At 65.9% G+C, this 56,384-nt stretch carries 47 protein-coding genes, 1 other RNA gene and 3 pseudogenes (2 of these 51 only partly in view); 25 read left to right on the plus strand and 26 right to left on the minus strand.

Annotated features, from left to right (window positions below; all coding sequences use genetic code 11):
* Nucleotides 1–273 carry the start of a sulfurtransferase gene (locus tag AC1DTW_RS09685; protein WP_477980849.1) on the minus strand. The gene continues 468 nt to the left of window position 1, outside the view, so 273 of the gene's 741 nt are visible here — the first part of the coding sequence; it begins with the start codon at nt 271–273; its stop codon lies off the left edge, out of view.
* 41 nt (nt 274–314) lie between these two features.
* Here AC1DTW_RS09685 and dnaE point away from each other — a divergent pair, with 41 nt between their 5' ends.
* Together dnaE and AC1DTW_RS09695 are read left to right on the plus strand one after the other, a co-directional pair.
* On the plus strand, nt 315–3,848 hold the full coding sequence (gene dnaE / locus AC1DTW_RS09690) for a DNA polymerase III subunit alpha (protein ID WP_477980850.1): 3,534 nt from the start codon (nt 315–317) through the stop codon (nt 3,846–3,848).
* 44 nt (nt 3,849–3,892) lie between these two features.
* Nucleotides 3,893–5,089, plus strand: coding sequence for a patatin-like phospholipase family protein (locus tag AC1DTW_RS09695; protein WP_477980851.1), 1,197 nt, complete (start codon nt 3,893–3,895; stop codon nt 5,087–5,089).
* A gap of 42 nt (nt 5,090–5,131) precedes the next feature.
* Here AC1DTW_RS09695 and AC1DTW_RS09700 read toward each other — a convergent pair whose 3' ends face one another.
* The 13 genes from AC1DTW_RS09700 to gyrA all read right to left on the minus strand — a co-directional run bounded on the left by AC1DTW_RS09700 (nt 5,132) and on the right by gyrA (nt 19,449).
* Nucleotides 5,132–5,488, minus strand: a complete 357-nt coding sequence (locus tag AC1DTW_RS09700; RefSeq protein WP_477980852.1) for a ComEA family DNA-binding protein — start codon at nt 5,486–5,488, stop codon at nt 5,132–5,134.
* Nucleotides 5,489–5,677: 189 nt separating this feature from the next.
* Nucleotides 5,678–6,241 carry a ComEA family DNA-binding protein gene (locus AC1DTW_RS09705; protein WP_477980853.1) on the minus strand — a complete coding sequence of 188 codons (564 nt, stop codon included), beginning with the start codon at nt 6,239–6,241 and terminating at the stop codon, nt 5,678–5,680.
* Nucleotides 6,242–6,347: 106 nt separating this feature from the next.
* Entirely contained in the window at nt 6,348–7,340 is a 993-nt protein-coding gene (rfaD, locus tag AC1DTW_RS09710; protein ID WP_477980854.1) for an ADP-glyceromanno-heptose 6-epimerase, read from the minus strand.
* Nucleotides 7,337–8,335, minus strand: a complete 999-nt coding sequence (gene rfaE1 / locus AC1DTW_RS09715) for a D-glycero-beta-D-manno-heptose-7-phosphate kinase (RefSeq protein ID WP_477980855.1) — start codon at nt 8,333–8,335, stop codon at nt 7,337–7,339. Before rfaE1 ends, rfaD begins: the two co-directional genes overlap by 4 nt.
* A complete protein-coding gene (gene lapB / locus AC1DTW_RS09720; protein ID WP_477980856.1) occupies nt 8,278–9,429 on the minus strand; it encodes a lipopolysaccharide assembly protein LapB in 1,152 nt (383 codons plus the stop codon). Before lapB ends, rfaE1 begins: the two co-directional genes overlap by 58 nt.
* Nucleotides 9,419–9,730 carry a LapA family protein gene (locus tag AC1DTW_RS09725; protein ID WP_477980857.1) on the minus strand — a complete coding sequence of 104 codons (312 nt, stop codon included), beginning with the start codon at nt 9,728–9,730 and terminating at the stop codon, nt 9,419–9,421. Before AC1DTW_RS09725 ends, lapB begins: the two co-directional genes overlap by 11 nt.
* A gap of 73 nt (nt 9,731–9,803) precedes the next feature.
* The gene (locus AC1DTW_RS09730) at nt 9,804–10,136 is read right to left on the minus strand and encodes an integration host factor subunit beta (protein ID WP_477980858.1); all 333 of its coding nucleotides are present in this window, start codon (nt 10,134–10,136) and stop codon (nt 9,804–9,806) included.
* Between the two features lie 21 nt (nt 10,137–10,157).
* On the minus strand, nt 10,158–11,879 hold the full coding sequence (gene rpsA, locus AC1DTW_RS09735) for a 30S ribosomal protein S1 (RefSeq protein ID WP_477980859.1): 1,722 nt from the start codon (nt 11,877–11,879) through the stop codon (nt 10,158–10,160).
* A gap of 138 nt (nt 11,880–12,017) precedes the next feature.
* On the minus strand, nt 12,018–14,027 hold the full coding sequence (locus AC1DTW_RS09740) for a bifunctional 3-phosphoshikimate 1-carboxyvinyltransferase/cytidylate kinase (protein WP_477980860.1): 2,010 nt from the start codon (nt 14,025–14,027) through the stop codon (nt 12,018–12,020).
* 31 nt (nt 14,028–14,058) lie between these two features.
* On the minus strand, nt 14,059–14,943 hold the full coding sequence (locus AC1DTW_RS09745; protein ID WP_477980861.1) for a prephenate dehydrogenase: 885 nt from the start codon (nt 14,941–14,943) through the stop codon (nt 14,059–14,061).
* Nucleotides 14,944–14,951: 8 nt separating this feature from the next.
* Nucleotides 14,952–16,076, minus strand: a complete 1,125-nt coding sequence (gene pheA, locus AC1DTW_RS09750; protein WP_477980862.1) for a prephenate dehydratase — start codon at nt 16,074–16,076, stop codon at nt 14,952–14,954.
* Between the two features lie 86 nt (nt 16,077–16,162).
* Entirely contained in the window at nt 16,163–16,777 is a 615-nt protein-coding gene (locus tag AC1DTW_RS09755; RefSeq protein WP_477980863.1) for a DUF2059 domain-containing protein, read from the minus strand.
* Nucleotides 16,777–19,449 carry a DNA gyrase subunit A gene (gene gyrA / locus AC1DTW_RS09760; protein ID WP_477980864.1) on the minus strand — a complete coding sequence of 891 codons (2,673 nt, stop codon included), beginning with the start codon at nt 19,447–19,449 and terminating at the stop codon, nt 16,777–16,779. The genes AC1DTW_RS09755 and gyrA overlap by 1 nt, the downstream gene beginning before the upstream one ends.
* A gap of 284 nt (nt 19,450–19,733) precedes the next feature.
* Between gyrA and ompA the strand changes: the two genes are divergently transcribed.
* From ompA to AC1DTW_RS09795, 7 genes and pseudogenes are all read left to right on the plus strand, one after another.
* The gene (gene ompA / locus AC1DTW_RS09765; RefSeq protein WP_477980865.1) at nt 19,734–20,387 is read left to right on the plus strand and encodes an outer membrane protein OmpA; all 654 of its coding nucleotides are present in this window, start codon (nt 19,734–19,736) and stop codon (nt 20,385–20,387) included.
* A gap of 126 nt (nt 20,388–20,513) precedes the next feature.
* Nucleotides 20,514–21,218, plus strand: a complete 705-nt coding sequence (gene ubiG / locus AC1DTW_RS09770; protein WP_477980866.1) for a bifunctional 2-polyprenyl-6-hydroxyphenol methylase/3-demethylubiquinol 3-O-methyltransferase UbiG — start codon at nt 20,514–20,516, stop codon at nt 21,216–21,218.
* On the plus strand, nt 21,215–21,880 hold the full coding sequence (locus tag AC1DTW_RS09775; RefSeq protein ID WP_477980867.1) for an HAD-IA family hydrolase: 666 nt from the start codon (nt 21,215–21,217) through the stop codon (nt 21,878–21,880). Before ubiG ends, AC1DTW_RS09775 begins: the two co-directional genes overlap by 4 nt.
* Before the next feature lie 12 nt (nt 21,881–21,892).
* Nucleotides 21,893–22,263: a transfer-messenger RNA gene (ssrA, locus tag AC1DTW_RS09780) on the plus strand.
* A gap of 81 nt (nt 22,264–22,344) precedes the next feature.
* Nucleotides 22,345–23,588, plus strand: a pseudogene (locus tag AC1DTW_RS09785) (tyrosine-type recombinase/integrase).
* A 143-nt stretch (nt 23,589–23,731) separates the two neighbouring features.
* Nucleotides 23,732–24,394, plus strand: a complete 663-nt coding sequence (locus AC1DTW_RS09790) for a TetR/AcrR family transcriptional regulator (protein WP_477980868.1) — start codon at nt 23,732–23,734, stop codon at nt 24,392–24,394.
* Nucleotides 24,391–24,858, plus strand: a complete 468-nt coding sequence (locus tag AC1DTW_RS09795; RefSeq protein WP_477980869.1) for an MAPEG family protein — start codon at nt 24,391–24,393, stop codon at nt 24,856–24,858. Before AC1DTW_RS09790 ends, AC1DTW_RS09795 begins: the two co-directional genes overlap by 4 nt.
* Before the next feature lie 743 nt (nt 24,859–25,601).
* Here AC1DTW_RS09795 and AC1DTW_RS09800 read toward each other — a convergent pair.
* Complete coding sequence (locus AC1DTW_RS09800) at nt 25,602–26,591, minus strand: helix-turn-helix domain-containing protein (protein ID WP_477980871.1); 990 nt, start codon at nt 26,589–26,591, stop codon at nt 25,602–25,604.
* Nucleotides 26,592–26,796: 205 nt separating this feature from the next.
* Here AC1DTW_RS09800 and AC1DTW_RS09805 point away from each other — a divergent pair, with 205 nt between their 5' ends.
* The 13 genes from AC1DTW_RS09805 to AC1DTW_RS09865 all read left to right on the plus strand — a co-directional run bounded on the left by AC1DTW_RS09805 (nt 26,797) and on the right by AC1DTW_RS09865 (nt 41,362).
* The gene (locus tag AC1DTW_RS09805) at nt 26,797–27,324 is read left to right on the plus strand and encodes a 2,4'-dihydroxyacetophenone dioxygenase family protein (protein ID WP_477980872.1); all 528 of its coding nucleotides are present in this window, start codon (nt 26,797–26,799) and stop codon (nt 27,322–27,324) included.
* Nucleotides 27,325–27,329: 5 nt separating this feature from the next.
* Nucleotides 27,330–28,388, plus strand: a complete 1,059-nt coding sequence (locus AC1DTW_RS09810) for a 2,3-butanediol dehydrogenase (RefSeq protein ID WP_477980873.1) — start codon at nt 27,330–27,332, stop codon at nt 28,386–28,388.
* The gene (locus tag AC1DTW_RS09815; protein WP_477980874.1) at nt 28,385–29,110 is read left to right on the plus strand and encodes an SDR family NAD(P)-dependent oxidoreductase; all 726 of its coding nucleotides are present in this window, start codon (nt 28,385–28,387) and stop codon (nt 29,108–29,110) included. The genes AC1DTW_RS09810 and AC1DTW_RS09815 overlap by 4 nt, the downstream gene beginning before the upstream one ends.
* 214 nt (nt 29,111–29,324) lie before the next feature.
* A complete protein-coding gene (locus AC1DTW_RS09820; RefSeq protein WP_477980875.1) occupies nt 29,325–30,914 on the plus strand; it encodes a GMC family oxidoreductase in 1,590 nt (529 codons plus the stop codon).
* Between the two features lie 43 nt (nt 30,915–30,957).
* Nucleotides 30,958–32,460, plus strand: a complete 1,503-nt coding sequence (locus tag AC1DTW_RS09825) for an aldehyde dehydrogenase family protein (protein ID WP_477980876.1) — start codon at nt 30,958–30,960, stop codon at nt 32,458–32,460.
* Between the two features lie 35 nt (nt 32,461–32,495).
* Nucleotides 32,496–33,392 (plus strand): SphA family protein, encoded by an 897-nt coding sequence (locus AC1DTW_RS09830; protein ID WP_477980877.1) that lies wholly within the window; start codon nt 32,496–32,498, stop codon nt 33,390–33,392.
* 15 nt (nt 33,393–33,407) lie between these two features.
* A complete protein-coding gene (locus tag AC1DTW_RS09835; protein ID WP_477980878.1) occupies nt 33,408–34,658 on the plus strand; it encodes an ABC transporter substrate-binding protein in 1,251 nt (416 codons plus the stop codon).
* A gap of 15 nt (nt 34,659–34,673) precedes the next feature.
* On the plus strand, nt 34,674–35,531 hold the full coding sequence (locus AC1DTW_RS09840) for a branched-chain amino acid ABC transporter permease (RefSeq protein WP_477980879.1): 858 nt from the start codon (nt 34,674–34,676) through the stop codon (nt 35,529–35,531).
* The gene (locus AC1DTW_RS09845; RefSeq protein WP_477980880.1) at nt 35,528–36,532 is read left to right on the plus strand and encodes a branched-chain amino acid ABC transporter permease; all 1,005 of its coding nucleotides are present in this window, start codon (nt 35,528–35,530) and stop codon (nt 36,530–36,532) included. Before AC1DTW_RS09840 ends, AC1DTW_RS09845 begins: the two co-directional genes overlap by 4 nt.
* On the plus strand, nt 36,529–37,233 hold the full coding sequence (locus tag AC1DTW_RS09850; protein ID WP_477980881.1) for an ABC transporter ATP-binding protein: 705 nt from the start codon (nt 36,529–36,531) through the stop codon (nt 37,231–37,233). The genes AC1DTW_RS09845 and AC1DTW_RS09850 overlap by 4 nt, the downstream gene beginning before the upstream one ends.
* A 16-nt stretch (nt 37,234–37,249) precedes the next feature.
* The gene (locus tag AC1DTW_RS09855) at nt 37,250–37,951 is read left to right on the plus strand and encodes an ABC transporter ATP-binding protein (protein ID WP_477980882.1); all 702 of its coding nucleotides are present in this window, start codon (nt 37,250–37,252) and stop codon (nt 37,949–37,951) included.
* 78 nt (nt 37,952–38,029) lie between these two features.
* Complete coding sequence (locus AC1DTW_RS09860; protein ID WP_477980883.1) at nt 38,030–39,484, plus strand: alpha/beta hydrolase domain-containing protein; 1,455 nt, start codon at nt 38,030–38,032, stop codon at nt 39,482–39,484.
* A gap of 81 nt (nt 39,485–39,565) precedes the next feature.
* Entirely contained in the window at nt 39,566–41,362 is a 1,797-nt protein-coding gene (locus AC1DTW_RS09865) for a carboxylesterase/lipase family protein (protein WP_477980884.1), read from the plus strand.
* Nucleotides 41,363–41,381: 19 nt separating this feature from the next.
* Here the strand turns inward: AC1DTW_RS09865 and AC1DTW_RS09870 are convergent, their stop codons facing one another.
* Nucleotides 41,382–42,329 carry an AraC-like ligand-binding domain-containing protein gene (locus tag AC1DTW_RS09870; RefSeq protein WP_477980885.1) on the minus strand — a complete coding sequence of 316 codons (948 nt, stop codon included), beginning with the start codon at nt 42,327–42,329 and terminating at the stop codon, nt 41,382–41,384.
* Nucleotides 42,330–42,648: 319 nt separating this feature from the next.
* Here AC1DTW_RS09870 and AC1DTW_RS09875 point away from each other — a divergent pair, with 319 nt between their 5' ends.
* Nucleotides 42,649–43,782, plus strand: a complete 1,134-nt coding sequence (locus tag AC1DTW_RS09875; RefSeq protein ID WP_477980886.1) for an ABC transporter substrate-binding protein — start codon at nt 42,649–42,651, stop codon at nt 43,780–43,782.
* A 152-nt stretch (nt 43,783–43,934) separates the two neighbouring features.
* Here the strand turns inward: AC1DTW_RS09875 and AC1DTW_RS09880 are convergent, their stop codons facing one another.
* From AC1DTW_RS09880 to AC1DTW_RS09905, 6 genes and pseudogenes are all read right to left on the minus strand, one after another.
* Nucleotides 43,935–45,155 (minus strand): pectate lyase family protein, encoded by a 1,221-nt coding sequence (locus AC1DTW_RS09880; RefSeq protein ID WP_477981062.1) that lies wholly within the window; start codon nt 45,153–45,155, stop codon nt 43,935–43,937.
* 569 nt (nt 45,156–45,724) lie between these two features.
* Nucleotides 45,725–47,335 (minus strand): phospholipase D-like domain-containing protein, encoded by a 1,611-nt coding sequence (locus AC1DTW_RS09885; protein WP_477980887.1) that lies wholly within the window; start codon nt 47,333–47,335, stop codon nt 45,725–45,727.
* A pseudogene (locus AC1DTW_RS09890) lies at nt 47,332–47,934 on the minus strand (alpha/beta fold hydrolase); the annotation flags it as partial. The gene AC1DTW_RS09885 and the pseudogene AC1DTW_RS09890, both read right to left, overlap by 4 nt.
* A gap of 188 nt (nt 47,935–48,122) precedes the next feature.
* Nucleotides 48,123–49,199, minus strand: coding sequence for an alkene reductase (locus AC1DTW_RS09895; protein WP_477980888.1), 1,077 nt, complete (start codon nt 49,197–49,199; stop codon nt 48,123–48,125).
* Between the two features lie 21 nt (nt 49,200–49,220).
* Nucleotides 49,221–49,496: an alpha/beta fold hydrolase gene (locus tag AC1DTW_RS09900; protein ID WP_477980889.1), complete on the minus strand. Its 276-nt coding sequence runs from the start codon at nt 49,494–49,496 to the stop codon at nt 49,221–49,223.
* 112 nt (nt 49,497–49,608) lie between these two features.
* Nucleotides 49,609–50,397, minus strand: coding sequence for an SDR family NAD(P)-dependent oxidoreductase (locus tag AC1DTW_RS09905; RefSeq protein ID WP_477980891.1), 789 nt, complete (start codon nt 50,395–50,397; stop codon nt 49,609–49,611).
* 180 nt (nt 50,398–50,577) lie between these two features.
* Between AC1DTW_RS09905 and AC1DTW_RS09910 the strand changes: the two genes are divergently transcribed.
* On the plus strand, nt 50,578–51,177 hold the full coding sequence (locus AC1DTW_RS09910; protein WP_477980892.1) for a TetR/AcrR family transcriptional regulator: 600 nt from the start codon (nt 50,578–50,580) through the stop codon (nt 51,175–51,177).
* Nucleotides 51,178–51,525: 348 nt separating this feature from the next.
* On the opposite strand, the gene AC1DTW_RS09915 is transcribed toward AC1DTW_RS09910, so the two are convergent.
* Both AC1DTW_RS09915 and AC1DTW_RS09920 read right to left on the minus strand, forming a co-directional pair.
* Nucleotides 51,526–51,936 (minus strand): DoxX family protein, encoded by a 411-nt coding sequence (locus tag AC1DTW_RS09915; RefSeq protein ID WP_477980893.1) that lies wholly within the window; start codon nt 51,934–51,936, stop codon nt 51,526–51,528.
* Nucleotides 51,937–52,061: 125 nt separating this feature from the next.
* On the minus strand, nt 52,062–53,921 hold the full coding sequence (locus tag AC1DTW_RS09920) for a tannase/feruloyl esterase family alpha/beta hydrolase (RefSeq protein ID WP_477980894.1): 1,860 nt from the start codon (nt 53,919–53,921) through the stop codon (nt 52,062–52,064).
* Nucleotides 53,922–54,135: 214 nt separating this feature from the next.
* Here AC1DTW_RS09920 and AC1DTW_RS09925 point away from each other — a divergent pair, with 214 nt between their 5' ends.
* The gene (locus tag AC1DTW_RS09925) at nt 54,136–54,627 is read left to right on the plus strand and encodes a MarR family winged helix-turn-helix transcriptional regulator (RefSeq protein WP_477980895.1); all 492 of its coding nucleotides are present in this window, start codon (nt 54,136–54,138) and stop codon (nt 54,625–54,627) included.
* 98 nt (nt 54,628–54,725) lie between these two features.
* On the opposite strand, the pseudogene AC1DTW_RS09930 reads toward AC1DTW_RS09925, so the two are convergent.
* Both AC1DTW_RS09930 and AC1DTW_RS09935 read right to left on the minus strand, forming a co-directional pair.
* Nucleotides 54,726–54,908: pseudogene (locus AC1DTW_RS09930) on the minus strand (acetyl-CoA C-acyltransferase); the annotation flags it as partial.
* A gap of 269 nt (nt 54,909–55,177) precedes the next feature.
* On the minus strand, nt 55,178–56,384 hold the 3' portion of the coding sequence (locus tag AC1DTW_RS09935) for an amidohydrolase (protein WP_477980896.1). Its footprint extends 131 nt past the window's final position; 1,207 of the gene's 1,338 nt are visible here — the last part of the coding sequence; the start codon falls outside the window, past its right edge — the gene reads right to left on this strand; the stop codon is at nt 55,178–55,180.

A 56,384-nucleotide genomic window follows, 5' to 3' on the forward strand; every position in this document is an offset into this window, starting at 1 on the left:
GACCTTGACGCGCAGCCTGCCGAACGGCACCTCGCTCGACCAGCTCTCCTTCAGCGGCAGCCCGGCGAAGGCTTCGTGCGCCGTCAGCCACGCGAGGAACGCGCGCACCGCCGGTGCGTCGCCGGCGATGAACAGATTGATGCCTTCGTCCGCCAGCAGCACCGTGCCGCGCAATGCGTGTGCCTGGGCTTGTGAGCGGATGCTCTCGCGCCATTGGGCCAGATCGCTCAATGCGATGAATCGATAGGCCGAGATGTTCAGAATTGATGTCACGCTGCAAATTTTACGAGGCGTGCGCTCTCTAAAATGCCCGGATGGCCTTTGTTCACCTGCGCACCCACACCGAATTTTCCGTTGCCGATGGCACGCTGCGCATCGACGACGCGGTTGCCGCGGCGGCCGCCGACGGGCAGGGCGCATTGGCGATCACCGATCTGTCGAACCTGTTCGGTGCGGTGAAGCTCTACAGCACCGCGCGCAAGAAGGGCGTGAAGCCGATCATCGGCGCGGACCTCTGGCTCGAACCCGAAGGCGGCGAGAAGTCGCCGAGCCGACTCGTCGTGCTGGTGCAGGACAAGCAGGGGTACCTGAACCTGTGCGAGTTGCTGTCGCGCGCCTGGCTGCTGCACGAGCAGCGCACGCAGGCCTGCGTCAAGTGGGCCTGGCTCGCGGAACTGAACGGCGGCCTGATCGCACTGGCCGGTGCCGAGATGGGCGCGGTCGGGCAGGCGCTGGTCGCTGCGGACCCGGCACGCGCCGATGCGCTCGCGCGCCGCCTCGCCGAGCTGTTCCCGAGCCGGTTCTATGTCGAGCTGCAACGCGCCGGCCTGCCGGGCAACGAGGCCCATGTGCGCGCGGCCGCGCAACTCGCCGCGCGGCTGCAATTGCCGGTCGTCGCGACGCACCCGGTGCAGTTCGCGACACCCGACGACTTCGAGGCACACGAGGCGCGCGTCTGCGTCGCCGAGGGCGAGATGCTGACGAACCCGCGGCGCGTCAAGCGCTTCGGCCGCGAGCAGTACTTCAAGACCCAGGCGCAGATGGAGGCGCTGTTCCATGACCTGCCGAGCGCGATTCGAAACACCGTGGAGATCGCGAAGCGCTGCAGCCTGAGCCTGGTGCTGGGCAAGCCGCAGCTGCCCGATTTTCCGACGCCGATCGTCGACGGTCGGCCGCTCGCGATGGCCGAGTACTTCGGCATCCTCTCGCACGAAGGGCTCGAGCGGCGCCTGCAGCAGCGCTACGCCGATGCCGCCGACCGCGAGGCGCAGCGGCCACGCTATGTCGAACGGCTCGACTTCGAGATCCAGACGATCCTGAAGATGGGCTTCCCGGGCTACTTCCTGATCGTTGCGGACTTCATCAACTGGGCGAAGAACAACGGCTGCCCGGTCGGCCCGGGGCGCGGCTCGGGTGCCGGCTCGCTCGTCGCGTATGCGCTGAACATCACCGGCCTCGACCCCCTGCAATACAACCTGCTGTTCGAGCGCTTCCTGAACCCCGAGCGCGTGTCGATGCCCGACTTCGACATCGACTTCTGCCAGGGCAACCGCGACCGCGTGATCGACTACGTGAAGCAGAAGTACGGCCGCGACGCGGTGAGCCAGATCGCGACGTTCGGCACGATGGCCGCGAAGGCCGCGCTGCGCGACGTTGGCCGCGTGCTCGGCATGGGCTATGGCCACGTCGATTCGATCGCGAAGCTGATCCCGGCGCCGCCGGGCAAGCAGGTCACGCTCGCGAAGGTGCCGGCCCAGCCCGACCCGGGCCTGATCTACGCGCGCAAGGAAGCGCCGGAACTCGAGCAGCGCGAAGCGGCGGAGGAAGAGGTCGCCGAACTGCTCGCGCTGGCGACGCGGGTCGAGGGCATCACGCGCAACGTCGGCATGCACGCCGGCGGCGTGCTGATCGCGCCCGGCAAGATCACCGATTTCTGCCCGCTGTACATGCAGCCCGGCAGCGACAGCGCGGTGAGCCAGTTCGACAAGGACGACGTCGAAGCGATCGGCCTGGTGAAGTTCGACTTTCTCGGTCTCGCGACCCTGACGATCCTCGAGCTTGCGAAGGACTTCATCACGGCGCGCCGCCCGCAGCACCGAGACTTCGACTACGACAAGCTGCCGCTCGACGACGCGCGCGTCTACAAGCTGTTCTCCGAGGGCCGCACCGAGTCGGTGTTCCAGTTCGAAAGCGCGGGCATGCAGCGCATGCTGAAGGATGCGCGGCCGACGCGCATCGAAGACCTGTTCGCGTTGAACGCGATGTTCCGCCCCGGCCCGATGGAGAACATCCCGACCTTCTGCGCGCGCAAGCACGGCAAGGAAGAGGTCAGCTACCCGCACCCGCTGCTCGAGCCGGTGCTCGGCGAAACCTACGGCATCTTCGTCTACCAGGAACAGGTGATGTTGGCCGCGCAGATCCTGGCCGGCTACTCGCTCGGCGGCGCCGACATCCTGCGCAAGGCGATGGGCAAGAAGAACGCCGCCGACATGGCGAAGCAGCGCGAGATCTTCCGCGACGGCGCGGCGCAGAAGGGCATCGCGAAGGCGGCGGCCGACGAAGTGTTCGACCTGATGGAGAAGTTCGCCGGCTACGGCTTCAACAAGTCGCACGCCGCCGCGTACTCGCTGCTCGCTTACCACACCGCGTGGATCAAGGTTCATTGCACGGCCGAGTTTTTCGCCGCGAACATGACGATCGAGGCCGACGACAGCGACAAGCTGCGTGTGCTGCTGATCGACGCGAAGAGCTTCGGCATCACGGTCGAGGCGCCCGACGTCAACAAGGGCGTGCATCGCTTCGAGCCGGTCAGCGACAAGCTCGTGCAGTACGGCCTCGGCGCGATCAAGGGCACCGGGCAGGGCGCGATCGACGCGATCGTCAACGCGCGCGAAGGATCGGGTGGCGGCGCCTCCGGCGCGGTGCGCGGCCCGTTCACGAGCCTGTTCGACTTCTGCGCGCGCGTCGATCGCAAGCAGCTGAACAAGCGCGTCGTCGAGGCGCTCGTGAAGGCCGGCGCATTCGATGCGCTGCACCCGGACCGTGCCAGCATGCTCGCCAGCGTCGGCCTGGCGCTCGACTGGGCCGACACGCAGGCCGCGCATGCCGACCAGGGCGGCCTGTTCGACTTCGGCGATGCCGACGCGCACGGCGCGAGCACGCAGGAGCCGGCGCTGATCGCCGCCGATACCTGGAGCATCAAGGAGCGGCTGACGCTCGAGAAGGCGGCCCTCGGCTTCTATCTCTCGGGCCACCTGTTCGACCAGAGCGTGGCCGAGGTGCGGCGCTTCGCGAAGCGCCAGATCGCCGACCTGCTCGACAGCCGCGAGCCGCAGCTGCTCGCCGGCATCGTCACCGATCTGCGCATCGTCAACGGCCAGCGCGGCCGGGTCGCGATCTTCAAGCTCGACGACAAGAGCGAGGCGATCGAGGCGGTCGCGAACGAAGACCTGCTGAACGCAAACCGCGAGCTGTTGAAGGACGACGAGCTGATCATCGTGCAAGGCAAGGTCCAGCCCGATCGCTTCTCCGGCGGGCTGCGGCTGACGGTCGCGCAGGTCTGGGACCTGGCCGGTGCGCGCTGCCGCTTCGGCAAGTACCTGCGCGTCGCGGTGAACGGCAGCGTGCCGCCGGTCGCCGAGGTGCTGCGCGATTTCCCGTCGCGGCGCATCGCGACGGAGCACGGCGATCTGCCGCAGGGCCTGACGGTGCGGCTCGAGCTGCAGCGCGAGGCGGCGAGCGGCGCCCTCGATCTCGGCGAGGCGGCGCGCTTCTACCCGACCGACGCGGCGCTCGATCGCTGGCGCGCCGGCGCCCACCGCGGCGAGGTCGTCGTCGTCTACGAATGACGGCGCCGGCTTCAGTCGGGCGCGGCTGACGCCGATATCGCGTGATGGAGACGCGCATCCCGACCACCGGCCTGATCCTGACCGGCGGCGGCGCGCGTGCGGCCTACCAGGTCGGCGTGTTGAAGGCGGTCGCGCAGATTCGCCGCGATTGCGGACAGGCCGACGCGGCGAATCCGTTCCCGGTGATCGCCGGAACCTCGGCCGGGGCGATCAATGCGGCCGCGCTGGCCTGCCGCGCCGATGATTTCGACGGTGCCGTCGAAGGACTGTGCGAGGTCTGGGAGAACTTTCACGCCGAGCAGGTCTATCGCGCCGATTCGTTCGGCGTGATCCGGACCGGCGCACGCTGGCTGACGATGATGTCGATCGGCTGGGTGATCGCGCGCTGGCGCCGCGCGCGGCCGCGCTCGCTGCTCGACAACGCGCCGCTCGAAGCGCTGCTCGGCCGCCTGATCGACCCCGGGCGCGTCCAGCAGATGAAGCGCGAAGGGCACTTGCTCGGCCTCGCGGTGACCGCGTCGAGCTACGGCTCGGGCCTGCACGTGACCTTCTACGACGCGGTCGGCGAGGTCGCACCCTGGACCCGTTCCCAGCGCATCGCGGTGCGCGCGCAGGTCACGGTGCCGCACCTGCTGGCCTCGGCGGCGATCCCGTTCGTGTTCCCGGCGGTCGCGCTCGAGATCGACGGCTACACCGAGTATTGCGGCGACGGCTCGATGCGCCAGGCGGCGCCGATCTCGCCGGCGGTTCACCTCGGCGGCGAGCGCATCCTGGTCGTCGGCGCCGGCCGCATGCACGAGCCGCCGGGCCAGCGCGCCGGCAGCAGCGAGTACCCGAACGTCGCGCAGATCGCGGGCCATGCGTTGTCGAGCATCTTCCTGGATGCGCTGGCGGTCGACGTGGAGCGGCTGCAGCGCATCAACAGCACGCTCGCGCTGCTGACGCCCGAGGCGCGCGCCGCGACCAGCCTGAAGCCGATCGAGGTGCTCGTGATCGCGCCGAGCCAGCGTCTCGACGACATCGCCGCGAAGCACCTCGGCGACCTGCCGATCACGATCAGAGCCCTGCTGCGGGGCATCGGCGTGCAAGGCGAGGGCGACGACGCGCGCGGTTCGGCGCTCGCGAGCTATCTGCTGTTCGAGGCGTCGTACACCCGCGAACTGATGGCGCTCGGCGTGGCCGACACGATGCGGCGGCGCGATGACGTGATTGCCTTCTTCGGCTGGAAGCCCGCCACCTGAAAACGCCCCGGGCGGGGCCGGGGCGCCGTGGTGCGACGCACCTTACTTCTTGGCGGCGTCAGCCTTGTTCGGCTTCTCTGCCTTCGCAGCCTTGGCGGGGCGCGTGTTCGCATCGGCCACTGCCGTCGCGCGGAACGCCGCGCCGTTGACCGTCAGACCGTCGGCCGAGAACTTGGCCGAGTTGCCGGCGCGCACGCCCTTGACGCGCGATTGCAGATCGGTCCAGTCCTTGAACGCGCCGGTCTTGCGCGCGTCGAGGATCTTCGCCGACAGCGACGGGCCGATGCCCTTGATGCCTTCGAGCTCGGACTGGTTGGCCTTGTTGATGTCGACCGCGGCGAAGGCGGCGGCGGACAGCAAAGCGAGCAGGGTGGTGGCGAGCGTCTTGACGATGTTCATGCGGTTCTCCAGAAGGTTCGGGCGCTGCGGAATTGCAGCAGACCCGGACTGAAGTGTTCCGGCGCGAGGCCGAGCTGAACATCGCCTTCACGGGGCGCCTCGAACGGGCACCCCCGAAAGCAGGACGCCCCGCACTGGGCGGGGCGTCGGGCCAGGGTCCGGGCGATGCGCCCGGCCGGTTTCGCCGTCCTACTTCTTCGTCGCGCTGGCTGCCGCCGATGCGGCGGCCGCGGCGGCCGGCTTGGTGTCCTTCGCCGTCTTCTCGGCCTTCGCCGCAGCGGCCTTGTCGGCCTTGGCCTTCTTGGCTTCTTCGGCGGCAGCGGCTTTCGCGGCCTTCTTGTCTTCCTTGGCCTTCTGCGCGGCGGCCTTCTTGTCGGCCGCGCTCGTGTCGGCGGGCTTGGCAGCCGATGCGGCGGCGGCCGCCGGCGCGGCGGCCTTCTTCTCTTCCTTCTTCGCGGCGGCAGGCGCGGCGGTCTTGGCTGGCGCGCCGGTGAATGCGGCGCCGTTGACGGTCAGGCCTTCGGTCGAGAACTTGGCGGCGTTGCCTTCACCGACGCCCTTGACGCGTGTGACCATGTCCTGCCAGTCCTTGAACGCGCCCTTGCTGCGCTCTTCGATGATCTTGGCCGAGATCGCCGGGCCGATGCCCTTCACGGCCTCGAGCTCGGCCTGGGTGGCCTTGTTGGCATCGACGGCCGCGAACGCCGCGGCAGCGAACAGCGCCAGCATGGCGGCGAGAATCTTCTTGATCATGTGCGTACCTTTGGAAGGTTGGTGGAGACGCACCGGTCACGAACGACCGGCGGCAGACCCACAACGCAGCGCATCGGCGCGGGTTGACCGCGCCGAACAAATCGAGTCAGCCGCGCTGTGCGAGCCAGCCGACGTACGACTTCACGCCGGCGGCCACATCGGCGAAGCGGTGGTCGCAGCCGGTGGCGCGCAAGCGCGCGAGATCGGCCTGCGTGAACGACTGGTACTTGCCGACCAGCGCCGGCGGGAACGGGATGTACTCGACCAACCCCTGCGCGACCAATTCGGCGAGCGGCAACGGCGCTTCGCTCTTCAGCGCGCGCGCCGCATTCACCGCGGCGAGCGCCACATCGTTGAACGGCTGTGCGCGCCCGGTGCCGAGGTTGAACACGCCGCTTTGTTCCGGATGCTGCAGGAACCACAGGTTCACCGCGACCACGTCGTCGACGAACACGAAGTCGCGGCTCTGCTGGCCGGCAGCGTAGCCGCCGTACTCGCCGAAGAGGCGGACCTTGCCGGTCTCGCGGTACTGGTTGAAGTGGTGGAACGCGACCGAGGCCATGCGCCCCTTGTGCTGCTCGCGCGGGCCGTAGACGTTGAAGTAGCGGAAGCCCACGACCTGCGTGGTCGAAGCCGGCAACATGCGCCGCACGACGTCGTCGAACAGCAGCTTCGAGTAGCCGTAGACGTTCAGCGGGCGCTCGAACTCGGCCTCTTCGCGGAACGATGCGCTGCCGCCGTAAGTGGCCGCCGACGACGCGTAGAGCAGCCGCGTGCCCTGCGCCTGGCACGCGTCGAGCAGATCCTTCGAGCAGCGGTAGTTGGTGTCGAGCATGAAGCGGCCGTCGTGCTCCATCGTGTCGGAGCAGGCGCCTTCGTGGAAGACCGCATCGACCGGGCCGAACTCGCGGTTCGCGAAGCGGACGTAGAAGTCGCGCTTGTCGAAGTAGTCGCTGAGCTTCGCGCCGAGCAGGTTGCGGTACTTGGGGCCGTCGGTCAGGTCGTCGACGGCGATCACGTCGTCGATGCCGATCGCGTTCAGGCCGTGCACCAGGTTCGATCCGATCATGCCGGCGGCGCCGGTGACGACAACCTTCATGCAAACAACTCCTCGTAGCTGACGCTGGCAGTACCGAACTTGCCGACGACGATGCCGCCCGCGCGGTTCGCGATGGGCATCGCTTCGCGCAGGCTCAGGCCCGCACCGAGCATCGCGGCCAGCGTCGCGATCACGGTGTCGCCGGCGCCGGTCACGTCGAAGACCTCGCGGGCCTGCGCCGGCACCTGCACGTGGCCCCGCGCATCGAACAAGGACATCCCGTCCTCCGAGCGCGTCAACAACAGCGCGTCCAGGCCATGCGCCTGGCGCAGCGCCTGCACACGTTCGTGCAGTTGCGCCTCGCTGCTCCACGCGCCGATGACCTGCGCGAGTTCGGCGCGGTTCGGCGTGATCACGGTCGCCCCGGCATAGCGGCTCCAGTCGGTACCTTTCGGGTCGATCAGTACCGGCCTGCCCGCCGCACGGGCGAGCTCGATCATGCGCGGGATGTGCGTCAGGCCACCCTTGCCGTAATCGGAGAACAGCACCGCACCATGCTCGGGCAGCACGCGTTCGTAGTCGGCGAGCATGCCGGCGAGCACCTCGTGATCGGGCTGGTTCTCGAAGTCGACGCGGATCAGCTGCTGCGAGCGGCCGATCACGCGCAGCTTGACGATCGTGTAGAGCTGCGGGTCGCTGCCGAGCAGTGCAGCGACGCCTTGCCGTTCGAGCAGCAGGCGCAGCTTGCGCGCGGGCTCGTCGTCGCCGACGACGGTCAGCAAGGTGGCCTGCGCGCCCAGCGTCTTGACGTTCAGCGCGACATTGGCGGCGCCGCCGAGGCGCTCTTCCTCGCGGTTCACGCGCACCACCGGGACCGGCGCTTCGGGCGAGATGCGATCGACCGCGCCGAACCAGTAGCGGTCGAGCATCGCGTCGCCGACGACGAGGACGCGGGCGCTGTGCACGCGCTCGCGAGTCAAGAGGGGCGGCTGCGTTGTCAAAGATCCTCCAGCCGTTGTGGCGGATAGCTGTCCCAGCTCAGACACCCGGGGCATTGCCAGAAATAGTACTGCGCCTCGAAGCCACAGGCGGCGCAGCGGTAACGTTGCAGCGGCTTCGCGGCGCGGCCGATCGCCTCGCCGAGCGCCTGGGTCTCGGCGCTGTCGAGCGCGGTCGAAGCCTGTTGCGTGATCAGCGCCTTCGCCGCCGACAGCGTCGGGTGGCTGCGCAGCTGCGCGATCAGCCGCGCGCGTTGCTGTGCCGGCGCCGGGTCGAGCAGCGCGAGCGCGTCGAGCAGGTCCATCGTCGGCGCGCGGGCGTACAGCTCGCGCAGGCGTTCGAGCGCCGTGGCCGTGCCGCCGGTCGCGATCGCGCTTTGCGCGTACTCGCGCGCGACCAGGTTGAACGCGGCCGGATGCGCGACCATCAGCACGCCCCACAGCGACATCAGCTCGGCGTGGTCGCCGCGCCGCGCGGCGCGCTGGCCGGCGAGTACGAGCGGGCGCGCGGCCTGCGGCGCGGCCTCGCGCGCGTGCTTCAACGCGCTGTCGGCCTCGTCGCCTTGATGCTTCGCGTCGGCTTCGAGCGCGATCTCGCACCAGTAGTGCGCGATGCGCGATGCGAACGAGCCGGTGCCGCGGTGCTCGAGCTTGCGTGCGACCTCGACCGCAGCGCGCCAGTCGCGCGAGCGCTCGTGCAGGCTCAGCAGCGCGAGCCGCGCCTCGGTGTCGAAGGCCGTGCCTTCGAGAGCCTCGTAGGCGCTCTCGGCGCGGTCGAACAGGCCCGCCTTCATGAAGTCTTGCGCCAGCGCGTACTGCGCGCGGTCGCGTTCGCCGCGCGGCAGGTCGGCGCGATTCAGAAGGTGCTCGTGCACGCGCACCGCGCGCTCGAACTCACCGCGGCGGCGGAACAGATTGCCGAGCGCGAAGTGCAGGTCGGAGGTGTCGGGGTCCTGCTGGACCGCTTCGATGAAAGCATCGATCGCCTTGTCGTGCTGCTCGTTGAGCAGCAGGTTCAGGCCCTTGTAGTACGCCTTCGGTGAATCCTTCTGTTCGCGCTTCCATTGGCGCAGGTCCAGGCGCGACGCGAGCCAGCCGAACGCGAAGGCCAGCGGCAGGCCGAGCAGCAACCACTGCAGGTCAAAGTCCATCGCGGGGCGGGTGCGGGACCGTGATCTCGGGCGCCGTGCTCGTCGCCGGCAGCTCGGGGCCGGCCTCGATCACCGGCGCATGGCGGCGCGCCACGCGACGATGCCGCCACCAGCTCGGCACCATCGCGAACACGCCGACCGCGCAGCCGAGCGCGAACGCGCCGAGCACGATGAACACCATCGGCGCACGCCATTCCTGGCCGAAGAACCAGCGAACGCCTGCCTCCTGCTGGTTGTTCAGCGCGAACGCAAACAGCGTGAAGAAGATGGCGGCTCGGAAGAGCCAGACAAGCAATCGCATCGGCGGGGAGCGCGTCGTGAGAGGCGGCCGATTCTACCGGCCGGGGCAGCGCGCGAGACGCTGCGGGCGGACCTTACTCGCCGGCCTTGCCGGCCGCACGCGGCGCGGGCTCGGCGGCGACGGGCACATGCGTGTCGACGGCTTCGCGCAACGCCTTGCCGGGCTTGAAATGCGGGACGAGCTTCTCGGGGATCACCACCTGCTCGCCGCTGCGCGGGTTGCGGCCCACGCGCGGCGGGCGGCGGTTGATCGAGAAGCTGCCGAAACCACGGATCTCGATGCGGTGCCCTTTGGCGAGCGCCGCAGACATCGCATCGAGGATCGTCTTGACCGCGAACTCCGTGTCACGGTGCGTCAACTGGCTGAAGCGTTCAGCCAGTTGCGCCACCAAGTCGGAGCGGGTCATCGACAACCAACCGGCAACGGATTAACCGTTGTCCTTCTGGTTATCGAGCTTGGCGCGCAGCAGGGCGCCCAGGCTGGTCGTGCCGGCGTTCTCACGCTCGCTGGTCTGCGCCAGACGCTGCATCGCTTCCTGGTTGTCGGCGTTGTCCTTGGCCTTGATCGACAACTGGATCGAACGCGTCTTGCGGTCGACGTTGATGATCACGGCGTTGACTTCGTCGCCTTCCTTCAGCACGTTGCGGGCGTCTTCGACACGGTCGCGGCTGATTTCGGAGGCACGCAGGTAGCCCGTCACGTCGTCGTTCAGCTGGATCTCGGCGCCGCGCGCGTCGACCGACTTGACCTTGCCGGTCACCGACATGCCGCGGTCATTGACCGAGGTGTAGCTGGTGAACGGATCGGAGTCGAGCTGCTTGATGCCGAGCGAGATGCGCTCGCGGTCGACGTCCACCGCCAACACGATCGCCTCGACCTCCTGGCCCTTCTTGTAGTTGCGCACCGCCTGCTCGCCCGGCTCGTGCCAGGAGAGGTCGGACAGGTGCACCAGGCCGTCGATGCCGGCGGCCAGGCCGACGAACACGCCGAAGTCGGTGATCGACTTGACGGGGCCCTTGACGCGGTCGCCGCGCTGCACGGTGGTCGAGAACTCTTCCCACGGGTTCGCCTTGCACTGCTTCATGCCCAGACTGATGCGGCGCTTGTCTTCGTCGATCTCGAGGACCATGACCTCGACCTCGTCGCCGAGCGAGACGATCTTGCTCGGGGCGACGTTCTTGTTGGTCCAGTCCATCTCGGAGACGTGCACCAGGCCTTCGATGCCCGGCTCGATCTCGACGAACGCGCCGTAGTCGGCAATGTTCGTGATCTTGCCGAACAGGCGCGTGCCGTTCGGGTAGCGGCGCGAGACGCCATGCCACGGATCGTCGCCGAGCTGCTTGATGCCGAGCGAGACGCGGTTCTTCTCGGCGTCGAACTTCAGGACCTTGGCCTGCAGTTCCTGGCCGACCTGGACCACCTCGCTCGGGTGGCGGACACGGCGCCAGGCCATGTCGGTGATGTGCAGCAGGCCGTCGATGCCGCCGAGGTCGACGAACGCGCCGTACTCGGTGATGTTCTTGACGACGCCGTTGACGATCGCGCCTTCATGCAGGGTGCTCAGCAGCTTGCCGCGTTCTTCGCCCATCGAGGCTTCGACCACAGCGCGGCGCGACAACACGACGTTGTTGCGCTTGCGGTCGAGCTTGATGACCTTGAACTCCATCGTCTTGCCTTCGAACGGCGACATGTCCTTGACAGGGCGCGTGTCGAGCAGCGAGCCGGGCAGGAAGGCGCGGATGCCGTTGACGAGGACGGTCAGGCCGCCCTTGACCTTGCCGTTGACGGTGCCGGTCACGAACTCGCCGGATTCGAGCGAGTTCTCGAGCGAGAGCCACGATGCGAGGCGCTTGGCCTTGTCGCGCGACAGGATGGTGTCGCCGTAGCCGTTCTCGACCGCGTCGATCGCGACCGAGACGAAATCGCCAGGTTGAACTTCGAGCTCGCCCTGGTCGTTCTTGAATTCTTCGATCGGAACATAGGCTTCCGATTTGAGGCCGGCGTTCACGACCACGAAACTGTGTTCGACGCGCACCACTTCAGCAGTGATGACCTCGCCGCTGCGCATTTCGGAGCGCGTCAGCGACTCCTCGAACATCGCGGCGAAGGATTCCATGCCGCTGGATTCGGCAACTTGAGTTTGGGACATTGGGTGTTTCCGGTGCGGCCTTGCGACCGCGGGGTTAGGTTGAACAACCGCCGCCCTGACGTGCTGCCGGATGAGTAGCACAGGAGGGAGGGCGACGGACTCTCTTCTTGGCGCCACCTCGACTGGCCGGCACCCCCTTCAAGCTTCCTGGAAGGGCCTGCGATCCTGCCAGGCTGCCAGCACGGCATCGACCGAAGCGTCGACGCTCAATGCCGAGTTGTCCAGCAATATCGCATCTGCGGCCGGCCTGAGGGGCGAGACGCTTCGGGTTTGGTCCCGGGCATCCCGTGCCTCCAACTCGGCGCGAAGACTGTCGATATTAGCTGAAATTCCCTTTGAAATCAATTGCTTGTACCGGCGCTCGGCACGCGTCGCGGCGCTCGCGGTCAGGTAGATCTTCAGATCGGCACCGGGGAAGATCACGGTGCCCATGTCGCGGCCGTCGGCGACGAGGCCGGGGATGCGGTGGAACGAGAGCTGCGTCGTGCGCAGCGCGGCGCGCACCAGCGCGAACGCCGAGATCCGGGAGGCGAGGGCGCCGACCTCTTCGAGGCGCAGCGTTTCGGTGACGTCCTGGTCGCCCATCAGGATCCGGCCCGGCGCAAAGTGCAGATCGAGGTTGGTCGCGAGCTGGGCCAGGCGCTGCTCGTCGTCGGCGCGCGTGCCGGAGCGCATCGCGGCCAGCGCGGTGGCGCGGTAGACGGCGCCCGAGTCGAGGAAGTGGTAGCCGAGCCGCTGCGCGACGGCACTCGCCAGCGTGCCCTTGCCCGACGCGGTCGGGCCGTCGACCGTGATGATCGGAACCAAGTTCGGGCGCGCGCCGACGACGCCGAACAGCGTCTCGAAGTAGTCCGGGAAGGTCTTGCCGACGCATTGCGGATCGAGGATGCGCACCGGCAGGCCGGCCCCATTGAACGCGGCGAGCGCGAAGCACATCGCGATCCGGTGGTCGTCGTAGGTGTGGATCGCCGCGGGGCGCCACGCGGCCGGCGCCGTGACCTCGATGAAGTCGGCGCCGTCGTCGACCTGTGCACCGAGCTTGCGCAGCTCGGCCGCCATCGCGGCGATGCGATCGGTCTCCTTGACGCGCCAGCTCGCGATGTTGGTCAGCCGCGTCGTGCCGGTCGCATACAGCGCCATCACGGCCAGGGTCATCGCGGCATCGGGGATGTGGTTGCAGTCGAGCGTGATGGACTTCAGCGGCCAGGCACCGCGCGACACCTCGACCCAGTTCGCGCCGAGCAGCACCTGAGCACCCATCGCCTGCGCGGCACCGACGAAGGCCAGGTCGCCCTGGATCGACGCGCTGCCCATGCCCTCGATGCGGATCGGCGCATCGGCGCTCGCGGCGATCGCGCCGAGGGCGACGAAATACGACGCGGACGACGCGTCGCCCTCGACATGGACCGCGCCGGGCGACAGCAGCCGGCTGCCGGCGGGGATCGTGAAGCGCGCCCACTGCTCATTGCGTACCTTGACGCCGAAGCGCGCCAGCAGGTTCAGTGTGATCGCGATGTAGGGCTTCGAGATCAGCTCGCCGACGACCTCGATCACCACATCGCGATCGGCGGCGACCAGGCACAGCGCCTGCAGCAGCCCGGTCAGGAACTGGCTCGAGACATCGCCGCGCACATGGATCGGCGCGTCGAGTTTCAGCGTGTGCGGCACGCCGTCGCCGAGCAGCAACGGCGGGAAACCTTCGACGCCGGTGTAGCCGATCACGCAGCCGAGTGGGTGCAGTGCGTCGACCAGATCGCCGATCGGCCGCTCATGCATGCGCGCTACGCCGCGGATCGAGAAACGCCCGCCTTGCGTGGTCGCGAGCACCGCGAGCGCGGCGGCGACCGAGCGCGTCGAGGTGCCCGAGTTGCCGAGAAAGATCTCGGCTTCGCGCGCCTGCAGCGTGCCGCCGATGCCGACGATGCGCGTGACGGCTGCATCGTGTTCGACCGTGCAGCCCAGCGCGCGCAGTGCGTCGAGCATCACGTGCGTGTCGTCGGAGTCGAGCAGGTCGTGGATCAGCGTGCTGCCGGCGCACAGGCCGGCGAGCAGCAGCACGCGATTCGAGATGCTCTTCGACCCCGGCAGGCGCACCGTGCCGGCAGCGCTCGCCAGCGGCGGGATGTCGAGAAAGCGGGTCTTGAACATGCGGCGGCGCAGCCCTTGAAGCGGGCGCAGGTTAGCGGTTGGAGTTGGGCTTGGCAGCGTTCATCTGCCAGCCGCCGCGCGCGTCGGAGGCGCTGCGGATCATGTCTTCGAGCGCTTCGGCGTTGCCCGACTTCATCGCGTGCTCCATCGCATCGAGCGCATGACGAAAGCGCAGCGTCTGCTTCAGGATCTCTTCGCGGTTCGACATCAGGATGTCGCGCCACACATCGACGTCGCTCGCCGCGATGCGCGTGAAGTCGCGAAAGCCCGGACCGGCGAGCGACAGATAGTCGCGCCCGGCGGGGTGGCGCGCCACCGAGTTGAAATACGCGTAGGCGAGCAGGTGCGGCAGGTGGCTGACCGCCGCGAATGCCGCGTCGTGGTTCTCGGGCGTCATGCGCAGCACCTGCGAGCCGATCGCGGCCCAGCAGTCGGTTGCGCGCTGCAGCAGTTCCGGCGAGGTCTGCGGCAACGGCGTCAGGATCACCTGGCGGCCGCTGTACAGCGTCGCGTCAGCGTGGCTGATGCCGGCGGCTTCCTTGCCGGCAATCGGGTGCGCCGGCACGAACGAGACGATGTGCTCCTTCAGCACGCGGCGCGCGGCATCGACGACATCGCGCTTGGTCGAACCGACATCCATGATCAGCACACCGGGCTCGATCAGATGGCGGATCGCCTTGAACGTCGCTTCGGTCGCGGCGACCGGCACCGCGATCAGCACGATGTCGGAGCCCGAGACCGCGAGCAGCGCCGACTCCGCGACCTGGTCGATCACGCCGAGCTTCTTCGCCTTCTCGGTCGTCGAGGGCGACTTGCTGTAGCCGATCACGCGCTTGACCAGGCCGGCGCGCTTGAGCGCGAGCGCAAACGAGCCGCCCATCAGGCCGCATCCGATCACGCCGAGTTGATTGAACATGGAGGGTTTCAGTGCACGTCGATCGGATACGTGCCAAGCTGCTTGAAGAACGCGCAGACACCGCGCAGCTCGGCCAGCGCCGCAGCGACGTTCGGCTGATCGGGGTGGCCCTGCAGGTCGATGTAGAAGTAGTACTCCCACTGACCGGAGCGCGCCGGGCGCGACTCGAAGCGTGTCATCGAGACGCCGTGGTTCTTCAGCGGCACCAGCATGTCGTGCACCGCGCCCGGGCGGTTCGCGACCGACACGACGAGGCTCGTGCAGTCGTGCCCCGAGGCCTTCGGCTGCGGATGCTGGTGCGGGTGCGCGACGATCGCGAAGCGCGTGCGGTTGTGCGCGTCGTCCTGGATCGCCGGTGCGACGACGTGCAGGCCGAACTCGGTCGCCGCGTAGGTGCTGGCGATGCCGGCGAGTTTCGGGTCGATGCTCGCCAGGCGCGCACCCTCGGCGTTGCTCGAGACCGGCCGGCGCTCGGCGTTCGGCAAGTGGTTGCTGAGCCAGCCGTGGCATTGCGCGAGCGCCTGCGGGTGCGCGCAGACGGCCTCGATGCCGTCGAGTGCGTTCTCGCGCCGCAGCAGATTGTGACGCACGTAAAGGCTGGTCTCGCCGATGATGAACAGCGGCGTCGTCAGGAACAGGTCGAGCGAGCGGGTGACGACACCTTCGCTCGAGTTCTCGACCGGCACGACGCCGAAGTCGGCGGCGCCGGCGCTCGTGACATGGAACACCTCGTCGACGTTCGAGCACGGGATCTTGACGATCGTCGAGCCGAAGAAGCCGAGTGCGGCCAGTTCGCTGAATGTGCCGGCCGGGCCGAGGTAGGCGACGCGTGTCGGCGTCTCGAGTGCACGGCAGGCCGACATGATCTCGCGCCAGATCGGCGCGACGCTTTCGGGCTTCAGAGGCCCCGGGTTCGCAGCCTTCAGCCCGTCGATCACCTGTGCTTCGCGCTCGGGGCGAAACGCGACCGAGCCTTCGCGCTTTTTGAGTTCGCCGACCTGTTGCGCGAGCGCTGCGCGCTGGTTCAGCAACGCCAGCAGGTCGCGGTCGAGCTTGTCGATCCGAGTGCGGAAAGCGAGCAGATCGGCGAGCAGATCGGGCGCGGTCGAGAGGGAGTCGGGTGAGTCAGCCATGGCGTGGGCGAAATTCTCGCATGCGGCGATGCTGCAACCGCACATCGATCGGGCGGCGGGACGCCGGCTCGCCGCTCACCCGGCCCTCACTTGCTCGCGGGCTTCTTCGGGGGCGTGGCGGCCTTCGCCGGCGCCGAAGCGGCCGGCGCGGCGGTCGGCGCGCCGAGCGAACTGCGAACCTTGGCCTCGAGAGACTGGATCTTCGGCTCGATCGTCGGCCGCGCCTCGGCGACCAGCTTCTGCGTGAAGCTGCTCTGGATCTCCGGCCCGAGCTGCGCGTACTTCTTGTTGACTGGGGATTCGAGCCAGGCAATCAGCTGCTTGAGCTCGTCCTCGGTGAACTTCTCTTCCATCGCCGCGCCGATCGTCGACGGCGCCAGCTTGACAGCACGTTCGCGCACGATCGGCGTCGCTTCCTCGACGTACTTCTTGATGTCGGCCTCGATGCCCTTGCCGACCGCCTCGCGCTTGTCGGCCGGCACCTGACCGAGCGCTCGCCCCGCCGCCTGCAGCATCTGCACCGCGGGCTGCTCGACCAGGTTGCGTGCCAGCCCTTCGATGCCCGGCTGCTGCAGGACCATCAGCTTCTGCACCAGCTCCTTCTTGGCCGCCGACGCCGGGGCCGCCGCCGGTGCGGAGGAGGTTTGGGCATGGGCCAGCGCGGCGCTGGTCAGCAGCGCCGTGATCATCAACTTCTTCATCAGGGGTTCTCCTCGGCAGGCGGTTCGCTGTCGCTGCTGCCGTTGGGTTCAGGGGGTGGGGCGCCGGCAGCGTCCGCGGACGCGTCGCCGTTGGCGTCATTCTCGACGATGCGCTGCAGCCCGATCAGCTGCGTGCCTTCGTCGAGCGCGATCAGGGTCACGCCCTGCGTCGCGCGACCCATCTCGCGGATCTCGGAGACGCGGGTGCGCACCAGCACGCCCTTGTCGGTGATCAGCATGATCTCGTCGTCGGCGCGCACCAGCGTCGCGGCAACGACCTTGCCATTGCGCTCGCTCTGCTGAATCGCGATCATGCCTTTGGTGCCGCGGCCGTGGCGCGTGTACTCGACGATCGAAGTGCGCTTGCCGTAGCCATTCTCGGTGGCGGTCAGCACGCTCTGCGTTTCGTCTTCGGCGACCAGCATCGCGATCACGCTGAGGCCTTCGTCGAGCGCCATGCCGCGCACGCCGCGGGCATTGCGGCCCATCGGGCGCACGTCGTCCTCGTCGAAGCGCACGGCCTTGCCGCCGTCGCTGAACAGCATGACATCGTGTTTGCCGTCGGTCAGCGCCGCGCCGATCAGGAAGTCGCCCGGGTCGAGATCGACCGCGATGATGCCGGCCTTGCGCGGGTTGCTGAACTCATCGAGCGAGGTCTTCTTGACGACGCCTTGCGCGGTCGCCATGAACACGTAGTGATCGGCCGGGAAACTGCGGAAGCCGTCGGTCAGCGGCAGCACGACGTTGACCTTCTCGCCTTGCTGCAGCGGGAACATGTTGACGATCGGGCGGCCGCGCGAATTGCGCGAGCCTTGCGGCACTTCCCAGACCTTCAGCCAGTAGACCCGGCCCTTGTTCGTGAAGCACAGGATGTAGTCGTGCGTGTTCGCGATGAAGAGCTGGTCGATCCAGTCGTCTTCCTTGGTCTGCGTCGCCTGCTTGCCGCGCCCGCCGCGCTTTTGCGCGCGGTACTCGGAGAGCGCCTGGCTCTTGATGTAGCCGGTGTGCGAGAGCGTCACGACCATGTCGGTCGGCGTGATCAGGTCCTCGGTGCCGAGGTCCATCGCGTTGTGCTCGATCGTGCTGCGACGCGCGCCGACCTTGGTCTGGCCGAACTCCTGCTTGATCGACGCGAGTTCGTCCGAGATGATCGCGGTCACGCGCGGCGGGTTCGCGAGGATGTCGAGCAGGTCGGTGATCTGCGCCATCACGTCCTTGTACTCGCCGATGATCTTGTCCTGCTCGAGGCCGGTCAGGCGCTGCAGGCGCATCTGCAGAATCTCGCTGGCCTGGTCGTCGGACAGGCGATACAGGCCGTCGGGCTGAATGCCGAACTCCTTCGGCAGTCCTTCGGGCCGGTACGCCTGCAGGCCGTCCGGGTTGTCGCCGGTGACGCGCGAGAGCATCTCGCGCACCATCGACGAGTCCCAGCTCTTGTTCATCAGCGCGGCTTTCGCGACCGGCGGCGTCGGCGAGGCCTTGATGGTCTCGATGAACTCGTCGATGTTGGCGAGCGCGACCGCCAGGCCCTCGAGCACGTGGCCGCGTTCGCGCGCCTTGCGCAGCTCGAACACGGTGCGCCGCGTCACGACCTCGCGCCGGTGCTCGAGGAAGACCTCGATCAGATCCTTCAGGTTGCACAGCTTCGGTTGGCCGTCGATCAGCGCCACCATGTTCATGCCGAACGTGTCCTGCAGCTGCGTCTGCTTGTACAGGTTGTTCAGCACGACCTCGGGCACTTCGCCGCGCTTGAGTTCGATCACGACACGCATGCCGGATTTGTCCGACTCGTCCTGGATGTGGCTGATGCCTTCCAGCTTCTTCTCGTGCACCAGCTCGGCGATGCGCTCGAGCAGGTTCTTCTTGTTCACCTGGTAAGGAATCTCGTCGACGATGATCGACTGGCGCTGGCCGCGGTCGATGTCCTCGAAGTGGCACTTCGCGCGCATGATCACGCGGCCGCGGCCGGTGCGGTAGCCGTCGCGAACGCCCGACAGGCCGTAGATGATGCCGGCGGTCGGGAAGTCGGGCGCGGGGATGATCTCCATCAGCTCGTCGATCGTTGCGGCCGGGTTCTTCAGCAGGTGCTGGCAGGCGTCGACGACTTCGTTCAGGTTGTGCGGCGGGATGTTGGTCGCCATGCCGACCGCGATGCCGCCCGAGCCGTTGACGAGCAGGTTCGGCAGCCGTGTCGGCATCACCAGAGGTTCCTTTTCGGAACCGTCGTAGTTCGGGCCGAAATCGACCGTCTCCTTGTCGAGATCGGCGAGCATTTCGTGCGCGATCTTCGCGAGGCGGATCTCGGTGTAGCGCATCGCCGCGGCGTTGTCGCCGTCGACCGAACCGAAGTTGCCCTGGCCGTCGACCAGCATGTGGCGCATCGAGAAATCCTGCGCCATGCGCACGATCGTGTCGTAGACCGATTGATCGCCGTGCGGGTGGTATTTGCCGATCACGTCGCCGACAATGCGCGCCGACTTCTTGTACGGCCGATTCCAGTCGTTGTTCAGCTCGTGCATCGCAAACAGTGCACGCCGGTGCACCGGTTTGAGGCCGTCGCGCGCATCGGGCAGGGCGCGTCCCACGATCACGCTCATCGCGTAGTCGAGGTACGAACGACGCATCTCCTCTTCCAGGCTGATGGGCAGAGTTTCCTTGGCGAACTGGGTCATGCGATGTCTTCGTGGGAGCCGGGAAGGCAACGCGCTCGAGCGGGCGCGCAGTGCAGGGCGTCATTGTAATTGGCGTGGCTTGTAGCGCTGATGCAACATCGACCGGGCTGAGCGTTGGAGGCGCGGCCAAAAATCAGGTTGCGCGAAAGCCCTATGGCAGAATCAGCCCGGTCGGTGGTCAGCGCCCGGGTACGTGTTCGACGCGCGGGGGTTTACCAGTACTTTCCGATTCCGGTTCGGACGTTTTGCAGAACACTACTGCGCCTTCCCTCGAGAGGAGAATCATGAAGAAACTGAACAAGGTGGCGTCGCTCTTTGCAACCGCTGCCCTCGCAACCACCATGTCTGGCGCGTTCGCGCAGACAGTTGACAACTGGGTCAACGGCAGCGGCAACCTTCCCTGGAAGAACGGCACCAACGAGCTGTGCTGGCGTGATGGATCCTGGACCCCCGCCACTGCGATCGCCGAATGCGATGGCGCGCTGAAGCCGCCGCCGCCGCCCGCGCCGGCTCCCCCGCCGCCGCCGCCGGCCGCTCCCCCGGCTCCGAAGCCCGCGCCTGTCGTGCCGGTCGCTCCGACGTCCGAAAAGGTCACCTTCGCCGCTGATGCATTCTTTGACTTCGACAAGTCGGTCCTGAAGCCGGAAGGCAAGGCCAAGCTCGACGACCTCGTCAGCAAGATGGGCGGCATCAACCTCGAAGTCATCATCGCCGTCGGTCACACCGACTCGGTTGGCTCCGATGCCTACAACCAGAAGCTGTCGGTCAAGCGCTCGGAAGCCGTCAAGGGCTACCTGGTCTCGAAGGGCGTCGAGAAGAACCGCGTCTACACCGAAGGCAAGGGCGAGAAGCAGCCGGTCGCCGACAACAAGACCAGCGAAGGCCGCGCGAAGAACCGTCGCGTGGAAATCGAAGTCGTCGGTACCCGCGGCAAGTAACAGCAAGCCAGGCCCTCACGGGCCGGCTCGCTTCGAAGCCCCGCCCTGGCGGGGCTTTTCAATTTCCGATGCCCGATTCGAGTGCAGCTTCGTTTCGGTGCACAGCGCATTCGCTACCATCGCCGCATGACCACCAACGTCGACCCGCAAGAGCTCGCCAAGTTCAGCGAGCTGGCCCACCGCTGGTGGGACACCGAGAGCGAGTTCCGCCCGCTTCACCAGATCAACCCGCTGCGCCTGGACTGGATCGACCGGCACGCCGCGCTGAAGGGCACGCGCGTGCTCGACATCGGCTGCGGCGGCGGCATCCTCACCGACTCGATGGCGCGGCGCGGCGCGACCGTGCTGGGGATCGACCTGGCATCCAAGCCGCTGAAGGTCGCGCAACTGCATGCGCTCGAGGCCGGCACCGAGAACGTCGAGTACCGCGAGGTCGCTGCAGAAGCGCTCGCGGCTGAAGCGCCGGGCCGCTTCGACACCGTCACCTGCATGGAGATGCTCGAACACGTGCCAGACCCCGCGTCGATCGTGCAGGCCTGCGCAACGCTCGCGAAGCCTGGTGGCTGGGTCTTCTTCTCGACGATCAACCGCAACGCGAAGGCGTTCCTGTTCGCGATCGTCGGCGCCGAGCATGTGCTGCAGCTGCTGCCGAAGGGCACGCACGAGTATGCGCGCCTGATTCGGCCGAGCGAGCTCGCGCAGTGGTGCCGCAACGCCGGCCTCGAACTCGCGGACACCCGCGGCATGGGCTACAACCCGCTGACGAAGCGCTACACCCTGTCGGCCGATACCAGTGTGAATTACCTGATCGCGTGCCGGAAGCCGGCATGATGCATGCCGTTCGCGCGGTTCTGTTCGATCTCGACGGCACGCTGATCGACAGCGCGCCCGACCTCGCGGGCGCCGGCAACGACATGCGCATCGCGCGCGGTCTGGCGCCGCATCCGCTGGCCCACTACCGGCCGATGGTCGGCGCCGGTGCGCGCGGCATGGTCGGCTGCGCGTTCGATGTCGGGCCCGATGACGCCGCCTTTGCCGCGCTGCGCGACGAGTTCCTGCAGCGCTACGAGGCCCGCATGACCCGCGACACGCAAGTGTTCCCCGCGATGCTGCCGGTGCTGTCCGCACTGAACCACAGCGCGCTGCCCTGGGGCATCGTGACGAACAAGGCGAGCCGCTTCGGCGAGCCGCTGGTGCGCTCGCTCGGTCTGCTGGCGCCGGGTGCGACGCTGGTCTGCGGCGACACCACGCCGCACTCGAAGCCGCATCCGGCGCCGCTGCTCGAGGCTGCGCGCCGCCTGCAGGTGCCGGCGGCCGAGTGCGTCTATGTCGGCGACGATCTGCGCGATGTGCAGGCCGGCCGCGCCGCCGGCATGGCGACGATCGCGGTCGGCTGGGGCTACCTCGGTGCCGGCGAGCCAGTCGAGACCTGGGGCGCCGACCACCTGATCCAAATACCCGGTGAGCTCTTGAAGCTGCTGCGGATGGCCTAAGATACCCACTCTGGGGCTGACCTGGCTTCGACGAGGGTGCGGAGTCGGAACAGTGCACGCCGAGCACCAGTTCGCTCGTTAATCCACTGGAAACAAAGTAACTGCGAACGACTCTTCGTACGCCCTCGCCGCTTAAAACCGGTGAGCCTCGCAACAGTTGGCCGATGGGCTGGGTCTGACGGGTAACCGGAAGACTGCGAGGTCATACACATTGGCTCGTCCTGAGTTGGGTCACTCTTCACAGGATCAAATCAAGTGAATCGAAATGTGGGTAGCGTGCTGCTGCGCGACCCACGGCTCTAAAACCAAATCAGTCAGCTAAGCGTGTAGATCTGCCCGGCAATGGCTTTCGGACGGGGGTTCGATTCCCCCCAGCTCCACCAGACGATAGTTTCAAAGACGTCCCAGAACGTCCCATAAGATCTTAAAACCCCCAAGTAAATCAACGACTTGGGGGTTTTTTCTTGCTCGGGACGTCTCGGAAGGTCTACGACGACCGCGGCCTCTACTTGGAAGTCAGTCCGAAAGGCGGCAAGTGGTGGCTCCCGAAGTACAGCTTCGAGGGAAAGGCGAGGCTGCTGTCGTTGGGTACCTATCCCGACACCGGCTTGAAGGGGGTGCGCGAAAAGCGTGATCAGGCGCGACGCCTCATCGCCCAGGGCGTGGACCCGAGTGCGGCCCGCAAAGCCGAGAAGGCAAGCCGAACGGAAGTCGTCGTCAACAGCTTTGAAGCCGTCGCGCGCGAATGGCACGCAACGATCCATCTTGGTCAGGTCAGTGCGGGCCATGCAGCTCGCACGTTGATCCGGCTTGAACAGGACGTGTTTCCGTGGCTGGGTGGGCTGCCAGTCGGCGAGATCAAGGCGCCGCAGTTACTCCAGGCCATCCGACGCATCGAAGCGCGCGGCGCCATCGAGACAGCGCATCGCGCGTTGCAGGCATGCGGCCAGGTGTTCCGGTATGCGATCGCGACCGGCCGAGCCGAACGTGACCCTGCGCCCGACCTGCGCGGTGCGTTGAAGCCTGGTGCAGCACATGGCGGCGATCACTGATCCCAAACGCGTGGGTGAACTGCTGCGGGCGATCGAAAGCTACGAGGGCATGCCGATCACCCGAGCGGCGCTTCAACTCGCACCCCTCGTCTTCGTCCGCCCGGGTGAGTTGCGCAAAGCGGAGTGGATCGAGTTCGATCTCGATGCTGCGGAGTGGCGTATCCCCGCTGCGCGCATGAAGCGAACCAAACAGGAGAAGCTCAGCGGCGCATCGCACGTCGTTCCGCTGTCTCGACAGGCACTTGCGATCCTTCGCGAGCTACAGCCGCTGACTGGCCATGGCCGGTATTTGTTCCCGAGTCCACGCACTGGCGAACGGCCGATGAGCGACAACGGCGTGCTCTCGGCGTTGCGACGCATGGGCTTCCCGAGCGACGAAATGACGGGCCACGGGTTCCCAGCGATGGCGCGCACGCTCGCTGGCCGAGCGATTGAATGTGGACGAGGGCGTGATCGAGGCACAGCTCGCCCACGCCGTGAAAGACTCGCTGGGCCGCGCTTACAACCGGACGGAGTTCCTCGAGCAGCGTCGCAAGATGCTGCAGATGGGGGCTGACTATCTCGACAAACTGCGTACAGGCGCCGAGATCATCCCGATCAAACGCAGTCGAGTCCGAAGCGCTGCAAGAACGCCGGCAATCGACAGAATGCGATGAGGGAAAGGGAAGGGCAGCGAAAGAGCCGCTCTCTCAATCTTTGATTCGCGCTATCGAGAACGTTGTTCGAGAACAGCTTCTTCCGCGCAAAGCAGGTAACCTTACCGTAGACATGGTAAGTTACCGATGGTAAGGTATTGTGCATGCCAGATGCCAATCCTCCCCAACTCTCGCCGCGGATAGCCCGACGGCGGCAGTTCGCCAGCGAGGAATTCGTCGACGCCGCCCGCCACATCATCGAAACGCATGGGTTCCAGGGCTTCTCGCTCGAACTCGTCGCCCGCGAGGTGGGGTTACGCAAGCAGGCCGTCTACCACTACTTCGACTCGAAAGAGAGCGTGCTCTTCGAAGTGGTGTACGCCGAGCTTTCCCACGCCGCTCAGGCGGTGGCCGCGGCGGTTGCGCCAACGACCCATGGCGCCGATGCCGTCGAGGCCTTGCTTCGCAGCTACTTCGCGGCGTTCAAGGGGCGCACGCGGCTGTTCCAGCTCAGCCACACGGTTCTGCCGACCTTCGACCTGATTCGACTCATGGACTCTGGCCGGTTGAGCCGTCTGCGGCCACTGAATGACCTGCTGCTTGGTGGCGTCACGGAGCGCGTGACCCGCGACCGCGGCCCCCGCGCGAGTCCCGACGAGGCACGCCGATTTGCCTTCACCGCCTACATGTCCGTGGTCGGCCTGCTCACGATGAAGGCACTCGTCGAGTCAGCCGGTGATCCCCTACGTCATGAGGACGAGGCACTGCTCGCAACGCTGGTCGCAACCCACCGAATCGCCGTCACAACCCCGAGTACACAATCATGAGCCCATTCACCGCCGACAACCCCGTCTTCACGCTGTATGTCCTGGCCGCCGGACTGGCGATCCTGAAGATGCTGGGGCACGCCTTTCTGACCGTGCAGCGCATGGTCAAGGTCAATAGCGGCTTCCTGAACCCGGAGGACACGCGGCGTACGCTGATGAATCCGAACCCAAGCCCGACGCAGACGGACACCAATGATGACGTTGAGCGGGCTCGACGCCTTCACCGCAACGAGGGGGAGAACACGCCGCTCTTCCTGGTCGCCGGGCTGCTGCTGGTGGCAGCGTCGCCGTCGACGGCTGTGGCCGCGGTGTTTCTGTTCGGCTACGTTGCAGCGCGTATGGCCCACACCTGGGCCTATCTGACCGAGCAGGACCACGAGGTGCGGGCGGCTTGCTTCACGATTGGCGCGGCATTGACCGCCGGCATGGTGATCTACGCCGGCACGGTTGCCCTCTGGCACTGAACCACCTTCCGCGCCAACGACTGAAAGGCCCGTCACCAAACGTCGCGGACGTGAGCGACAACACAAAGGTCGGCCATCGGTCATCCAGGCCCAACGATCGAGTGACAGCTCAGGGTCGGCAGCGCTGGTTCGTGACCATCGGATGCAGCCGTTCGGCCCCGAAATTGCTGCGATCGTCGGTCGGCATGCGCGAACGACTGATGTCGCAATCATTGACCTTCTTGGCCGGTCGGCGAAGGTCAAGTTCCGAAGTAGACCGGCCGTTCGCTGAGAGATCCGCCGCTGGCTCCTATGGTCGGAAGCGGTTCTACGCTTTGCGGTACCGGGTATGAGCCGGTAGCCGCTGCCGATGCCATTGCGGCAGCGCAGAGGGCCGGAGATCGAGCGGTAGGTCGGACCGACGAAGTGGTGTCCTCGCCGTCGGACGGGCTCGGGGGGCAGACCGCCCAAGAGCCGCCTGCCCGAACCAGCGAGCGTGGGTGCGCAGCGCGCCGCGTCAACGGTCCGCTTGCGCCGGGCTGCGCCCGCCCTTGACCCTGCGCGCCGCGCGGGAGTCGATCATCGAACGGGCATCGACTCGGCGCGACTTACCCTTAGCGATCGAATCTCATTAAAAGCGGAACTAGCCTTGACGAGGCGAAACTGATGAAGGGGAGGCGGTCATGCGAGCAAGGTCGTGGGCGCCGGGCGATCCCTGTGGCCCGCGTCAATCGACGATGCGCGCCGCGTCAGGTCCGATCGAATCAACGCGTACCGGCCTGTCGATGTTGCGTTGGGGTGGCCCTGTAGCGCTGCTTGAACTCGCGTGCGAAGTGAGCTTGCGTAGAGAAGCCACAGCCCAACGCGATGTCACCGATGGAGCGGGCGGAATGGCCAAAATCGGCGAGCTGCCGATGCGCCAATGCAAGGCGTTCTTGCCAGATCCATTGGGTGACGCTGCATTCGTGCCTCTCGAACACTCGGTTCAGATTGCGCAGCGACATTGCCATGTGGTTTGCGACGGCCTCAGCATCGAGTTCGCGTTCCGCAAGATGTTCAGCGATGAAACGTTCAGCCCTCAGAAGACGCAGAGCCATGACGTCGTCGCCTCGTGGCGTGTCATGCCCCCTCGGTCTCAGGAGCAACTGCAACCTCGCCCGGATATCGCGATGCACGGTCGGTGCCAACACGGACAGCGGCTCGTCCATGAAACCCAGGATCCGTTCTCTCAGCGGCTGGATGAGCAACTGCCCCGCGCGAAGGCTGCCATCGATCTTGAGCAATGAGGTTGGTGACATCTCGTCGCCGGAATCAAACACTTCATCGGCTTTGATATCGATCATCAGCTGGCGCATCGGCCGCGTGAACCCGTACAGATACGGCTTCTCCGTGCTGTAGATGACGAGGTCACCGCTGTGAACGAGGGTGCAGTGGCCCGATTGGTAAAAGAAGGCCTCGCCCTCTAACAGCATGCAAGCAAACAGCGAATGCTTCGGGTGGCGTCGGACGATGGGCATCGTGCGTTCCACGACGTGTTCGTTGCCGACGATGTCGGCGATGCGAAGTGCACCGAGGTCGAAATTCCGCTGCCGTGCATTGAGCCCCTCCTCGGCGTATGTAGAACAGCGAAGACCGATCAGTTCCGACGTGGTGTACGACTCCCAGTAGCGCAAGCGTTCCCGAGTCGGCGCGAACTCCGTCGCCCCTTCCTTGAAGGGGACGAAGCGACGTTCTTGAGTGGCGAGAGATGGCATAGGGCTGGCGAAAAGCCGACCGCAGCGACCGGTCCATCTCATGCTAACAGTCGAGCGGAAGCGGCAAGCATCGTGCTCGTCAGGGCAATCCCTGAAGCTCTGTCGCGTTGTCCAGGCGAGGCAACCAACTCGTCCCGCCTGGAACAGCGGCCGCGTTGATCTGAAGACAAAGTCGCCTGCCTCACACGTTCGCAGGGAGACAACGATGTCTGTCGAAGCCGAGTTCTGGCGGACCATTCCGCCAATCGCTGATGTTTTCAAGCCTGACGCCAAGCCAGAGGTGCACATCGCGAATGCGGCGACGGACGATTTGCGCTACTACGTGCCCTTCAGCGAAACCGTATCTTCGCGCCCTTTGTGGATATCTCCCAGTGAGAACAGATGGGCCGATGTGCTTCGCGCTGACAAGCCGGGACTCGTCAACCGCCATTACCACCCTCACGAGGTCTTCGCCTACACGATCTCAGGCAAGTGGGGCTATCTCGAGCATGACTGGATCGCGACGGCTGGAAGCTTCGTGTACGAAACGCCCGGTGAGGGCCACACGCTGGTCTCCTATGAGCACCCCGATCCGATGCGTGTGTTTTTCATCGTCAAGGGGCCGCTGATCTGGCTCGATGAGAAGGGCGAGTCCACCGGTCATTTCGACGTGCATGACTACATCCGGATGTGCCGCGAGCACTACGACAAGGTGGGTATCGGCGCAGCGTATGTAGACACGCTGTTCCGATAACCGCGATGAAGGCACTGCGTTGGCACGGGGCACGAGACCTGCGGCTGGTGGACCTGGTGGAACCCGCGTTGCGACCCGGCGAGGTGCGCATTCGGGTCGCCTACTGCGGCATCTGTGGGAGTGACCTGCACGAGTACGTCGATGGGCCGCATGCGATTCCCATCGAACGCCCGCATTCGATCTCGGGTCGGTGCGCCCCGTTGACGCTGGGACACGAGTTCTGCGGCGTGGTGGTCGAGTCCGCGGACTCGGTAGTCGCGGTCGGTAGGCGTGTCGCGATCGAGCCGGAATACCGCTGCGGGGCGTGCCAGTACTGTCGCCAAGGTCAGTACAACCGCTGCATTTCAATGGGGTTTGTCGGTCTCATGGGAGACGGAGGGCTGGCGGAAACAGTCGTGGCACCCGCGTACTCGGTCCACCAGCTTCCAGACGAAGTGCGCTTCGATCAAGCCGCTGTACTCGAGCCTGCAGCGGTTGCCTTGCACGCCGTGCGAACCAGCGGGCTGCGAGCGGGCGATGCCTGCGCGGTGTTCGGCATGGGGCCGATCGGCCTGCTGACGGTGGCCATGCTGCGTCAATGCGGCGCCGGCGACATCATCGCAGTGGACGTTCATGCCAGCCGCTTGGCGATGGCCGGCGCAATGGGCGCCAGCGAGGCTGTGGACGCCTCGCGTGTGGACAGCGCCAGCGCGGTCTTCGCGGCGACGTCAGGTCGAGGGGCTGCCGTTGCCTTCGAAGTCGCCGGGTCGCAGGCCACTCTCGATTCGAGCCTGGCGTGTGTCCGCAAAGGTGGCGAGGCTGTGCTCGTGGGCTTGATGGGAAAGGCCCAAGTCGACGTCTTCGACATCGTCAACCGCGAACTGCGCTTGACCGCAAGCGTCGGCTACAGGGATGTCTTCCCGACGCTGATTGCGTGGACGGCCAGGGGCCTGATCGACCCGTCCGCGATCGTGACGAGGAAGGTACCGCTTGCGCAGGCGGTAAAGCAGGGTTTCGACGCGCTAATTGCCGACAAGAACCAAGTGAAGGTCCTGGTCGCGCCCAATGGGGAGGATATGAAATGACTTTCACTGCAACGCTCTTTGAGGGACGACGAGCGATCGTCGTGGGCGGAACGTCGGGGATTGGCGCCGGCACTGCGCTGCGCTTGGCGGAACTGGGTGCCAGCGTGCTGGCCGTGGGGCTGCAAGCCGCAGGGAAGCACGCGCCAGTGCGCGACCGGATCCGTTGCGTCGAACTCGACGTGACCGATGGGCCGGCGCTGCACGCGGTGCTGTCCGAAGAGAGCTCGATCGATGTGCTGGTCAACTGCGCCGGAATCAGCCGCGATCGAGCGGAATACGAGCTTGACGTGTTCCAGCACGTGCTGGACGTCAACCTGACGTCGATCATGCGTGCCTGCAGTGTCGCCGTGCCTGCGCTTGTGCGTGCCCGCGGCTGCATCGTCAACGTCGCCTCGATGTTCAGCACCTTCGGCAGTGCGGATCGGCCCGCCTACGCGGCGAGCAAGGGCGGGGTGGTCCAGCTCACCAAGTCCCTGGCCCAGTCCTATGCAGCTGCAAGAGTTCGCGTGAATGCCGTCGCGCCCGGCTGGATCATCACGCCACTGTCGGAGGGACTTTCTCGCGACGAGGAGGCCAGCCGGCGAATCATGGATCGAACGCCGCTCGGACACTGGGGTCAGCCGGCTGACGTGGCCGACGCCATTGTCTTTCTCTGCTCGCCTGCCGCGCGCTACATCACCGGCGTGACTTTGCCTGTGGACGGCGGCTACCTGACCGTCTGATTGCCGGACGCTTTCGTGTCCGTTCACAGAGGCATCCCGGAAGTCGTCGCGGCTTGCTTGACACATGCGCCGAAGTCGCCAACGCGCACTGCGGATTGATTCACAGCGCAGTTCCAACGAAGTCGCTTGGGGCGCAACCGCTTGATGACGACGATGCCTTCCAACGACCCAAACATCTTCTGTGCAGGGTCGATGCACAAACGGAGACCTGACGTTGGACAAGCAAGTCGTCGACTACATCGTCGTCGGAGCCGGCTCGGCCGGTTGCGTGATCGCACATCGCCTCATCAAGGCAGGCCATTCGGTGCTGTTGCTCGAGGCCGGTCCAACGGACGCCGTCAAGTTCGTCAAGATGCCGGCGACGTTTGTGCGGGTGATCGGCACGGAGCGGTCGTGGCTCTATGAGACCACCCCGCAGCCGCATGCCAATGGCCGCAAGATGTACGTGCCGCAGGGCCGCATGACCGGCGGGGGCAGTTCGCTCAACGCGATGATCTACATCCGCGGCGCGGCGGCGGACTACGACGCGTGGGCCGAAGCGGGCTGCACCGGCTGGTCGTGGAAAGACGTGCTGCCGATGTTCAGGCGCGCCGAGAGCAACATGCGCTTTTCCGGCGCTATGCACGGCACCGACGGGCCGCTTCGCGTCAGTGACACGAAGTTCCGCCATCCCCTGAGCCTGGCCTTCCTCAAGGCTGCCCAGGAAGCGGGCTTGCCCTACAACGACGACTTCAACGGCGGCCGCCAGGATGGGGTGGGCTTCTACCAGACCACGACGATCGATGGGACGCGTGGCAGCACCGCGGCGACCTACCTCGCCGCGGTGCAAGGTGACCCGAAGCTCACACTGGTCAACGGTGCGCACGTGCTGTGCGTGACCATGGAAGGCGGCCAGGCGACCGGTGTCGAGTACCGACTGGGTGATGGCACGACGAAGCGCGCGACGGCGAACCGCGAGGTCGTGCTCAGTGCCGGCGCTCTGGCCAGCCCCAAGCTGTTGCAGGTCTCGGGCATCGGCCCAGGGGAGCTGCTGCAACGCATCGGCGTGCCGGTGCGACACGAGCTGGCGGGTGTCGGAGAGAACTTCCAGGACCACCTCGAAATCATTGTCCACGGACGGTGCCGCGAACCGATCAGCCTGCTCGGACAGGACAAGGGCCTCACCGCGTTGAAGCACGGGCTCCAGTGGGAGCTGTTCAAGACCGGATTGCTGACCTCCAACGTCGTCGAGAGCGGCGGCTTCGTCGACACGACAGGCAGTGGTCGACCGGACATCCAGTTCCACGTGCTCCCGGTGCTGGTCGGCGATGTCGACCGGCCGATGCCGGAGGTTCACGGCATCTCGATCGACCCGTGCTTTCTGCGCCCGAAGTCGCGCGGCCGCGTCCAAGCGAAGAGTGCCGACGCGACGGAGCAGGCGGAGTTCGACGGCGGCTTCCTCAGCGCACAGGAAGACGTCGACACGCTCGTACGCGGTTTGAAGCTCTCGCGTCGAATTCTCCGCATGCCTTCGTTGAGCAAGGTCATTGCAGAAGAGCTCTATCCCGGCCCGAACGAGCACATGCCCGATGCCGAACTCGAGCAGTTCGTGCGGCAGTACGCCAAGACCGTGTACCACCCTGTGGGCACCTGCCGCATGGGTACCGACGCGATGGCCGTCGTCGACCCGCAGCTGCGCGTGCGTGGCATCGGCCGGCTGCGCGTATGCGACGCCTCCGTGATGCCGACGATCTGCAGTGGCAACACCAACGCACCCACGATCATGATCGCCGAGCGCGGTGCCGAGCTGATGCTCGCGCGCTGACGGCGGCGGTGTCCTTCAACGACCCACCACCCACTACCGCCCCATGAACACCCAAGACCTTACTCAGCAGGAACTGGCACGCCTCAGCTTCTTGTCGCGGCGCAGCCGCGGCAACTTCATCGATGGCGCATTCCGCGAGGCTCACGCCAGCCGGCACATCGAGGTGGTTGACCCGGCTTCCGAGATGGTCGTGGCCGAGACGCCCGACAGCGATGCGGAGGACGTGAATGCCGCTGTCGCCTCCGCTCGCCGCGCATTGGAGGACTCGGCTTGGTCCCGCATGCGGCCGGCCGACCGCGAGCGAATCCTGTTCCGCCTGTCGCAGTTGATCGAAGAACATGGCGACGAACTCAGCGCAATGGAGACCTTGCAGGGCGGCAAGCTGCAGAGCGTGGCGCGGATGATCGACGTCGGCTTCTCTGCCGAGTTCGTGCGCTACATGGCCGGCTGGGCCACCAAGCTCGAGGGCAGCACGCTGCAGAACTCGATTCCGTTTCCGCCCGGCGCCCGGTACCACACCTACACGCAGCGCGAGCCCGTCGGTGTCGTGGCGGCAGTCGTGCCGTGGAACTTTCCGCTCGCCATCGCGCTTTGGAAGATCGCTCCGGCGCTGGCCGCTGGCTGCACGGTCGTCGTCAAGCCATCGCCCGAGACGCCGCTGACCGCGCTTCGCCTTGCGGCGCTGGCGATGGACGCCGGCCTGCCGGCTGGCGTGCTGAATGTCGTGTGCGGCGGCGGCGGCACGGGTGCGGCGCTGTGTTCGCACCCGGGCATCGACAAGATCAGCTTCACGGGATCCACGCCGACGGGACGCGCCATCGGCCACGCCGCGGTGGACCACATGACCCGGTTCACGCTGGAACTCGGCGGCAAGTCGCCGATGATCGTGTTGCCCGATGCCGACCCGGCCGCTGCGGCCACGGGCGCTGCGATGGGCATCTTCTTCAATCAAGGGCAAGTCTGCGCCGCCAGCTCGCTGCTGTACGTCCACCGCAGCTTGTTCGACAAGGTCGTGCACGAAGTGGCGCGGCTTGCCGAGGGCATGCGCATCGGCTCGGGTTTTGACCCCGCCTCAGAGCTCGGGCCGTTGGTCTCGCGCCGGCATTTCGATCGGGTGATGGGCTTCCTCGACGGTGCACGCATCGCGGGCGCAACCGCGCTGACCGGCGGGAAGCGCGCACGCGATGCCGGCTGCTTCGTCCAGCCCACCGTGCTGGTCGATGTGAACCCCGCGATGCAGATCGTGCGCGAGGAAGTCTTCGGCCCGGTGCTTGCGGCGATGCCCTTCGACGACGTCGAAGACGTGATCCGGCAAACGAACGCCTCGCCTTTCGGGCTCACGGCGAGCGTCTGGTCGAACAACTTGTCGGCCGTGCATCGCATCGTGCCGCGGCTGAAGGCCGGCACCGTGTGGGTCAACACCCACAACATGCTCGACGCCAATCTGCCCTTTGGTGGCTACAAGCAGAGCGGCATGGGCCGCGATCTGGGCCGTGCGGCCATCGAGTCCTACACCGAAGTGAAGAGCGTCTGCATGTCGATCTGACGCACCGACGATTTCAAAAACAATCAGGAGACAAGATGAGCAAGTTTGGATTGCCCGCCGCGGCTGCGGCGATGGCACTGGCCTGTGTCGTGCCTGCCGCCCAGGCAAGCGAGGGAGGTGGGTCGAGCTACCCCGGAGGCGTGGAGAACTTTCTGACCGGTGCGGCGCCGCCGCCCGGCTTCTATGTGCTGGAGTACGGCAACATCTACCGCGCCGACAAGCTCAAGGACGACAGTGGCAATGACGTGCTGCTGCCGGTGTTCAAGGTGGCGGCCAATGTGGTCTCCACGCGCTTCGTCTGGTCCTCGCCGATCACACTGGCCGGCGGCAACGTGATGCTGCACGCCATCGTCCCGCTGGTGGACCTGAAGGTCGAGGTGCCGGGCTTGTCGCAACGCAAGACCGGCCTGGCCGACATCACGTTCGGTCCGGGGCTGGCGTTCCACCACTCGCCGAACCTGCACAGCGTGGTCGGCTTCGATCTCGTCGCACCGGTCGGTCGCTACGACAAGGGCGACCTCGCCAACATCGGCCGCAACTACTGGTCGCTGCAACCGCTGTACACGGTGAGCTACCTCGACGCGGCCGGCTTCAACGGTGACTTCAAGCTGACCTTCAACTTCAACCGACGCAACAAGGACACCGACTACCGCTCTGGAAACGAGGTCTACCTCGACTTCTGCGCCGGTTGGGGCCTAGCAAACGGTTGGGTGCTCGGCGCGGGCGGTTTCGCCATGCGCCAGCTCTCCGAAGACAACCAGGCCGGGGCCACGCTGCCCGACAGCAAGGGCAGCGCATTCGCAATCGGCCCATCGCTGAAGTACGACAACGGCAAGGGTTGGTTCATCACCGCCAAGTGGCAGCGCGAGATGTCGGTACGCAATCGGCCCGAAGGCAGTGCTCTGTGGATCAAGACGATCCTGCCCCTCTGAACTCTGGAGACAACCATGAAGATCACTTTGAATCGGATCCTCGCCATCACCGCGTTGCTCGCCACGAGCGCCGCGATGGCTCAAGGCAAGCCCGTCTGCGGGCTCAACAACGGCAAGGCCGCGAGCGGTGAACCGATCGCACTCGGCGCCGTCGTGGGCAAGACCGGGCCCGACGACTTCAGCGCCTCGGCGCTGGCCTCGCAGGCCTATTTCAAGTGCGTCAACGCCAATGGCGGTATCAACGGCCGGCCGGTCGAATTCACGATTGTCGACGACCAGTGGAATCCGGAGGTCGCCGCCCAGGCGGCCGCCAAGCTGGTGAAGGATCGCAAGGTCCTCGCGATGGTGGGCAGCTCGAGCTTCGTCGAGTGCGGCGTCAACGCGAAGTTGTACGCACAGGAAGACGTGATGGTCATCGCCGGCGTTGGCGTGCCGCGCGAGTGCTTCTTCGCAAAGAACTACGCGCCGGTGAACGCCGGCCCGCGCGTCTCGGCCACGGTCGTTGCGATGTATGCCGCGCAACAGTACAAGGCGAAGAAGATGGTCTGCGTGATTCCCAACATCCCGAGCCTGGGCAACTGGGCCTGCGATGGTGCGAAGGACTGGGGCAAGGCCAACGGCGTGGAGGTGGACGTGATCGCCATCGACCCGGGCTCGCCGGACGCCACCTCCACGATGCTGCAGGCGGCCGCGAAGAAGCCGGACGCGATCATCCTGAACGTGCCCAAGGGCATCATGGTGCCGATGCTCGCTGCGGCCGAACAGCAGGGCCTGGCCAAGAAGATCCACTTCGTCTCCAGCACGCCGGCCTACAACTTCGACGTGCCCAAGACCATCGGCGCAGCCTGGAACGGCAATTTCGACATCCACCTGGAATTCATGCCGGTGGAGTCGGCCGGCGCGGACAACCTGAACTGGAAGGCGACGATGGAGGCCTTCGGCGCCAAGAGCGATCCGCGCGATTCGTTCGCGCAGGCCGGCTACCTGGCGGCACGCATCGCGACGGAAGCGCTGCTGAAGATGGATCCGAAGAAGATCGACCGCGCCAGCGTCAGCGCCGCGCTGCGCAACGTCAAGGGCTTCAAGAGCGACATCTTGTGCCGGCCGTTCTATGTGGGCGACGGTGCACGTCACAACGCCAACAGCAGCGGCCCGATCTCACAGGTCAGCGGTAACGGTTTCAAGCAGGTCAGCAACGGCTGCCTGATGGCCGCCGATCCCGAACTGAGCGACCTGCGCGAGCAGGAGAAGAAGTTCGGGCTCTGATCCGAGGTAGCTGAAATGCCCGATTTGTTGCCTTTCTTGATTTCGGGGTTGGGCGTAGGCGCGGTCTATGCGCTGTCGGGCGTCGGGCTGGTCGTGCTGTACCGCTCGTCGGGGGTGCTGAACTTTGCGTTCGGCGCGCTCGGCGCGGTGGCCGCCTACGTGGCCTGGTCGGCGCTCGACCACGACTGGCCGCTGGCGCTGGCTGCAACGGCCGCGGTGGCGACGTCGGTCGCCATCTCGCTGACTTATGGCCGCCTGCTCGCGCCGCGCCTGGCCGAACGTGGACCCACGGTGCGCTCGATCGGCACCTTGGGCTTGGCGCTCGTCGTACTCGGCTTCACCGAATGGTTCTGGGGCGAGCAGCCGCGCCGGCTCGTGCTGCCCACCGATGCAGGGGCGATCGAATTCGCCGATGTGCGGCTCACCTATACCCGTGTTCTCGGCCTCGCGGCCGCGGTGTCGATGATGGCCGCGGTGGGCCTGCTGCTGGCCCGCACGCGCATCGGCCTGGCGATGCGGGCGCTGGCCGATGAGCGTGGTCTGAGTTCCATCCTGGGCATCCGCGTGCTTCAGGTGGATACGGCAGCCTGGGTCATCTCGGGTGCCTTCGCCGGCGTGTGCGGACTCCTGCTCGCCAACATCGTGCGCCTGCAGGCGACGGTGCTGACCTTCCTCGTGATCCCGGCCTTCGCCGCAGCGATCATCGGCCGCTTGTCGTCGCTTCCAGTCACCGTCGCGGCCGGGCTGATGATCGGCATGCTCGAGGCGGTCGCCGTGCTGGTGCCCGGCTTCTCGGCGTTTCGCACGGCCACGCCTTTCATCATTGCGCTGCTGGCCATCGTGCTGTGGCGCGACGCTTCCCGAAAAGCATGACTCCTGATTCCATCCGACGCGAGCGGCGTGCCGCACGCCTGGCCCTGCTGCGCATGGTGCTGGTCGTACTGGCCCTCGGCGCGCTGGTGCCCTGGCTGGCCAACGCCTACTGGATCAGGACCTTGACCTCTTCGCTGGCGCTGGCCATCGCGGCCGCCGGCGTCGCGCTGCTCTATGGCCAGCTCGGCCTGGTGAGCCTGTGCCAGTACGCCTTGCTCGGCGTTGGCGGATGGGTCGCGTTGCGTGTGGGCCATGGGCTGCACTGGCCGTTCGAGGCGTGCGTGGTCGCCGGCGGGTTGTCCGCAGGCACGGTGGGCATGCTGGCCGGGCTGCCGGCTCTGCGCTTGAAGGGGCTGTACCTGGCCCTGGTGACACTGATGTTGGCAGGTGGCTTCCAGGTCGTGATCAGCGCCACAGGCTTTCCCGATGGCGGCGCGGGCTTTCTCGGGCGCATCAGCGGCAGCGAGCGGTTGATGTTGCCCCGTCCTGCCATTGCGCAGGACGAGGGCGCGTACTTCGCCTACGTGGCCGGCTGGCTCGCCGCCATGCTGGCGCTGTTGGAACTGCACCGACGCACGCGGGCTGGTCGATCGTGGGCGTTGATCCGCCGCGGCGAGGCGGTGGCCGAGGGCGCGGGTGTCAACGTGCTGCTGTACCAGACCTGGGCCTTCGGCCTCGCCGGCGTGTGCGCGGGCGTCGCAGGTGCCTTGCTGGCCGGTGCGGTGGGCCAGCTCGATGGCCGCGCGTTCGCGGCCAGTGAGTCGGTGATGTTGTTCGCGCTGTCGCTGATCGGCGGCGCCTACCACTGGGTCGGCGCGCTCGTCGCCGGTCTGCTGTTGCGCGCGGTGCCGTCGCTGCTGGTCGACCTGGGTGTCAACGGTTATCTCGCGATGGTCTTCTTCGGCGCCGCGCTGCTGCATGCGCTGATCACTGCGCCGCGCGGACTGGCCGGCCAGTGGCTCGCCGCGTTCCAGCGCCGGGCGACAAAGGGACAGGCATGATCGAGATCCGCGGCCTCACCGTGGCCTTCGGCGCCGTGGTCGCGATCGACGCGCTCGACGCGGTGCTCGACGCCCCGGTGTGTGGGCTGATCGGGCCGAACGGTGCGGGCAAGACCACCCTCGTCAACCTGCTCAGCGGCTTCGTGCAGGCCCAGGCGGGCGAGGTGCACGTGGGCGGCACGGCCTTGCTCGGCATGGACACCGCGCGCCGCGTGCGCTTCGGCCTGCGCCGCTCGTTCCAGACCGAGCAGGTGGTGGAGGACCTGAGCGTCTGGGACAACGTGCAATCCATGCTCGACCACGTGCCGCATCCCCACGACCAGGCCGACGCGCAGGTGCACCGGGCGCTCGAGCACGCCGGGCTGCTCGATTGCGCCGCGGTGCCCGGTGCCGAACTGGACCTGTTCCGGCGCCGCATGGTCGAAGTGGCCAAGGCACTGGTCGGCGTGCCGCGCCTGATCCTGTTCGACGAGCCGGGCGCCGGGCTCGACGAACGCGAATCGCGCGTGCTGCGCGACGCGATCGCGGCGATCCCCGATGCTTTCGGCGCCCAGGTTCTGCTGATCGATCACGACGTCGATCTGATCGCCGCCATCTGTACCCAGACCCTGGTGCTCGATTTCGGTCGCCGGCTTGCGCTAGGCCCGACGCGCGCGGTGCTCGACGACCCGGCCGTTCGCCAGGCTTACCTCGGCGCTTGACCTTTCACGACACGCCATGCTCGAAGTTCGCCAACTCCACGTTTCGCGCGGCGGCAAGGCCGTCGTCCATGGCTTCGACCTCGACGTCGCGGCCGGAGAGATCGTCGCGCTGCTCGGCCCGAACGGTGCCGGCAAGTCGAGCATCGTGCTCGCACTGGCCGGAGCCATAGCGCGCCGGCAGGGCCGCGTGAGCGTCAACGGCGTCGCGCTCGAGGGCCTCGCGTCCGACGCGGTGCGCCGCGCCGGGTTGGCCATCGTGCCCGAGGGTCACCATCTGCTCGGCAGCTTGTCGGTGCACGACAACCTGCGGGCTGCCGCGATGGTCCTGCCAAGCGCCGAGGTCGAGCCGGCCATCGCGCGTGCGCTGAAGATCTTTCCGGAACTCGAAGCCAAGCTCGCGCAGTCCGGGCGCTCGTTGTCCGGCGGGCAGAAGCAGATGGTCTGCATGGCGCAGGCCCTGCTCGCGCGCCCCAAGGTGTTGGTGGTCGACGAGTTGTCGCTCGGCCTCGCGCCGCTGGTCGTGCGGCGCCTTGCCGACGTGATACGACAGGCGGCTGCCGATGGGGTCGGTGTGCTGCTGATCGAGCAGTTCACCACGCTCGCGCTGACGCTTGCGAGCCGTGCGTGCCTGCTGCAGCGGGGCCGGACGGTGTGGTCGGGCGCGGCACAGACGCTTCGCGAGCAGCCCGAGATCCTGCACGGCAGCTACCTTGCATGAAGAAGCGGACGGTGGCTCAGCGCCACGCAAAAACGCGTTCGTCGCCGTCGCTTCATCAGGAATAACCAGGAGATCGACATGAAGATATTGCGTTTGGGTAGGTTGGCCATCCCTTCGCTGGCGCTTTGGGCCGCCATGGTCGTTCAGGCTTACGGAGCCGACGGGTCTGACCCGAATGCCGCGCCCGGTTCGCCGAGCGCGGTGCTGACGGAAGTGAAGGTCCCTGGCACCGCACCGATGTCGGCGACGGCCGTCGATCTGGCTGCAGCGGGCTATAACGCGCGGGAGTTCTATGCCGAGGGCAAGGCCAACCGCTATGCGGGGGTCGGAGCAGGCTCGCTGCAGACAGCGACCGTCCTCGATGGCGGCTGGGCCTACCGCACTCGAGTCATGGTGAGGACGCCGGCGCAGAAGAGGTTCAACGGCACGCTCGTCGTCGAGTGGACGAACGTCACCGTCGGCGCCGACTTCGAGTTCGCCAGCGCGGAGGCGTCGACCTACCTCCTGCGCGAGGGCTACGCGGTGGCTGTCGTGTCAGCGCAGCGCGTCGGCGTCGAGAGACTGAAGACCTGGAGCCCGACGCGCTATGCGGGACTTTCGGTGGACGTGAACGCGTGCGGTGCCGATGGCACGTCCGGCACCGCCGGCACGTCGCTGTGCACCGACGATCCGCTGTCGTTCGACATCTTCACGCAGATCAGCCAAGCGCTGAAGCGCAACGCCGGGGGAAGCAGTGCGCCCATGCCGGGGCTGGTCGTTCAAGATGTCATCGCGATCGGCCAGTCGCAGTCGGCCAGACGGCTGCAGAGTTACTACAACTCGATCCAACCGCTGTCTGGCGTGATCAACGGGTTCGTGTACTGGGATCTGTCGAACCAATTGCGGTCGGATCTGAAGGTCCCGGCGATCAGCGGCCAGTCCGAGGCGCTGGCCCTGATCGTCGGCCCGTGGACGACGTCGGAGTTCACTCGGCGGTGGGATGTCGCCGGCTCGACGCACGCGTCGCTGTACGCGTCGCAATACATCGACGCGATGGTCGCTCGCGATCAGTCCATCACCAGCGCAAGCGGACCGATCTCGTTCACGCGATGGATAGAGCCGACATGCACCACACTGCCACCCTTCACCACGGTGGATGTGGGGCTGGTGTTCAGCAACGCGATCGATTCAGTGCGCCGTTGGATCAGGACCGGCGCGCCGGCAGCGCCCTCGATCAACTTCGAACGGGATGCCTCGGGCGCGTTGGTCCGCGATGCCGATGGCAGGGTCAAGGGTGGAATTCGCCTGGCCCAGTTCACCGCACCGACAGCGGATCAGAAGGCAGCACCCAATGGCACGAAGTTCCCGTGCAGCATCTCCGGCTGGCATCGCGACTACGCGCGTTCGGAGCTGAAGACCTTGTACGGCGACCACACCAATTTCGTTGCACGGGTCACCCATGCAATGGTCCAGGCGGCCACGGCCGGATACATCCTCCCGGTCGACGCCGTGGCGGCGATTCGAGATGCCGAGAATTCGGACGTGGCGAAGTAGGGCGCTGGGCGGGGGCGCTGTGCAGTGATCGGAGGCACGATCGTCCGGTATGCCGAACACAACAATGAAGTTGGACACTTGATGAAAAAAGCGACCCGTACCCCGCACCCTGATGCCCGTCGCCGCACGGCCGGCGGGGAATTGATCGGCTCGCAGGAAGCCAACGGCACGCATGCCTGGCGTGGCATCCGCTACGCACAGCCGCCCACCGGGGCGCTTCGCTGGCGCGCACCGCAGCCGCTATCAGCGTGGGATGGCGTGTTCCATGCGCTGGACCATGGGCCGATGGCGCCGCAGTACGCCGGCTTGCTCGCGCCGGTGCCGGCCAAGCTGCATGGCCGCATCGTGGGCGATGAAGACTGCCTGTCGCTGAACATTTTCGCGCCCGCCTGGGCGCCCGACGCTGTGCCCGTTGATGGTCAGCGCCGTCCCGTCATGGTGTGGATTCACGGGGGCGGCAATGCGGTGGGGACCTCGGCCAGCTACGACGCCGCGCGCAACTACGCGGCGCACGACGGCATGGTCGTCGTCACCGTCAACTACCGGCTCGGGGTGCTCGGCTGGTTCTGTCATCCCGCGCTGCACGAGGCGGACGCGGCCACGGCTGAAGAGCGCTCGGGCAACTTCGGCACGCTGGACCTGATCGCCGCCCTCGGTTGGGTGCGCGACAACGTTGCCGCCTTCGGCGGCGACCCGGGCTGCGTGACGATCTTCGGCGAATCGGCCGGCGGCCAGAACGTCCTGACCTTGTTGGCCAGCCCGCTGGCTGCTGGCCTCTTCCAGCGCGCCATCGCACAGTCGCCGGTGGCCGAGACCTTCAGTGTTCGCGAGGCCACCGAGCGCAATGACCTCCTGCTGGAAAGCCAACGCACCAGCGCTCGCGAAGTGGTCGCCCGGCTGTGGACCGCAGCCGGCAAGGCGCCGGATGCGGATGCCGCCGATCAGGCATTACATGCCATGCCCGCCACCGACCTGGCGACCTGGCTGCGCTCGCTCAAGCCCGAAGAACTGTTGAACGTCTTCAAATCAGGGAGCGTCGGCATCTATCTGTGCCCGCGTCCCGTGCGCGACGGCGTCGTGCTGCCGCTGGAGCCGCTGCCCGAGGTCTTCCGCCGTGGCGCATGGAACCGCGTGCCGGTGATCATCGGCAGCAACCGGGACGAGTACCGCACCTTTCTGGCCGACAAACCCGAGCATGTGCGGCTGCTCTTCGGCAAGTTGCCTTTGCTCCGCGACCGCGCCGAGTACATCACCGAAGCGAACTTCTACTCGCAGGCCTGGCGCTCGCTGCATGTCGAGGAGCCTGCGGATGCGATGCTGGCCGGTGGGCACGCCGACGTCTGGACCTACCGTTTCGACTGGGATGAAGCACCTGCCGTTCCGTTCGTGCGACCCGACATCCTGCTCGGCGCAGCGCACGGCATGGAGATGGCGTTCGCCTTCCGTGACACCGCGGGCGAGCTGGACATTTTCGGCATCAACACGTCATTCAATCGAGCCGGGCGGCGCGCCGTGGCGCAGGCCATGGGCGACGCGTGGACGAGCTTTGCGCGCGCGGGTGTTCCTGGATTGTCCGGCGCCGCGCAATGGCAGCGGCGCACACAGGGCACGACGGCCGAGACACTGTTGATCGACAGTCCGGCCGGAGGTGGTCTGCGCATGGCCGCTGTGCGCCAGAACATCGCGTCGCTCAAGGCGTCGCTTCGGCTGTCGCCGCAAGTCAGTTCCGGCGAATCACGCTGCCGCATCTATGCCCGCGTCTTCTTGTGGTCACCGCTGTTCGTGGGCCTCGGCAGCGAACAGGAGTACGCCGAGTGGGGTCGTGAATTCGGGTGCGCGCAACCGGCAGCAGCGTTCCGGCAGCTGACGGAGGTCTGAAGAGGACCGGCGCAGCGCGCTACGCCGTCAGTTTGGCGGCCCGTGTCTCGGCAGCCTCGCGTTGGCACGCGCCGGGTGTCAGACCGTAGCGCTGCTTGAACAGGCGACTGAGGTGGGCGCTGCTCCTGAACCCCCAGGCGAAACCGATTTCCGCGGCAGAGCGGTTCGCATGGGCTTCATGCGCGAGCGCCGAGTGGCAGCGCTCGAGGCGGGTGTTCCAGATTTCACGCTCCAGGCTGACATCGTCGTCTTCGAAGACACGGTGCAAATAGCGCTTGGAACAACGAAGTGCATCGGCGATGCGCTGAATGCTCAGCTCCGGATCCGACAGGTGCGTCTGAACGTACTGGCGCACGCGCATCTTGAGCAATGAAGGCAGCGGCACCGGCTCCCCGATGCGCCGCAGCGTTTCGGCCAGCGTCGAGCCGAGCAGCCCCATCACGGATTCGCTGACCGCTTGGCCCACACCGTCCGGCAGGCCCGGCAGCTGTTCGCTCAACGCACGGAGGTAGCTTCCGAACACGCCGTGCAGGCCGGCCACGTTGTCGCTGCCCAACTCGCCCGCGTGCGGTCCGGGCAGGCGCAGCCCGGCGAGCAGCGAACGCGGCACCTGTGTCACGAGCAGCGTACAGCGCTCAGGGTTGGTGATCGAGTACGGCGCGCGAGGGTCGTACAAGATCCAGTGGCCCGGCTGCAGCACCACGCGGCGTTGCTGCTGTTCGACGATGCCGCGGCCGCTGACCTGCAGCACCAGCTTGTAGAAATCGTCGCTCGGCAGGTCACCGCAGGCGGCGTCGCGCTCGACGTGGTGAGCCGGCGCGTCGATGCGATACATGCGCAGCGAGCCGACGTCGAAGGCATCCAGCGAGGCATCCAGCGGCCCGTCGTTCAGACTCGAAACGCGCAGGCGGCCGAAGTACCGCGTGGTGATGTTGCTCCAGGCTTGCGCTCGATCGCAGGCGAGCACTCGGTTCGTCGACCAGTGTGTGTGTTGCATGTGTATCCGCGCGGTTAACCCAGGCAGTCTAGCGGCGCGTTTCGCGCGCCGCCCTAGTGAAACCGCGCAGGTCGGGCGGCCGACATTCCACCACGGTGCCCTGCCGATTGACTGACAGCGCACTTTATGCCGATCGCGAAACGGACCATGTAGTCTGCCCGCAGCGACGCTGGACGCCATCGGCGCCGTGCCAGACAGGACCCTCGGCACACACGTCGGGATCCCACCTATTGCTCGTAGAACGCGCGCGCCTGATCGAACGCGGGCCGAAGAAAAGAAGGACGCCCCCATGAACAAGCGCCGCCGACTGCTGCTGGCTTCCTTGGCCAGCACGGCCTCTTCGATCTTTGCTGCCGAATCCGGCGTCGGCGACGGTGAGATCCTGCTCGGCCAGAGCGCCGTTCTGAGCGGTCCGCTCGGTCCCGCAATGCAGGGATTCAATGCCGGTGCAAGTCTGGCATTCGACGACGCCAACGACAAGGGCGGCATCGCCGGCCGCAAGGTGCGGCTGATCTCACTGGACGACGAACTGAAGCCCGAGCGCACTGTCGCCAACTACAAGACCTTGCTGGCGGAGCACAAGGTATTTGGGTTCTTCGGCTGCGTGGGCTCGGGGAGCACTGTGGCAGTCGTGCCCATCCTGAAGGAAAGCAACGCGCCGCTGATTGGCAACTTTGGGCTGTCTGATACGGCGCGCGAGAAGGCCAAGGGCGCTGCCTACTTCGTTCGCGCCACCTATGGCCGCGAAGCCACCAAGTTGGTGCAGCATCTGAGCACTGTCGGCATCAGCCGCATCGCCGTGGCGTACTTAGACAACCCGGGCGGCCAGGAAGTGCTGGCGCTGATCAAAGGCGCAGTGGTTGCTGAAGGCAAGGCCAAGGACCTGGCAGGTGAAGCCGCGGTGAAGATCGACGGCAGCAACGCGGTGGCGGCCGGCAAGGCACTGGCCGCGATGAATGCCCAGGCCATCGTGTTGTTCATGGGCGGCACGCCGGCGGCGCATTTGATGCTGGCGATCGGCGAGGCCGGCGCATCGCCGTCGTTCTACGGCATGTCGGTGGTGGATGGCGATCAGGTGGCCAAGACCATGGGCGCCAAGCTGCGTGGCTTGGCCACGTCGCAGGTGGTGCCCTATCCGTGGAGCGAATCGGATGCCACCGCGCAGGCCTTCCACAAACATTGCGAAACGGCCAAGCTGCCGGTGGCCTACCACGTCTACGAGGGTTACCTGAATGGCCTGTTGGTCAACGAGGGCCTGCGCCGCGCAGGGCGAAACCTGACCCGTGCCTCCCTGCACGCGGCGATGCATGGGCTCAAAGCCCGCATCGGCGGTATCGAGTTTGACTACACCGGCGGCAACGCCACCGGGTCGCGATTTGTCGAACTGGTGCATGTCAGTTCTGAGGGCCACTACCGCCGTTGAAAATCAGCCTCCGGCTTATCACTTACCTTCGTGCGGTTTCAACCGCGGGCCTGCACGCAACTGCAGCATCCGTGAGAAGCCGAGCACGGCATTGAGCGGTGAACGAACGAACCGCTCGTCTATCGGGCGGTTCGTTCGTCGCAGGGTCGTCGTCAGTTGCAGGTGAGACGGGCGAGCGCCTTGCCCGCGCCGGCCACGGCGGGCAACTTCTGCTTCACGCAGGCCGGGTCCTGCGCCGTGTACGCGTAGGAGATGCCAACCGGGAAAACGCCGGTCGTGATCCAGTCGGTGGCGTCGCGCGACGGAGAGGACCCGCTGGCCACCCAGGTGATGCCGAAGCTGCTGAAGTCGGCCGGTGTTTTGATGTTGTTGTTGCGCAGTTCCCAGTAGCCGATCGCCGTGCTGTCGCGCGAGGTCACGGGGTTCTGCGAGTTCTCGAAGTAGTTGCTCTCGATCAGCGAGTAGCCGCCCATGCGGATGTTCGCGCCCGAGGTTATCGCGCCGGTGTACAGGTTGTTGTAGAGGTGGGTGTAGCCGCCGCGCTGCAGCGGCAGGCGTGAGCCGACATTCTCGTAGACGTTGTGGTGAAAGGTGATGTAGCGATCGCTCGAATCGTCGTCGCTCGAGCCGATCAGGCCGACCTTGTGGTGGTCGTGGAGGTGGTTGTACGAGTAAGTCAGGTGGTGCGCGCCGGCCTTGTTGTCGAGCAGGCCGTCGAACTCCAGGTCGCCCGCGCCCGAGCACTCCTTCAGGCTGCTGAACAGCGTGTTGTGGTCGATCCAGATGTAGCCCGGGAACTTGCCGCTCTGGCCCTCGATGCCGATGGCGTCGATCGAACCGGGCAGCAACCCGATCGTCATGTTGCGGATGATGATGTTCGTGGCATCGGCCTTGATCGCCAGCCCGAAGTTGGCCGATGAGCCGTCGGCGCCCTCGATGGTGACGTTGCTCTTGTTCTTGACCTCGACGATGGCGCCGGCGGGCAATTGCCACTGGGTGCAGGCGTCGGTGATGGCGGCGAAGTCGAACGTGCCGGTGTAGCGGATCACGAGCCCGCCGGTGCCGGTGTAGGCGTCGATGGCGGCCTGCATCTGAGTCGCGGTGGAGACAGTCAAGGCTGCAACGCTGCCGCCACCGGTGACCGTCCCGGCGAAGCCGCCGCTAACGCTGCTCGAAGCAGCAGCAGGAGCAGGTGCTGGTGCTGGTGCCTCCGCCACCGATGATGAGCCCGTCGCGTCGCTACCTCCTTCGCCGCCGCAAGCCGCCAGCAAGAGCGATGTCAACAGTGCACTCGCAGCGCGCGAACGGTGAAACTCCTGGCTTGTTCGCTTCATTCTTTTCATGAGATTGCTTCCGGGTTGATGCCCCGGCATGAAGGAACAAATGTCCGAAGCGGGAGCAACTCCGATACGCACGCTGCGTGCCGAAATTGCGATTCGGTCCCTTCTCTCCGATGTGAGCGAACTTTGTCGGAAGTAATCGATATTCCCGCGCAAGAACCAGTCAGCTCGACATCAATGCGACCACATTTGTCTCGTTGTGACGAAGCAGGGCAGTTGGCGATCGGACACTGATGGCGGGAGAACAACGATGGCCTGACATCAAGTGCCCGCAGCGTGCGCGAAGCACCATTTTGAGAGCATGCGGACGAAGAGAACGGTGCGTGACGCATGGGCTCGTGTCGGCGTGGATGCGCTTCCACGATCGCTCCACGGCGTCCTGCGGATTGACTCACAGCGAACATCATGCCGATAGCGGCACGGACCATGCTTGATCCCGCGAAGGTGAGCAAACGGGTCATTCACATCGAGCTTCGGCAGGTAGTACATGTTGGCCCCGACTTGCGCCTGAATCACCTCCGGGGAACTTGGGCTTCTTCCGCCCCCCAAGCACGAACCGGCGCACGAGCGGATGGGTCTTGCGGCCGGAAACGGTCGGCTCGTCAAAGGTCCCGTTCGTCCACCAGCAGCGACAGCAGCCACAACTTCAGGCGCAACCACCAACCGCTGTCCGGCTCGTCGACGGTGGCGCTGGTCTGGCCCTGCTCCTCGAAGTGGGTCCATTCGATGGTCTGGCCGTCAGGCTTCAGGCGAAGGTTGTAGACGCTTGTGAAACGGTCGCTTTCGAGCCAGGCAGCGAAGGCCCCGGCCAGCACCGGACTGTCGATGACGACGCCCATCTCGGTGTTGCCCACCGCCGAGCGGGCGTCGAGATTGGCGGACCCGACCAGCAGGCGTTGCCGGTCGACGACCGAAACCTTGGCATGCAGGCGCGGAGTCGACCGCCCGAATTCGCCGAACCGCCGCACGCGGCGGGTTTGCGTCGGACTGAGCTCGTACAGTTCCACGCCCAGGCGCAGCATGTCCACCCGGTAGGCCGCGTAGCGGTCGTGCACCAGCGGCTCGTCGGTGGAGCCCAAAGAGTTGGTGATGAGCATGATGCGAGTGCCATTCGCACGGGCCGTTCGAATCAGCGGCATGCCGACCTCGCCGGGCACGAAATAGGGCGAGACCATCACGACTTCCTGCTGCGCGGCGGTGAGTGCGGCCAGCAGCCCGCTCACCGCTTGCGTCGGTTGCGTGGCGAGCGTCGCGTCGCTGGCCTTTTCGGGCCGGTCGGCATGGACCTGCGCGGCCGCATAGGACATCGTCAGCCGGCCTTCGCTCAACTGGGCCCCGATCGTCGATTGGCCCAATGGATCGGTGGGCATCTGCGGCGCCGTGACGCGAGCATCTTTCACCGCGCGATCGAAGTGCAGTCGAGCCGCCGCTGCGTCGACGGGCTTGCCCAGGACCGTCTGCACCGGCCACGCGAGTTCGCTGTTCCAGTAGAGGTCGAACGCCGCCGACAAGTCAGTCACCACGCGGCCGGTGGAGAGGACATCCATGTCGATGAAGTTGGCCTCTCGGTTCTTCATGAAGTATTCGTCGGCGATGTTGCGCCCGCCATAGATGGCCACCGCGTTGTCGGCCACGAACAGCTTGTTGTGCATGCGGTGGTTGTAGAGCTGGAAATCGCCCGGCGACAGCACGAGCCGGAACACCGGCGCACCGCGGCGCAACGGCATCGGGTTGAACAGGCGCACCTCGACGTTCGAGAAGGACGCCAGCCCGATCAACAAGTCATCGATCTCTGCAGCGAAGAAGTCGTCCACCAGCAGACGGACGCGCACGCCGCGCAGGGCGGCGTCGCGGAGTTCTCGCAGCAGCGTGCGTCCGGCTTCGTCGCGATGAATGTAGTAGTACTGAAGGTCCAACGACTGCTCGGCCCGACGCGACAGGGCCACGCGTGCGTCAAAGGCGAACTCGCCGACCGACAGCAGCCGAAAGCCCGAAGGTTGAACCTCGTCCGGCGGGCGGCTGGACGCCGCCACGCGCGCCAGTGCCGTGGCCGCGACGGCGGTGGCGGTGAAGGCGCGCGATGCGGGCACCTCGCCACGCGGCGGCAAGGAGCCGCACGCTGTCAGCAGTGAAACAAGTGCCAGGACCAGGAGCCATATCAAGCGCGTCGATGACATGCCGCTCGAAGGAATGCGCGAGGCCAGGCTGTTCATTGGTTGGCTTTCCGATCCAAAGATGCCCGCGGTATCAAGCGCCAAGGAAGGAAAGAGCCTTCGACACGAAATCGGCGTGGTACTGGAAGATCCCACCGTGTCCGGCGTCTTCGTAGATCACGAGTTCTGCCTTGGCGATTCGTCGGGCCATGTCCCTGCTGTTGACGGTCGGGACCATGATGTCGTTGTCTCCGTTTGCGATCAGGACCGGGATCCTGACGCGGCTGAGATCCTGAGGCGCCTGGCCACCCCAGGCCTTGATTGCCTTGAGCTGGCGCAGGAAAGAACTTCGGGTCGCGCAGTGTCAGCAAGCCTTTGATCATGAGCGGCCAGGACACCGCTCCGACCTTCGCGATCCCGGTACCGCCCGCCGGACCCGTGCCGGTCAGAATGAGCTTTCGCACCAGGTCGGGCGCCTTGAGTGCGACGTCCTGTGCCACAAATCCTCCGAGCGAAAAGCCGAGCAAGTCGACCTTGTCGAAGCCCAGCGCGCGGATGAGGGCAATCGCATCGCGCGCCATTTCGTCGATGGTCACAGGCGCCGTTCCGCTCGACGCACCGATACCGCGGTAGTCGGTCCCGATCACGCGATGCTTGCCACGAGTGGCACGCCGTCCCGGGGGCCGAGGTCTCGATAGGCGAAGGCGATCCCTCCAGCACTGACGGAGAGATTGGGGGCGTCGACATAACGCGTATGCGCGGCGAGGTTGTCAAGTGGGCTTGTCATCGCTGTCGTCTCCTTCGTGATCCGGTCGCCTCGGCCGCGCGCGCCGAATCGAATCGGCCGTCAGGAAGACAGTGTCGGGTAGTCCGTATAGCCTTTGGACCCGGGCGTATAGAACGTCGACATGTCGACCGGGTTCAGCGCCGCGTTCGCTTGCATGCGGGCGACCAGATCCGGGTTCGCGAGAAACGGCCTACCGAACGCCACCAGATCGGCCTGTCCTTCAGAGAGAGCCTTCTGCGCACTCGCGGCGTCAAATCCGCCGGCCAGGATGAACGCACCCTTGAATGCTTCTCGCAACGACGTCTTCAGTTTGACGGGGACCGGCGGCGCGCCCAACGCGGAATGGTCGAGCACATGGACGTAGACCAGTCCGAGCTTCGACAGCGCGGATGTCAGCGCCAGGTACTGCGCGTCAACCTCCGTGAAGCCGCCGGTTCCGTTGAATACACCGTGAGGTGAGAGTCGAATGCCCACCCTCCCGGCGCCGATCGCGGCGACGGTGGCTCGTGCCACTTCCAGTGCAAATCGATTCCGGCCATCGATGCTTCCGCCGTAGCCGTCGGTTCGCTGGTTGACGTTTGCGTTCAAGAACTGCTCAATCAAGTAGCCGTTTGCCGCATGCAATTCCACGCCGTCGAATCCGGCTTCGACCGCCAGTGTTGCCGCCTTCGCGTACTCACTCACGGCGGTCGCTATATCTGCTTGCGTCATCGGCCGCGGCGCGGTGTGCGGCTGCATGCCCTTGGAGTCCGTGTGCATCTCTCCAGGACAGACTTCGGCCGCTGGCCCGATCACCTCGGCCCCTGCCGGGAGGTTTGCGATGTGGGCAACGCGGCCGGTATGCATCAGTTGCACGAAGATCTTGCCACCCTTTGAATGAACGGCGTCGGTCACGAGCTTCCAACCGCGAACATGCTCTTCGTTGAACAAGCCGGGTATGCGCGCGTAGCCCAGGCCATTCGGGGAGGGAGATGTGCCCTCGGTGACGATCAAGCCGGCCGTTGCCCGCTGGCCGTAGTACTCGGCCATCAGCGCGTTCGGCGTGTTGTTCACCACGGCCCGGCTGCGCGTCAGCGGCGACATCACGGCGCGGTTCGAGAGTGCCAAGGCACCCGTGTCAAATTTGTCGAAAAGCATGTCGAAACTCCAGTTGTAAATTCATGAGAACGCCGACTCCGGCGTGGTTTTGACGAACCCAATCGCAGCCGCGACGACCGACCGGTCGCTGAGGATTCGACGGTGACCGAGCTCTTCGACACGGATGTGACGAGCGCCCGGCCATGCGGCGGCGCTGGCCAGGCTGTCTTCAACGGCGGCAACCCGGTCGTCGCTCGAGTGGATGAAGAGCGCCGGCTGGACCAAATACGGCGCGCGCCGCGGCAGCGAGATCTCCCGCACGTCAACGCCAATCATTGTCTGCAGCAGGCCGAGCATCGTTTCGGTGGCGTGGGTGTCGAGCCCGGCTGCGTCGGCAAAGCCTCGCGCATACCGTTCATTTCTTCATCCCGTTTCGGCTTGGATCGTTGAAGAAGTGCACTTGCAGCGCTCAACTCGCCGTCTGGTACCGCTGTGCGACCTGCGACTGCTTGATTTCCGAAAGCAGGCCCTGCCGCGCGGCGTCGAGGGCATCCCAGCGTGCGGCGTTTTGCAGGGGCGGAATCGTCACGAGTTCGCGGCGATCGAAGCCGACCAGCGCGGCATCGACCAATTCATCTACTCCCATCAGCTCGGGCAAAGCCTTGATGTCGATGCCGGCACGCTCCCAGATCTCCGTGCGGGTCCCAGCAGGCAGCACGGCCTGGACATAGACGCCCTTGGGCGCGAGCTCCAGACTCAGACCTTGCGAGAGGAACAGCACGAAGGCCTTGGTTGCGCCATAGAGCGTCATGCCGAATTCGGGGGCCAGGCCAACGACCGAGCCGATGTTGATGATCGAGCCTTCGCCCGCCTTCACGAATCGCGGAGCCACCGCGCTGGCGAGCCGAACGAGAGCGGTCGTGTTGAGCGCGATGAGCCGCTCGTTGGCCTCGGCTGTCTGCCCGATGAAGCTGCCCGACTGGGCGGCTCCGGCATTGTTGATGAGGATTCCGATGCGGGCGTCATCGCGCAGGCGCGCTTCGACCGTGCCCAGGTCGCCGGACTTGGTGAGGTCGGCCTGGACGACATCGACGGAAACGCCGCTTTCTTGGCGCAGGCGGGTCGCGAGGGTATCGAGTCGCGCCTTGTCGCGCGCGACCAGAACGAGGTCGTGGCCCCGGCGGGCGAAGCGCTCGGCGTAGGTGGCACCGATGCCGGAGGAAGCGCCTGTGATGAGGACGGAGGAACGGGTGGTCATGTGTCTGCTCTCTTGGCTAGAAGGGGGCCCGGCCGGGTCCGGGGTGACGCTTGTCTGTTGATTCACGATCAACGCATCAATGATGTCGATCGAAATCTAAAATGTCAAGCGCTTTGATGATCATCGACATCAATGTATAGTGGCACCCTGGTTCTGGCCTGAAGGAAGAGGCGTGTTGCTATGAAGGTCACCAAAGCGCAGGCGCGGGAAAATCGGGCGCACATCGTTGCGACGGCCTCTGCGTTGTTTCGGGAACGTGGCTACGACGGCGTCGGGATAGCGGAGCTGATGGCGGCTGCCGGCTTCACGCATGGCGGGTTCTACAAGCACTTTCGCTCCAAGGCCGACCTGATGGCCGAAGCGGCCGCGACCACGATTTCGCGGGCCGTCGCAGACAGCGCCGGCTCAGACCTCGCCGAGTTCTTCAAGTCCTATGTGTCGCGCGTCCACCGTGATGCCCGAGGCGTGGGCTGCACGATGGCGGCTCTCTGTGGTGACGCTGCACGTCAGCCAGAGGACATCAAGGCGACGTTTGCCGTCGGGATCGACAGCATGGTGACGACCCTCGAGCGCGAAGTAGCGACGCTGAGCGACGTGGATCAGCGCGAAGCGCGGGCCAAGGTGATCGACACCTTTGCGCATGCGGTGGGCGCCGTGGTGCTGTCTCGGGCCTGTCCGGACGGCTCTGCACTGGCGGACGAGATCTTGGAGGTCTGCCGCAGGGAGATTCTCGGGTCACTGTTGCCGTCGGTGCGCAGGAAGCGAGCAACGGCAACCTGACCTCTTTCGGCGAAGGCGCCGCGCCGCCCTTCGACATTGGAGCGACATTCGAATCGCCACAGGGACATTTGATGGCCACCACATCGATTCCGCTGGCGTCCCCTGGAATCGGTCGTCACGCGACCGCGGTCCGGGTCCATCAATGACCGCATCGCTCCGGGACCATGAGTTCGGAGCTTGACACTGACCGGTCGCAACCGCGGCATACCTGGCGCCCTGGCAGCCGCCTGGCGCTGCGGCCGACCCTAGCTGCGGCCGGCCCTGACTTCACCGGTGAATGCGCAGCGGCTACGCAGCCGTCCGACTACTGGAGTCACCGATGACGACGGTCTATCCCTGGCGGGCCACTCAGATGTCCTCACGCTTGACGGGCTTCAAAGCCATCATGCCGTCACCCAGCAGGAACAAGGCAATCAAGCCCACGACCCAGAACGCCGGGAACTCCCAACCACCGCCCTTGCTGCTAAAGAGCCAGCCGTTGGCGCCGTGCACCAACACAATGGTGCCGACCAGTTCCAGCGCCAAGGGCAGAGCAACCAGGGGTGCGTAGATCCCGAGAATCAGCGCGATCCCACCCAACAGTTCCAGCGCGATGACCCCATAGGCAAGAACGGCCGGCAGCCCGAGTGAGCCGAAGTAGCCGACAAACCCCGGGACGCTGAACACGAAGATCTTGAGGCTTACGTGAGCCAGAAACATGATGCCCATGCTCACGCGCAAGAGCAGAGCGGCAAGGGGAGCGGTGGAAGTCTTGATCATGATTTGATCCGGTGTCGATTGATGCCTGGGCAACCAGAAGAACTTGGGATAGGCGCGCTGTGAAGGCCCCGGCGAAGTGTCTCGGCGATCTCAATGCGTCGCCCCAACCCGAGCGCAATTCGGCCCTATTGACAGGAGAAGTTCGCTGCGTCGTCAAGACTGCCGGTACCCTTGTATTTCGGGAACTTCGGGTACGGGCACAACGGGCGGGTACGGCCAGCAGGGATGCCTGAACTGGTCATGTCCGCGTTCTGCGCCGCGCTGCGCGTCGTGCCGATCACGCTGTCGGGCGCCTGACCTTTCTCTACCCACGCGACCAGAGCCGTCAGGAAGTCGAACTGATCGGTCGCCGGCCCGCCTTGCGTGTGGGTCATTCCCGCGACGTTGAAAACCCGCGCGAAGTTGCTCGCGTCGCCATTGTTGGCGGCTGCGAGGCCCTTGTACCAGGCGATCGTGTCGTTGTACGAGAACACCGGATCGGCCGTGCCATGGAACAGGATCAATTTGGCGCCGCGATCGCGCAGCGTGGTCAGGTTGGTGGGGTCGGGCGGCGTCATGAACGACATCGACGATTCGGTGAACACTGAAGTCGTCCCGTTGATCAATGCTTCGGCCTTGTCGAAGTCGTAGTTCAAGGTCCAGTCGATCATCGTGGGGCCCAGGCCGGTCATCACGGTCGGGTCGGCGGGCGGTGTGCTGAAGATGAACGCCGCCGCCGACACGAAGCCCACGTTGTTGCCGTACTTGCTCGTGCCGGTGCCGGTGCCGTTGGTGACGCCCGTCATGTAGCCGCGCCAGTTGGCACCATATATGCCGTTGGTCCAGGGCCAATCCGAGTAGAGCGCTTTGCCGGCGGAGTTCTTGGGACCAGCGAACATCTTGGCCAATGCCGTTTTTTGCACCGCGCTCAAACAGGTGCCATCGGGCACCTGGCCGGCAGCGCAGGTGACGACATCGTTGGCGAGGGAGAACGCGCTCTGGCATCCCTGCACGTCCTGCACCATGCCGTCGACCGCACCGTCCAGTGCATCGCATTTGGCCAGCACGCGATTGCTGACGTAAGTGATGTCGGCGAGCGAAAGCGCGCTCCAGATCGCCGGCCGGTTGGTCACCGGATCGATCGACGTCGCGGCGGTCATCAGGATCTGGTTGGTCCACTCCTCCGCGATGCGGGACTTCGGCAGGTTGAAGCCAGGCGAACCCGCCAGGATGCCGTCGTAGTCGGCCGCATAGCGGGCCGCCGCGACCATGGCGTGGCGACCGCCGTTGGATGCCCCGACCATGTAGGAACGGTCTGGCCCACGGCCGTAAGCGGCGGCGATCAGGCTCTTGGCCATCGGCGTGAGCGAACCCACCGCGGCATAGCCGTAGTCCTTGCGCGCTTGCGGGTCCAGCCCGAACACCTGCCCGGCGATACCCAGGCCGGTGGCCGGATCGTTCGGGTACGACGCACTGTCCGGTGCGTGGCCGGCATCGGAGGTGAGTACCGCGAAGCCCTCGATCAAGCCGTTGCTGGTCGGGCTGCCGCCGAGCTTGCGGCCGAAGGCGCGGGTGGTGTCGGTCGTGATGAAGCCGTCGTTGCCGCCGTTGACCTGATGGAAGAAGCGGCCGCTCCAACTGGTGGGCAGGCGCATCTCGAAGTTGATCGCGTAGCTTTTGGCGTTGACGCCGGTGCGCGGGTTCATCTTGCCAACGACCACGCAATGCGCCGGCGACTTCAGCGTCACGCCATCGGCGGTGGAGGTCACCGCGTCCGCGGCGACCTGGGTTGCCGACACGATCGTGGTGTTCCCGAAGACGAATCCAGCCAGGGACGTGCAGTTGGCCAGCGTGCCTGCTTGCGCCGCCGCGAGTTGCGGCAGCGTCGCACCGCTGTCGTCGCCGCCTCCGCATGCAGACAGCAAGGCAGCGACGCAGGCTGCGGGAATCGCAGCCCTCGCAAGGATCGGCTTCGATGGCACAGAAGTGAGGGCGTGGCGAGTCATGGGTGTCTCCGGCTAGTGATGTTGCAAGCGGCCCGCATGGAGAGTTCGGTGAGTGGTGACGGGCTCGAAGTGTGCGTCGCCGAATTTGCAATAGTTAATTTACTTAACTATAAACTTGTCAAAAATTGGTACATTCCCTAGGGGAATCCAGCGACGAACGATAAGTTACTTGCTTATTCGTCTTGTGTGATGAGCCGCGTCTCGAGGCGGCACAATGAAGCTCATGACGCGCGACGGACGCACTTCGAACGAACTCACCCCCCAGGGCGGATTGGGCGAGGGCGGTATCCACGGCCTCCTCGGGTATCAGCTCGCGCAGACCACGATCCTGACTACTGAGGCTTTTGTGCGGGTCGTTGGTAAGCCCCTTGATCTGCGGCCGGTGGAATTCACGATCCTGCAGCTGGTGCACGAGAACGCGCCCGTGACCGCTACGAAAGTGGCGAAGGCCTTGTCCGTCACGACCCCGGGGGTTGCGATCTGGCTGGATCGACTGGAGCAGCGCGGTCTGCTCAAGCGCACGCGAGACGAGACCGACCGGCGAACGCAGAACCTGAGTACCACACGTGAGGGGGACAAGCTTGTCTCGCTCGCGCTCGGGCGACTGCTTCAGGCCGATCGCGACATACTGAAGGACCTGAGCGAGGGCGAGCGACACATGTTGCTGGAGCTTTTGCAAAAGGTCGCGCGATCGCGAGGGCGCTGACCGCGCCGAATTCGCCGCGCTCGAGTCGGCCCCCGCCTTGACTTCGAAGGACGCACTTCGAGCACTTCGCTCCTCACTCGTAACGCATCATGTCCCGGTCAGAGCATTTCCAGCGCGAGTGCGATGACCTGGCCGCCGCCGATGCAGAGGGTCACGATGCTCCGCCTCAGGCCGTCGTGCCGCATCGAGTGCAGCAACCGCGTCGTCAGTACGGCGCCCGTTGCGCCGATGGCGTGGCCGTGGGCGATGGAGCCGCCCTCGACATTGACGATGTCTTCCGGATCCAGGTGTCGAGGGAGGGGAGCGAAACCCCGCGCTGTGTGTCGCTGCTCGGCCACAAGCCGACGCTCGTCGCCGGCGGCTTTGTGGCTCGCTACTAGAGGCACGCCAACACCGCAGACCGCAGACCGCAGTCCGGTGGACGGTCCATTTCATGGAACCAGTTCCGATGTTCCGATGGTGCGTTCCGCCCCTGCAGCTCAGATCGTCTTCAGCGGCGGGGCGGGCGAAGTCGAAACCATCGTCGCAGCTCGCCAGCCACCACCACCGGTCACCTCTTGTCCAGCACGTTAAGCACCGCGAGACTCATCGCGTGCACACCTGTCTTGATTGATGGCTCGGGCACTGGTGCGAAAAACGGCGAATGGTTGGCGGGCAGCGGCTTGCCTCCCGGTTTCATCGAATCGGCCACTTGCTTGGGATCGTGGACGCCGATGAAGAAGAACATCGATGGCACGCCCTCGTTGACGAAAACGGAGAAGTCCTCGCTGGCGCTGATCGGGGGTGCGCGCATCACGTTCTTCACACCGAGTGCGGCCTTGAGCACCGTCTCGGTCGTGGAAACCACGCTTTCGGAGTTGATGACTGCGAGACCGCCTTCGCTCAACGATACCTCAGGCTCCGGTGCACCAGCCATCATGGCCGATGCATTGGCGGTGCGCCGCACGCCATCGAGCAGCTTGCTGCGCACCTCGGGCTTGTACGAGCGGATCGTGCCGCGCAGCACGGCCGAATCGGGAATGATGTTGCCCACCGTACCGGCCTGCACCGCGCCCACCGTGACCACGCCGAACTCGAATGGATCCTTCTCGCGGCTGACCACTGTCTGCACGTCGTTGATGAAATGCGCTGCGATGGTGATCGGATCGATCGTTCTGTGTGGCGCCGAGCCGTGGCCGCCGCGTCCCTTGAAGGTGATCTCCATGCTGTCGGAGTTGGCGGTGATCGGGCCGGCGTTGTAGGTCACCGTGCCATAGGGCGCGGCTGATGCATGCAGCGCAAAGGCGAAGTCAGGTTTGCCGAAGCGCGTGAACAAGCCGTCCGAGAGCATCGCCTTCGCGCCCATGACCAGCTCTTCGGCCGGCTGGGCGACGAACATCAGCGTGCCGCGCCACTGATCTTTCAGCGCGAGCAGCAAGCGGGCGGTTCCGACCCACGCGGCCATGTGAACGTCGTGGCCGCAGCTGTGGGCGACGAAGGTCTCGCGCCCGTTGGATGTCGCCTTCGCCGTACTGGCATAGGGCAATCCCGTCTTCTCTTCCATCGGCAGCGCATCGAGCTCGGTGCGCACCATCACCGTCGGCCCGGTGCCGTTCCTTAGGATGGCGACAACACCGGTCTTTCCGATCTTCTCGGTGACCTCAAAACCGAGCGCGCGCATCTCGACGGCCAGCTTGGCGGCGGTGCGCGTTTCCTCAAAGCCCAGTTCGGGGTGCGCATGGATGTCCTTGTACAAGGCCTCAAGCTGAGGGTACATC

Source organism: Rhizobacter sp. P5_A1 (assembly GCF_056400745.1).

What these genes read in the sequence shown, in the direction of transcription:
- AC1DTW_RS09875 (WP_477980886.1), top strand. Translation starts at nt 42,649, where the DNA reads ATGAACAAGCGCCGCCGACTGCTGCTGGCTTCCTTGGCCAGCACGGCC.
- AC1DTW_RS09730 (WP_477980858.1), bottom strand. Translation starts at nt 10,136, where the DNA reads ATGACCCGCTCCGACTTGGTGGCGCAACTGGCTGAACGCTTCAGCCAG.
- lapB (WP_477980856.1), bottom strand. Translation starts at nt 9,429, where the DNA reads ATGGACTTTGACCTGCAGTGGTTGCTGCTCGGCCTGCCGCTGGCCTTC.
- ubiG (WP_477980866.1), top strand. Translation starts at nt 20,514, where the DNA reads ATGACCACCAACGTCGACCCGCAAGAGCTCGCCAAGTTCAGCGAGCTG.
- AC1DTW_RS09775 (WP_477980867.1), top strand. Translation starts at nt 21,215, where the DNA reads ATGATGCATGCCGTTCGCGCGGTTCTGTTCGATCTCGACGGCACGCTG.
- AC1DTW_RS09795 (WP_477980869.1), top strand. Translation starts at nt 24,391, where the DNA reads ATGAGCCCATTCACCGCCGACAACCCCGTCTTCACGCTGTATGTCCTG.
- AC1DTW_RS09745 (WP_477980861.1), bottom strand. Translation starts at nt 14,943, where the DNA reads ATGTTCAATCAACTCGGCGTGATCGGATGCGGCCTGATGGGCGGCTCG.
- AC1DTW_RS09830 (WP_477980877.1), top strand. Translation starts at nt 32,496, where the DNA reads ATGAGCAAGTTTGGATTGCCCGCCGCGGCTGCGGCGATGGCACTGGCC.
- AC1DTW_RS09860 (WP_477980883.1), top strand. Translation starts at nt 38,030, where the DNA reads ATGAAGATATTGCGTTTGGGTAGGTTGGCCATCCCTTCGCTGGCGCTT.
- rfaD (WP_477980854.1), bottom strand. Translation starts at nt 7,340, where the DNA reads ATGAAGGTTGTCGTCACCGGCGCCGCCGGCATGATCGGATCGAACCTG.
- rpsA (WP_477980859.1), bottom strand. Translation starts at nt 11,879, where the DNA reads ATGTCCCAAACTCAAGTTGCCGAATCCAGCGGCATGGAATCCTTCGCC.
- AC1DTW_RS09805 (WP_477980872.1), top strand. Translation starts at nt 26,797, where the DNA reads ATGTCTGTCGAAGCCGAGTTCTGGCGGACCATTCCGCCAATCGCTGAT.
- AC1DTW_RS09755 (WP_477980863.1), bottom strand. Translation starts at nt 16,777, where the DNA reads ATGAAGAAGTTGATGATCACGGCGCTGCTGACCAGCGCCGCGCTGGCC.
- AC1DTW_RS09815 (WP_477980874.1), top strand. Translation starts at nt 28,385, where the DNA reads ATGACTTTCACTGCAACGCTCTTTGAGGGACGACGAGCGATCGTCGTG.
- AC1DTW_RS09835 (WP_477980878.1), top strand. Translation starts at nt 33,408, where the DNA reads ATGAAGATCACTTTGAATCGGATCCTCGCCATCACCGCGTTGCTCGCC.
- AC1DTW_RS09800 (WP_477980871.1), bottom strand. Translation starts at nt 26,591, where the DNA reads ATGCCATCTCTCGCCACTCAAGAACGTCGCTTCGTCCCCTTCAAGGAA.
- AC1DTW_RS09895 (WP_477980888.1), bottom strand. Translation starts at nt 49,199, where the DNA reads ATGCTTTTCGACAAATTTGACACGGGTGCCTTGGCACTCTCGAACCGC.
- AC1DTW_RS09845 (WP_477980880.1), top strand. Translation starts at nt 35,528, where the DNA reads ATGACTCCTGATTCCATCCGACGCGAGCGGCGTGCCGCACGCCTGGCC.
- AC1DTW_RS09705 (WP_477980853.1), bottom strand. Translation starts at nt 6,241, where the DNA reads ATGATCAAGAAGATTCTCGCCGCCATGCTGGCGCTGTTCGCTGCCGCG.
- AC1DTW_RS09925 (WP_477980895.1), top strand. Translation starts at nt 54,136, where the DNA reads ATGAAGCTCATGACGCGCGACGGACGCACTTCGAACGAACTCACCCCC.
- AC1DTW_RS09840 (WP_477980879.1), top strand. Translation starts at nt 34,674, where the DNA reads ATGCCCGATTTGTTGCCTTTCTTGATTTCGGGGTTGGGCGTAGGCGCG.
- AC1DTW_RS09725 (WP_477980857.1), bottom strand. Translation starts at nt 9,730, where the DNA reads ATGCGATTGCTTGTCTGGCTCTTCCGAGCCGCCATCTTCTTCACGCTG.
- AC1DTW_RS09865 (WP_477980884.1), top strand. Translation starts at nt 39,566, where the DNA reads ATGAAAAAAGCGACCCGTACCCCGCACCCTGATGCCCGTCGCCGCACG.
- AC1DTW_RS09920 (WP_477980894.1), bottom strand. Translation starts at nt 53,921, where the DNA reads ATGACTCGCCACGCCCTCACTTCTGTGCCATCGAAGCCGATCCTTGCG.
- AC1DTW_RS09810 (WP_477980873.1), top strand. Translation starts at nt 27,330, where the DNA reads ATGAAGGCACTGCGTTGGCACGGGGCACGAGACCTGCGGCTGGTGGAC.
- rfaE1 (WP_477980855.1), bottom strand. Translation starts at nt 8,335, where the DNA reads ATGCCCCGGGTGTCTGAGCTGGGACAGCTATCCGCCACAACGGCTGGA.
- AC1DTW_RS09790 (WP_477980868.1), top strand. Translation starts at nt 23,732, where the DNA reads ATGCCAGATGCCAATCCTCCCCAACTCTCGCCGCGGATAGCCCGACGG.
- AC1DTW_RS09825 (WP_477980876.1), top strand. Translation starts at nt 30,958, where the DNA reads ATGAACACCCAAGACCTTACTCAGCAGGAACTGGCACGCCTCAGCTTC.
- AC1DTW_RS09885 (WP_477980887.1), bottom strand. Translation starts at nt 47,335, where the DNA reads ATGAACAGCCTGGCCTCGCGCATTCCTTCGAGCGGCATGTCATCGACG.
- dnaE (WP_477980850.1), top strand. Translation starts at nt 315, where the DNA reads ATGGCCTTTGTTCACCTGCGCACCCACACCGAATTTTCCGTTGCCGAT.
- ompA (WP_477980865.1), top strand. Translation starts at nt 19,734, where the DNA reads ATGAAGAAACTGAACAAGGTGGCGTCGCTCTTTGCAACCGCTGCCCTC.
- AC1DTW_RS09700 (WP_477980852.1), bottom strand. Translation starts at nt 5,488, where the DNA reads ATGAACATCGTCAAGACGCTCGCCACCACCCTGCTCGCTTTGCTGTCC.
- AC1DTW_RS09915 (WP_477980893.1), bottom strand. Translation starts at nt 51,936, where the DNA reads ATGATCAAGACTTCCACCGCTCCCCTTGCCGCTCTGCTCTTGCGCGTG.
- AC1DTW_RS09740 (WP_477980860.1), bottom strand. Translation starts at nt 14,027, where the DNA reads ATGTTCAAGACCCGCTTTCTCGACATCCCGCCGCTGGCGAGCGCTGCC.
- AC1DTW_RS09900 (WP_477980889.1), bottom strand. Translation starts at nt 49,496, where the DNA reads ATGCTCGGCCTGCTGCAGACAATGATTGGCGTTGACGTGCGGGAGATC.
- AC1DTW_RS09880 (WP_477981062.1), bottom strand. Translation starts at nt 45,155, where the DNA reads ATGCCGGGGCATCAACCCGGAAGCAATCTCATGAAAAGAATGAAGCGA.
- gyrA (WP_477980864.1), bottom strand. Translation starts at nt 19,449, where the DNA reads ATGACCCAGTTCGCCAAGGAAACTCTGCCCATCAGCCTGGAAGAGGAG.
- AC1DTW_RS09695 (WP_477980851.1), top strand. Translation starts at nt 3,893, where the DNA reads ATGGAGACGCGCATCCCGACCACCGGCCTGATCCTGACCGGCGGCGGC.
- AC1DTW_RS09905 (WP_477980891.1), bottom strand. Translation starts at nt 50,397, where the DNA reads ATGACCACCCGTTCCTCCGTCCTCATCACAGGCGCTTCCTCCGGCATC.
- AC1DTW_RS09855 (WP_477980882.1), top strand. Translation starts at nt 37,250, where the DNA reads ATGCTCGAAGTTCGCCAACTCCACGTTTCGCGCGGCGGCAAGGCCGTC.
- AC1DTW_RS09910 (WP_477980892.1), top strand. Translation starts at nt 50,578, where the DNA reads ATGAAGGTCACCAAAGCGCAGGCGCGGGAAAATCGGGCGCACATCGTT.
- pheA (WP_477980862.1), bottom strand. Translation starts at nt 16,076, where the DNA reads ATGGCTGACTCACCCGACTCCCTCTCGACCGCGCCCGATCTGCTCGCC.
- AC1DTW_RS09850 (WP_477980881.1), top strand. Translation starts at nt 36,529, where the DNA reads ATGATCGAGATCCGCGGCCTCACCGTGGCCTTCGGCGCCGTGGTCGCG.